This window comes from Lentilactobacillus sunkii DSM 19904, assembly GCF_001435575.1.
GTDB classification, from domain to species: domain Bacteria; phylum Bacillota; class Bacilli; order Lactobacillales; family Lactobacillaceae; genus Lentilactobacillus; species Lentilactobacillus sunkii.
In genome coordinates this window covers 1-57,671 of the sequence record NZ_AZEA01000013.1, presented here as the reverse complement: position 1 = coordinate 57,671, position 57,671 = coordinate 1, and the positions used below count along the sequence as shown (strand labels likewise).

Sequence of the window (57,671 nt, the reverse complement as noted above, 5' to 3'; positions counted from 1 at the left end):
TGCAACCGAAACCGACTGGAGCAAGGTGACAATGATTCGAATCAGCTCCAAAGATGGAACGGTGTTGAATACTGAACAATCCATTCACTTCACTTATCCATCCCTGGTTCCAAACGTTGCCAAAGATGATGCGATTGCAAACAAGGCGCAGGGAATCAGCACCTTCATCGTTCGTACCAGTGATCACGATGTCAACTTGTTGGAATCTACGCCAGCATCAGTATTGGCAAAACAGCCTTATGTTCCGGTAAATCTTCAATTCTGGACCAAGGATCAAGACGGGACTGAGCATCAGATTGCGGATGCCAAGAGCTTTGCCGATCAAAAGATTGGTTCCACATTTACCAAGAACGCAGCTGATTTCCCAATTCTTCATTACTCACCGGCAGATAGTCAGGATCATTCTGTGAAAGTCAGCCGGGTTGCCAATAATAACGTGCTTAAGCTGTGGTACAAAGCAAATCCTGATGATGCGACAGTCAAAGGTGTCGTTAAGTTCCAAGATTTATCAGGTAAGACACTGGAGAAGGATATCCCATTCAGCGGTATCAGTGGCTATCGTTACGATATCACCACGATGGACAGCGTGAAACAAGCTACCAAGAAAATCCTTGGAGAAGGATATAAGTTATCTTCAACTGAAGGTCAGCCAACTGGGATCTTTGCGGTTGGCAAACCGGTGACGGTCATTTACAAATTTGACAAACCAACCCCACCGGTTCCACCAACTCCACCGACACCGCCAACACCGAAACCAGATCCGAAGCCAACGCCAAATCCCGATCCAAGACCAAATCCAACGCCAACCCCAACACCACAGCCAGCTCCCGGGCCAGATGAGCCGGATTATGTGGCAAAGAAAAATGAAGCCGTATACGCTTTGAAGAAGGTTTACCTGTACCAGAAACCAACTTTCAACAAATCTCAGCGTAAGGCTGCTTATGTATCGAAACCACGGGTTTACCGCCCAATGTTTGTGGTTACCGGATATGCCCGCTCAGCCAATGGTGCTCTTCGTTACAAGGTTCGTGACGTCAACCATTTGACTAAGAACCGTCATAAGACAGGTTACGTTACTGCACGTTGGTCCCATATCCGTCCTGTTTACTATCAAAGCAAACACACCACTCTGACAGTGATTAATCCGCGCGGTGTCAATGAGTACAAGAATGTTAACCTGACTGGGAAAGTTCAAAATTTCAAGCAGGGTAGAGTGCTCAAAGTTAAGAAGTTTGTTCATCATAACCTAACCACCCGTTATCTTTTAACGAATAGACACTACATTACGGGTAACCGTAAGTTGGTTAAGATGGGCAAAGCAAGTTTCCCTAAATATGTAAAAGCCAAAAAGGCTTTCAACCGTTACAAGACAGTTAACCTGACTCATAAGAACAAGCATTACAAGAAAGGACATGTATTCAAAGTCTACAAAGTTGATTTCTCACACGCCAACAGCGTTACCAAACACGGTGCAATGCGTTATCAAGTAGCTGGTGGATACATTACCGCTAATGCAACATTCGTAAAAACAATCAAATAATTAAAGAAAAATTCAAACTCGATCGATGAGTTTGAATTTTTTTATTGCCTCTAAATGCTTGATTAGTAATGGATTTCATTACTTACTTACTTTTAATACCTTGACGCAAAGATAACTAATTTGTTAGATTAGCTGTGTGAAATAGTCCGGGGTATGTAAGCGCTAAATGTCGCATATATAGTGTATACATTAACTATTTCAAGATAAGCCATCAGGGAAACATCAATAACACATTTGTTCTAAGGGGGAATAAATTATGAAATACAGTGTCTTTTTGCGCAACTTGAAGAAGTCAATTTTTGCGTTCATCGCAATTCTTCTTTCGGTTGTCTTTTTGTCTGGGTCACCAAATGCAGGTGCTCAGACAGTTAACGGATCACCGACGCTTCCGGCAATTCAAAACACGTTGTCGAACGCGACCAATAATTGGGATAAGGCAATTCCAAATGATCCAACTTCAAATCCTGGTTCTGGCGTGAGCCAATCCGGGGTGATTCTTAAAAATAGTACCGTTGAGTTGGATCCAGCTATTTATAATGATCCAAACAATCAGAATAACTTTTATCCTGGCGACACGGTTAATATGCTTGCTTTGATTGAAGCTCAGGGTACTGGTCAGGATTATGTGAATGGTCATGTAAAAATTTATTTGAGCAAAGATGTGTTTCGCCAAATAACTGACAATGACATTTCGACCAGTAACTTCTTGTCAAAGCCAGCTCACGTAACTGAAACCGATACTGACTGGGTTGTCAATTTAGATTTGAACACCGTTCCCAGTGGGGCTCACATTGGAATCCCACTTATCGCCACTTTAAAGCCTGGTAAAATTCACAATAATAAAGACTATAAAGTTCCGAGCGAGTACTATGACAGTAAGAATGACTTAGTGTTCAAGACAGACCAGTTTGCAGTTCATACCAAAACTGATAATCCGACTGCTTCAGGGCCTGGAGTCAAAAAAAGCATCGATGCCCAGCAATGGGACACAAACGACGCATTGAAAGCCCCAACTGATATTTCAGTTGACGGTTCCGGCTTTTACTATTCTACCCTCTCTAGTCTTTTCTATTCCAGAGAAACTGAACCGGGAGATTACACTGTAACTGTTCAACTTCCGGCCAATTATAAGGTGCCCGCAAATGGAAGCGGAAACTGGACATATGATTCAAGTAAAAATACACTCACTCAAAAGATGACACTTGATACAACCTCTGCTTCAAATTATCAGACTAGTCGATCCCTAGGAAGTTTTACATTGACTGTTCCAAAAGGTTATAAAAATGGAACTGAGATTAATCTTCCAACCTCAACGACAGGTCCAAATGGTGCTGTCACAACAAACAGTTATTATTTACAACTTAATAAATACACGCCGACACCGGATTACTTTTATGCATATCCCAGCAAGTCGATGAGTTTTAAAGATATTGGTTCAACAACCGATGTCAATCGGATCAATTCTTCAACTCCAATCACTTCAACAATTAAGCCATTGTCTTACTACTATGGTTCTGATTATAACGGCCAGCCGGTTAACTCAGTATCGTTGAGTAGTATTGATGACAAGCCAAACTTTGATTACCTGACCAATCAAATTTCATTCACGGATAGTTCAGGTATCACTTCCAGTAAACAAGCATTGCTCAACAAAAACAAGGTCGTTGGAACACACATGGATGGGACGACTGAAAATCTTGGGACTGTTAAGTTTGGAACACCGCTGAAGTATCCCGAACGAAACTATAAAAGCATTAAAGTGACTTTTGATTCGCCAATCGATTTCGGACTGTCTGAATTGAAGAACTTGCAGTTACAAATTACCGGTCACATGACTGATGATACAATTAATGCCTTTAAGAAGAGCACGGCAACGCAACAATATTATTACAATGAGATATCTACAGAATTTGCAAAGACGCAGACTTCAAACTATGATTCTTCGATAAGTTCAAGTGGGTATGTCATATTAAACATGGATATGCCAACTATTGGCTTTGACACCACATATCTAGATGGTAATGGATTGGGACTATCAGGACACCAAGATCAGGATGGTAAAGTCGGCATGCTTGGCGGCCAACCGCTGATTGCTAAAATGGGTGTTCATGCTTGGAACAATAGCAATGACAAGCTCCAACCCAAAGACGGAAAAGTTGTCTTCATCGTTCCGGATGGTCTGACTTACGATACGGAAGATGCTTCGCAGGTTAGCAACTTGAAGAATATTAAAGTTGAAAAGAACTATGCTGGTTCTGGGAAGACTGCGGTAATTGGTGAAATATCCAACCCGAGTGCCTTTGAGACAAATGGTGCCGGAATCTATTATCAGTTGCCGTTAATCGATGATGGATCAATGACCTCAGGGCCGTACAAGATTGAGTCATTCTTTGTGTTTACCAACAATAATGGAAAAGTTGGCAATAAGACTGATTTCCAAGTTAATGAAAATGCAAAGCGTGTCCCTGATACGTATGGAATTTATTCATCAACTGATAATAAGGATAAGGTCATTTCCGACTCGGCAAACTTTACTTATTTGCCGGATCGTAAGTTAGTTAATATTAACAAAGTCAAAGTCTTTAATCCTGAAACCAATGAGTGGAGTCAGCCGGTTGCCGACACTGGTGACAATGCTTTTGTTGGTGATAAATTACAATATGTGGATACCATGTCTAACGACGGGCTAACACCGTACTCGTATTTGGATGTTGTTGGAATCCTGCCATATCCTGGGGATCAAAAGATAACCGGTAATCGGGGTTCTAACATGCAGATACACTTGACGGGCCCAATCACGGTAGATTCAGACGGCTACTCGATTTCTTATTCAATCGACAAGCCGGATAAAACGTTATTGAATAACTATAAAGCTAAATTTGAACCAACTGAATCTGACTGGAGCAAGGTCACGATGATTCGAATTACTTCAAAGCCTGGAACGGTGTTGCAGACTAATCAAACCATCAACTTCACTTATCCATCCCTTGTTCCAAACATCGCAAAAGATAGTCCGCTAGCCAAGACTGCCACGGGAATTAACACGTTCCTTGTCAGAACCAGTGGCAATGATGTCAATTTGCTGGAATCAAAGCCTGCTGCTGTTCACGCCAAGCAACCTTACGTTCCTGTAAGTTTGCAGTTCTGGACTAAAGATCAAGATGGCACGGAACATCAGATTACTAATGCTAAGGAATTTGCCGACCAAAAGATTGGGTCAACATTCACTAAAAATGCTGCTGATTTTCCAATCGACCATTACATTCCGGTGGATAGCAATGATCATTCCATCAAGGTTAGTCGGACTGCCAACAACAACGTGTTGAAATTATGGTATAAGGCCAAGCCTGATGATGCCACAGTCAAAGGAGTTGTTAAGTTCCAGGATCTGAATGGAAATTCGCTTAATCCAGACGTTTCATTCAGCGGAATTAGTGGATACCGATACGATGTCAATACAATTGATGACGTTAAGAAAGCCAGTCAGAAGATTCTTGGGGAAGGTTACACGTTATCAGCCACTGTTGGTGAACCAGCAGGAATCTTTGCTTTAGGCAAACCACTGACAATCATTTTCAAGTATGATAAGTCAATTACACCTATTCCACCAACACCAAATCCAAAACCTAAGCCTAACCCAACACCGACTCCAACTCCCACACCAACGCCTAACCCAACACCGACACCAACTCCTACACCGCAATTACCAAACTATGCTGCAAGTATTAACGAAGCTGTATACGCTTTGAAGAAGGTTTACCTCTATCAGAAGCCAACCTTCAAGAAGTCACAGCGTAAAGCAGCTTATGTTTCCAAACCAAGGGTTTACCGACCAATGTTTGTGGTAACCGGGTATGCCCGTTCGACAAACGGTGCGCTTCGCTACAAAGTTCGAGACGTCAACCATTTGACCAAGAATCGTCACAAGACCGGGTACATCACGGCACGCTGGGCTTACATCCGACCAGTCTATTATCAGAGTAAGCACAAGACGATTACCGTGATCAATCCACGCGGTGTCAACGAGTACAAGAGAGCCAACTTGACCAAGAAGGTTCGTAACTTCAAGCAGGGACAAGTGCTCAGAGTAAAGAAGTTTGTTCATCATAATCTAACGACTAGATACGTTTTGACCAACGGCCATTACATCACTGGGAATCGGAAGTTGATCCGGATGGGCAAGACCCACTTCCCTAAGTATGTGAAAGCCAAGAAAGCTGTTAACCGATACAAGACAGTCAACTTGACTCATAAGAATAAGCACTTTAAGAAGGGCAAAGTCTTTAAAGTTTACCGAGTTGATTTCTCACACGCCAACAGCGTTACCAAGCATGGCGCGATGCGATATCAAGTAGCAGGTGGATACATTACTGCTAACTCGAAATTTATGAAGACTGTTAAATAGTCTAAATGGATACAAAAATCCGCGAGCAATTAAATTGTTCGCGGATTTTTCTTGTTAATTATTGATATGCTTGAGCCAAGCCGACAATGTCGCCGGCAGAAATGTTATTATCACAGACGCTGGGATACATGACACTGTTTGGATCGGCGGAATGTCCCAACCCAAGTGCATGTCCAAGTTCGTGCTCGGCAACGTGGATGCGTTCTGTCGTGGTGTATTTATAAATGTTAAAGTTGTTCGAATAGATATTAGCCGTGGTTGGGCCCAGAATGTGTAGCCCATTAACGATGGTTGGAAAATATGAGACAAAGGTCAAGCCGGCATTGTTCAAATTATCAGTCGTGCCGACTTGAAGGGTGATATCTGGATGAGGATCACTAGTGGCCACAAGGTTGACCTGCTGGGTATTGTTCCATGCAGTAACTGCCTGTTGCCAAATATTCTGATAATAATCCGAAGTCTGGTTGATATGGTATGTAATGGTCGTGGTTGGCCAACGGTATTTGGCAGGTGTGGGAAGTGCTGTCTGAGCCTGCTGTGGCTGTGATCGAGTTGATTGGTCGGCAGTACGTTCTTTAACCGGCACAGATGGAGTACTGTGGAACCTTTGAATGTGGTGTGATCTGCCCTTTTTGACGTATGGATTGATAATATTCAGCTGCGATTCAGCACTTGCAGGTGTCGTGTCTGCCAACAGGCCAACTCCAGACATCACTAAAACGGTCAATCCGGTTGCGAGGAATTTTAGGATTTGCTTCATAAACGGTCTCCATGAAAGTATTTTTAGCAAATATGCTCTGCACATGCTGTGCAAAGGAGATACTTACTTACTTAATTATAGCATCATATTATCAATAAACAATGAGTATATAACAATTAAGTGATAAATCAACACGGCATGCTACACTTTTGCCTCGTTTTTCGTTCTGAGATCTTCACTGGCATTGCCACTTATGTCGTCAGATATGGTACTATGAACAAGCTAGGGGTGCTAATTCAGTAGCTGAGACCAAACCCTTTGAACCTGTGAGTCAATACTCGCGTAGGGAAGCTTTAATTGAATAAGGATTACTAGCAAAAAACTTATAAGGTGGTTTTTTGTGATGAAAGAAGCATTGTTTGACGGTTATGCCCAGGACTACGATGAGTGGTTCGTTGCCAATGAGAAGGTATTTTTGAGTGAGTTGGATTTATTGAAGACAAGCTTGGGCGATAATCCTGGCAGAACTTTATCCATCGGTAGTGGTAGTGGTTTGTTCGAGCAGGCTCTTCGCCAGCAGACCAACATTGATGTCCGTGAAGGTGTGGAGCCTTCCAAAGATATGGCAGCAATTGCCGAAAAGCGGGGGATGCAGGTCAGAATTGCAACTGCAGAAACTGCCGAGCTACCAGCTGACACGTACGACACAATTTATTTTAATGGCAGCTCAAGTTACATTGTCGATTTGAAATTTGCCTATGGAAATATTGCAAGGGCACTGAAACCTGGTGGCCGATTGATCTTGTTGGACGTACCCAAAGAAAGTGCCTATGGGATGCTGTATATGCTGGCAGATGCACTTGGCGGCTACCAGAATCAGCAATTATCCGGGGTATTACCAACGGTTCCATATCCGGAAGAATTCTTAAAATTATCGAATTGGCACACCACTCAAGAGAAGGCAAAAGTATTGACTCAAGACTTGGGGTTTGTTGATGTGTCGTACTACCAAACGTTGCTGGCCAATCCAGTCTATACGGATCAAGCGGTTGAAGAGACGATTTCTGGTTATAATAAGGGCGGTTATGTGGCAATTATTGCGCACAAGCAAAAGAACTGATGACTTGTTGAAAATTTGAAAATAACAAATGGCTTCGGAAATTTATTTTCCCGAAGCCTTTTTTATGATTTCGATATTTGTTTTAGTTTGTGGTTGCTCGACTGTTATCTAGCGTAAACGTGTTTCGACGGGCCTGGCGCTAACTTCTAAGGGTACTTTAATTAAAGTTCCAAGACCGGGAACTTCAATCAAAGTACCCTTAGAAACCGTGCCACCCAGCCCTCGTCACACTCTCCTAAAAGAAATACCATCCCGCCAATACCAACCCCAGCAGACTGGTTGCCACGAACACAATGCCCAGTGTCCACAAGATATTGGCTGACAGGTTATTGCGGTTCTTTCTCGCAAAGCCGATTTCCAATAATGCGATGACTGCCAATCCCAAGATGACCTTCAAGCTGCCCAGTACCGGGTCTCGTGGGACTCGGAACAGTGCCAGCATGAAGCCGGATGCCAGGATGGGGATGTACAGGACTCTGGTGATCATCATAAAGATCGTTGCCAGTTTGTCTTTGAGGGCGAATGACAAGAGGACTGTCACAATTAATAAAAGCCATGAAATTAAATGAATGTTTACCCAAATCAAAATAATTGCCTCCTAATATTTCTATGTTTTCAGTATAGTATCATCTATTCCCCATGTACAAATACTTAAAGGACATATTTCTTGCTAAGCGTTTTCAGATGGGCTATTTTTGAGGTAACGGAACTCGAATTCAAGGGGGTATTGATCATGGATGGGTTAACTTATACACAGGAATTTGTGTTATGCGTATTGAATCAAAAGCCAAAGGTAAGTGCGTTTAAAGATCGGAAAGTGGCCGCGTGCTTGTTGGTATCTGAAATTGTCGAATTGCTGAGGGATGGGGCGATGGAGCTGACACCGGCCAATCGGATGGTCATCGCCCCGGTTACCAAATCGCCAAATGATTATCTCACACCGATTACTGAGGACATCAAGGGAAGTCAGCCACAGTCCGTCAGCAATTACGTTCGAGACACAGTGCTGTCGATTCGCCGACACAAAGTGACCAAAATTGCTCAGGCAGCCTGCGATGATTTGGTAAAAGCTGGATACTTAGAGGAAGATCACAAAACCTATTATGATAATCAAACGGTGACGGATCGGATTTTGACGCAACTCTACAATGATGCAACGGCTAAAAAAGAGCCTTCAGAGAAAAACTCGATGTTGGCCATCCTGCTGGTCAACTCCGGCTTGATCCACCAAATCTTTCCTAAAGAAGAAGCTCAAACCGTTGAATTACGGCTGAAGGAAGTCATGAAATCAGACCAGTATCATTTGATTTCGGATGTTACCAAAAAGATTAATAAGGATTTGTCGGCGATTATCGAAGCTGTTTCGTTCGCTAAAAAATAAAATCGTGCATACTAAAAACCATCACAATCAGTTGGGAATTCGATTCTCCAACAGTTGTGATGGTTTTGTTATTTGGAATATTGACTTTGCAGGGCATTTAATGCTGTCACATAATTCATTGTTGGTAGCCGACCGTCTTTGAAGTCAGCCAACAAATCAGGCTCGAGACCACTTGCCGCAATGACCTGTTCATCGGATAGTTCTGCTTGCCTCTGGATTCCACTGATTCGTTCGAGAAGTTCCGTTGGGGACAAGCTCAACAGGTACAGACGTTGAATTTGGGTCAGCGTTCCTTCATACATACTTTTTGGCGCCGTCTTATCACGGTATGCCTTGATTTCTTCAGGGTCCAACTCGACAATGTTGAACAGGTAATCGTCGGCCAGGTTCAATTTCTCTTGATATGATTCAATTTTGGTGAGCATTTCATTAATTGTCATCGTCTAACTCCATTGCATTATTTTAAAATCTTCTTATCTATAATATGACAAATCAACGGAGATTTCTAATTGAATTAATATCGAGCCTGAAGGGCAGTGTATTCGGCCAGGGTTAAAGCCATGATCGAGCCGTGCCGTTTCTTGAGCGTGCCGAAGTCGTAATCAGGGGCTACCTCCCAGTCATCTGGGTTGGCACTGGTTAAGTCACCGGTTAAAATCGGCAGATAGCCACGGCCGTTATCAAATTGGTCAACGTAGACACACCATTTGTGTGCATCAGCCAGCCAGACAATTTCCGGGCCTTCAACAGTATCGCCATGAATCCCCAAACCCAAATCCTGAAGGGCCGTCACCTTTTCCCATGGTCCGGCAAGGGAAGCCGACTTTTCGATTGGAATTGTGCCATCACGAGATGCCCGGACAAATTGATCGCCGTCCTGAACCATGGTCATGTCAATCAATTCATGACCGGGGTATTTCGCATATGTTTTGGCGTCTTCAAAGTGAATGAAGTCTTCAGTATAGGCCGACCAGATTTCCATTTCATGGGTTTCTTTGTTTGGGGATGACCAGAAGACAAAATATTTTTCGGTATCCGGATCATAAACGGCTTCAGGTGCCCAGACACAGCCGGTATGCTGATCGACCATCTGGACCGCCCGGGGATCGGACCAATCAATCAGATCCCTGGAATCCCAGAAGATCAAATCTTGTGAGCCGGTGGTGGTCGCATCGGTGTTATGCCAGCCACCACGATGATAAATCGACAGCTCTGTGGCCATGATTGCAAAGCCAGTGCCATTCTGCTTTCTAATGATAAAGGGATCCCGGACACCTTTTTCACCAATGGTTGAGGTGAGGACTGGCTGATCGTGATTGATGTCAGTCCAGTGAAGGCCATCCTTACTAAGGGCAAAGTACAGTTGTTCTGCTTCGGGACTGTCTTCGGTTCCAGTGAAGAAAACGAACAGATAGCCGCCGTTTGTTGGTTGATTATTCAAAGTTGAATTCTCCTTTTTGAAAATTTTAGTAAAATAATGTTTGTCATTAATATAGCGCTTACAGTTTCGAATGTAAATGTCCATAATCCATATAAATGTAATCCTGAGTGTGATACGATAAATATGTAGCATATTCGAACAAACATAAGGTGGTAAATAAATTGGCAGAAAATAATAATTGGCAGTTAATGGCTGTTCGTTTGGATGGCTTGAACTTTGATCGTACGAACTTTAACCCACAAAAGGGTCCTCAAATCAATGCGGAAACTCAATTGGCATTACCTAACAACCTTGACGACAAGTCAACGATGTCAGTTGTTCAAGTGGTTTCAACATTTAAATTGTATGATGATGAATTAGCTAAGAGCTACTTCACCGCAAAAATTGCCGGCGTTTATCAAGTTCCCGGCAGCTTCACCAGTACTGATGACATTCAAAAGACAATTGATGGCGACAAGAACCTGCGTGACAGCTTTGCTCAACCAGTTGTCGATTACCTGGTTTCAACATTGGCCGACTTGACATTGAAAGCCTTTGGAACACCAACCATCTTGAAACGTGAACAATTGATTGACACATTGTTTGGTGCTAAACAATAAAATAATCGCGTGTCTGTCCGCAGGTTTTAAGCCGGCCAGCGAATACGATTTAAAATATGAAGCTCTGGTCAACCCAATGATCGGGGCTTTTTGAATTGTCAAAATTCAAATTCGATAGTACCCAAACCCACCAAACTGCGTTAAACTTAACCAATATGCTAATCGCAAAGCATCACGAATGGAGGACCACATGAGCTACTTAGAGCTGCATAATATTAAAAAATCCTATTATCTCGAAAATGAAGAATTCCCAGTCTTGACCGGTATCGACCTGTCATTTGACCAGGGCGAATTTGTCTCAATCGTCGGTGAATCCGGCGGTGGAAAGACCACTTTGATGAATATCATTGGTGGGTTGGACAGTAATTATTCCGGAGACGTTGTCCTAAACGGCAAGTCGCTTCGCCACGATACCGCCAAGCAGTTGGACGCATACCGGCGCCAAACCATTGGCTTTATTTTTCAAAACTTCGATCTGATCAGTCACCTGACCGTCTTTAACAACGTTATGGTTTCCCTGCAGATGACCAAGCTGAGCCATAAGCAGCAGGAAGCCCGCGCCCGCCAATTGCTTGAGCAGGTCGGCTTAAAAGATCATATGCGCAAATATCCCAACCAGTTGTCTGGTGGTCAAAAGCAGCGGGTGGCTATTGCCAGAGCTTTGGCATCTGATCCGGAAATTATTATTGCCGATGAACCAACCGGTGCATTGGACAGCCAAAATACTCAGGAAATTTTGGCATTACTGGATGAAATCGCCAAAGACGGCAAGCTGGTCATTACGGTTACCCACTCCGAAACGGTGGCTAATCACGGTACCCGGATTGTTCGTCTGGCTGACGGAAAAATCAGTGAGGACAAATCCATCAAGCAGGGTTATGAAAAATCCCAGGCCAATGAGCTTTCAACCCATACCCTGAGATTCGGGGCAACTTTGAAGATGGCGCTGGAGAACATGCGCTATAACTTGAAACGGAATCTGCTGATCGTCTTTGGGGCCGCTATCGGAATCTTCAGTGTGATTGTTATGCTGGGACTTGGTAATGGTGTTCAGGGGTATATTAACCACGAAATTTATTCGCAGGTTAACCCGAATGCTGTTCAGGTCACTCAAAACGTGTCGGATTCCAGCCAAGATCCAAGCAAGATCGTCATGAAAACCAAAGATCAAAACCGATTGAAGGACATCAAGAATGTGAAGCACGTTCAAGACGGTTACTTTGTTCAAGGCGGGACGCAGCTTCGGATGGGCCGGAAGAATGCATCCATTTCATTTATGCAGACATACAACCCGACTATGTTGACCAAGAGTATAACCAAGGGTCATGCGCCTAAGAACGGCGAGATCATGCTGACCAAGGAGTATGCCCAGAAGTTGAACAAGAAGCATCCTTATTCATTGGTTGGCAAGAAAGTGACTTTCTACCAGAACGCGTTGAATAAACAAAAGCACCCGGTTATGCTGAGCAAAACACTGAAAGTCAGTGGGATTGCCAAGGCAAATACCGGAGCTACTTCAGTTACTTACGACACAATCAAATCAATTTACAAATCAAAGGGCATCAAGATCCAGCCGACGTTTGTGACCGTTGTGATTAAGGGTGACGTCAAGAACGTTAAGCCGGTTCAAAATAAGATCAAGTCCTTCAAGAATGATAAGAAGAAGGCGACTTACCAAATTACCGGTGTTGGTGGGATGGTTGATACGTTGAACACCTACATTACATTGGCCGTCAACGTGTTGGCAACCATTGCCGGAATTTCACTGTTGGTATCTGCTATCATGATTATCGTGGTGCTCTACATCAGTGTGTCGGAACGGACCAAGGAAATCGGAATTCTTCGAGCATTGGGCTCATCAAAGGGCAGTATCAGAAACCTGTTCTTCTCTGAAGCCTTCTTCATCGGACTATTCTCATCAGCTTTGGCCATTGGCTTGGCAGAACTCCTGCAGGTTGTCGCCAATAACATTGCCCAACGAGGTATCAATTATTCAATTATGCAGATCACGCCGGGAAACATTATCTTCGGTTTCGTGGTCGCCATCTTCATCTCGCTGTTGGCAGCATTGGCGCCAGCGGCATCGGCTGCCCGATTGGATCCAATTGAGAGTTTGAGTTATGAATAAATAAGTGTGCGACGAGCCCCGGGTGACCCCGGAGCACAAGTGAAAAATGTCATTGATGAATGGTTCTTGTTCATCGATGACATTTTTTACTTGTGTAGCAGGGGTCAGGGGTGTCGGAGCATAGCTCAGAGGCAGAAGGCAGCAGTAAGCAAAATAAATGCTTCAACCCTTAAAAAATATCCCAAGATAAAAAATAATTCCCAAAATCATGATATGCTGATACATAAATAACGTTTTGGGGGCCAGACAATGACAGAGTTAAGCGAGCAACAACTACAGCATGACCGAAAAATAATCGAAGATGCTTTCAAGGATATTGATGAAGGTAAGTTATTAACCGAAGAAGACATGGAAAAACGGTTCGGGAAATACGGTTGGCACAAATAACAACGAGGATCATGCAATTTCTGCATGGTCTTTTTTAATAGCATTGACAACCCACATATGTGGTATACAATACTACATAAATGGTAATTAAAACTACGTACAAATAATAAGGAGACTTTCAATGTCTGAGAAGATTGCGATTCTAGCTGATTCCGGTTCTGATGTACCTGCAGAACTGTTAAATAAATACGATAATATCGCCGTTGCCCCGATGCTTGTTACCATGGCAGGCAAGGAGTATCGCGATAACGTCGACATCACGCCTGAAGAATTCTATGCTCGTCTTGATAAGGCCGATCAATTCCCCAAGACTGCCGCTCCCACCCGCGGAAGTGTTGAAGCAAAGGTTGATGAGCTGAGAAAACGCGGCTTTGATCACATCATCGGCATTACCGTGTCGGCCCATCTTTCGACCACTTTTGGGATTTTTACCAACGTGGCCAATGAATTAAGCGATTTTAAAATGGAAGTAATTAATACCAAAAACATTGGTATCGGCAGCGGTCTATTTGCTGTCTACGCCGAAGAAATGATTGATTGCGGCCAAACCTTTGACGAAACGATTAAATTCCTCAAACAGTCCGTCAAAAACAGTCGCACATTCTTCTACATTCCAAGTTTAAAATATTTGCGTGCCGGTGGTCGAATTGGTCGAGTGGCTGGTTTGATTGGTTCCGTATTGAACATCAAGCCGGTGATCGCCACTGATTCAGATGGCATTTATTTCCCAGTTGCCAAAGCCCGCTCTGAGCAAAAAGCCATTTCCAAAATGGTGGCATTAGTCGAAAAATTAATTTCAGATAATAAGAGTGTCAGGGTCGGGGTTGCCAATGGTGCCGATGTACCACTGCAAGAAAAAGTTTATGACCGTCTGCACGCAACTTTCCCACAATTAAAGATCTATCGCGGCAGCATTTCACCTGCACTGGGTGTTCACACTGGTCCCGGCCTTGTCGGCGTTGGTGTCCAAGTTGGCGAACGCGAATAATACAAAGGGGTGGTTGGATGCCAAAGAAGACCACGGAGCTTGAAGTCAGATTGCCAATGTGGGATGAACTGCCGACATTCTCTCTCCACTTGGATCAATTGTTGGACCTGACAAATGGTGTTTTGGAGCCAATCACAGGCGATAAAGTCACCAAAACGATGCTCCATAATTACTTTAAAGATAAAATTTTAGTGCCGCCGGTTAAGAAACGCTATTACCGGACTCAGCTGGCCGGTTCAATTGTAGTTGGTCTGCTTAAAAATATCTTCACGTTAAGTGAAGTCAAAGCAGGATTGATCACGATGCTGGGAACCGGTTCACCCAAAGCCGGCTACAACAACTTTGTGGTTATGTTCAACGAACAGGCAGCCAAGGTGGGCACGGAGATTTCGGATCCCACCAGTTTGGAACTGAAATCCGCCAATCAGGCGACATTGATGCAATACGACGCTGTTCAGTCAATTCTATTTTGGTTATTGGCCAAGTATCGATTGAACGACTTAATGGATAATGAACAAGAAGAAGCAGCGACAGAAAATTAATCTGTCACTGCTTTTTTGCATTCCAAACCCTGATTTGTATTTTTACTTCTCAATTTGTTAAAATATTCCCAAACATTCATTGTATAATTAAGTTAAAGAATTAATGATGCATCGATTATGGGAGGGATTTGAATGATTAAACGACTAAATAAATTTAGTTTGATGATGTTGGCGTTGGGGGCTGTGCTGCTGGCATTTTTGGTTGGTGGTTCGAATGCACAAGCTGCATCTGGGATAGTTGATCCAACTGGAGCCGAAGCTACCATTAATATTGTTGATACAAAAGGGAATAAGTTAAGGGATCCACAGGTAAATACATACAAGCCTGGTTTGAAGAATGTGGATGTAAAGATTCCTGGATATGATGTAAATACCACATTACATGAAGTTGATTTCTTGTTTAATTCCAAATTATCTCCAAACTACAAGACCAGTATCTACGAGGTTAATGACAAAACGGGTAACTTGGACAGCACCCAAACCTATGTGTCATCATCCGACCACCAAGAACTTTCTAAGGCTACACTTGAAGCACAATTTGGAAGCTTGGCCACGGTTAATGAGGGACTTGCAAAAATCGTTGAAGTATACGGGTTGGGAATTACATTCGCATCCAACCCGGGCGACCCATTTGCTGCAGCAGCTTCTATGGGTGTTCCTGAGACCATCAATGTCGTTTACGACTACCAAGAAGCTACAATGCCCGTTGAATACATCAACGACAACAATGGTGCAGTTGTCAAAACGGATACGATTAAAGGCTTCCTCGGCAAAAAGGGGACATACACACCAGTTGTTCCATCCGGCTATCAGTTGGTTACCAGCTCACCAGTCAGTTATGACTTGAACAGCAAGAGTAATGCCAAGATGACAATTCACATCGTGCCGATTCCTGTAACACCAGTCACACCGACACCAACTCCAACACCGGTAACTCCAACTAATCCATATTGGAATCCAACTACCAACAAACCGGCTGATGGCAAGACCGGCCTGCCGGAATATGCAAATGTGAAGAAGACTGCCGTTTATGCCGTAAAGCCAATTTATATGTACAGTTCACCGACATTTAACAAGAATGACCGGATTGCTAAGTATCCAAAACAGAAGCGGATTAACCGGCCAATGTTTGTCATCACCGGTTACAATCGCTCCAATAATGGTGCATTGCGATTCAAAGTTCGTGATATCAATGAAGGTACCAAGAACTATGGCAAGACTGGGTATATCACTGCTAAGCGTGCCTACGTATTGAACCTATATTACCGTTCAATGCCCAAGAACAACAAGATCACCGTTATTGCCAAAGGTGGCGTCAACTCATACAAGACGGCCAGCTTAACCGGTAAGACTGCCCACTACAAGAAGGGCAGTCGGCTTCACGTTAAGAAGCTCGTTAAACATAATTTGACCACTCGTTATCAGTTGACTAATGGCCGTTATGTATCAGCTAATAAGACGCTGGTTATTCAAGGAAATTATTAAGATAGTGAAACCAAAGGACTCGGAGCATTTTGCTGCGAGTCCTTTTTCGTTTACAAACCATAATTTTTATTTTGATGCCATAATTTGTTAAAATATTCCTAAACACTTATTTGTATGCTTAAACTAAATAATTGATCGTGCATTGATTATGGGGGGATTTGAATGATTAAACGACTTAATAAATTCAGTTTGATGGTGCTGGCCGTGGGGGCTGTGCTACTGGCATTTTTGGTTAGCGGTTCGAATGCACAAGCCAATGTTGATCCAATTGGGGCTAAAGCAACCATTAACATTATCGATACTCAAGGAAATGTATTAAAGGAAGCACAAACCATTACATACAATACTGGTGTTAAGAATGTGAATGTAACTGTTCCGGGGTATCCGGTTGCGGACACTTTAAATAACGTTGTATTGCAGTATGACAATTCTGACTTGTCACCGGTCTACAAATCAAGAAAGTTTACAGTAAATGAAAAAGATCAAACGGTTGATGCCTATCAAACTTATATAGACAATCGTGTGCCAACAACTAATTCAGAAAGTAAGAAAGATCTCCAAAAGAAACTTGGTGTCACCATTACTAGCATGAGTGATGGTCTGGCAAAATTTTTTGACTTTATGAGATACGGAATTACCTTCTATCGTTCCAATGCGGTTTCATTGTCCTACTTAGCCAGTGGGGGAGTTCCAACCTCCTTCACTGTTGTCTACGACTACCAGGAAGCCACCATCCCCGTCGAATACGTCAACGATAACAATGGTTCCCTTATCAAAACTGATACGATTAAAGGATTTCTCGGCGAAAAGGGAGCGTACACTCCAGTTGCGCCATCCGGTTATCAATTGGTCACTAACTCACCAGTCAGGTATGACTTAAGTAGTAAGGCCAATGCTAAGATGACGATTCACCTTGTGCCAATTCCTGTAACCCCTGTTACACCAACTCCAACCCCAACGTCAACACAGACACCAACGACCCCTACCAATCCATACTGGAATCCAACCACCAACAAACCAGCAGATGGCAAGACCGGCCTGCCGGAATATGCCAATGTAAAGAAGACGGCAGTTTATGCGGTTAAGTCAATCTACATGTACAGCTCACCAAACTTTACGAAGCATAATCGGGTTGCCAAATACAACAAACAAAAGCGGGTTAACCGCCCAATGTTTATTGTGACTGGCTATGCCCGTTCCAATACCGGCACACTCCGATATAAAGTTCGTGATGCCAACCAGGGTTCGAGGAACTATGGCAAGACTGGCTATATCACAGCTAGACGGGCCTATGTGCTGAATCTGTATTACCGTTCAATGCCTAAGAACAACAAGATCACAGTGATTGCCAAAGGTGGCGTCAACGCGTACAAGACAACCAGCTTAACCGGCAAGACTGCCCATTACAAGAAGGGCACCCGGCTTCACGTTAAGAAGCTGGTTAAACATAATTTGACCACGCGTTATCAATTGACTAATGGCCGTTATGTATCAGCTAATAAGACGCTGGTTATTCAAGGAAACTATTAATTAAGATGGTAAGATCAAAGGACTCGAAGCGAAATGCTCCGAGTTCTTTTTTATAACGACGATTAAATTTCAAGAATTCGTTCTGCCCAAAGTTCATAACGCGTATACTTAATCCATAAATATGAAATCCAATCGTTAATACCCAATGAGGAGGAGTTCAAGTGACGTATCTCGAAAAGATTGCGCATATATACATTGAAAACCAAGTGAATCACAAGTCTGGCAGTGCCTTTTTCCAAATTGATCCCGATCAGTCAAACATCAAATTGAATATTGAATGGTGGTATTTCAACCTGCAGCTGGACAAGTCCTATTTTGTCGATGTGAGCATGAATCGCGATGGGGAAGAAATGCTGATCAATGAGCAAATGATTCCGGTAGAAAAAATGGAGACGGATGATCCATACTTATCGATGTGTGCTTCATATGCTCCTGAGCTCCTAAAACCCAAAGCAGGATCGTATCAGTTCAGCGTCACCCTAATGGATGAGGATCAGAATATATGTGATTTCATTCAATCATACTTTGAAATTCAAGTTAAAGAGAAAACACCCAAACCCACAGCATAATATCATGTGAAATACCAAGAGTGCCCAGAGCCCACAAGCTCCGAGCATTTTTTTGTCACTTTATGCCATGTATCCTATTGGTTGACTTTTGCCATCATTAATCGACAACCACTCCATATACTTTGCTAACAAACCCACCTATAATTATCAGTAAAGAGAGGAGTTGGCGCATATGCGGGTCAATATTGGACCAGTGCTGGTCAGCCAGCGGAAGAAACGGGGGATCACCCAACAGCAGTTGGCAGATTTTATCGGTGTATCCAAGGGCGCGGTATCCAAATGGGAAACCGGACAGTCATATCCGGATATTTCATTACTGCCGGCGTTAGCGAGTTACTTCGATTTGCGGATTGATGACTTGATGGATTATGAACCTCAATTATCCGCTAAAGAAATTCAAAATATATATCGTTCGTTGAAGAAGTCTTTTACCACCGAGCCAGGAGACAAGGTGCTCACAACCATGCGGAGTTTCGTTCGCCGCTACTATGCCTGTTACCCATTTCTTCAGCAAATGGGGATGCTTCTGCTGAATCATTTTGATTTATTGCCGGGAAAAGACATGCAGGACAAAACGGCCAAATATGTATCGGAAGCCCAACAACTGTTTATTCGCGTACGAAAGAATTCGGATGATACCGAGTTGAAACTAAGAGCGCGAAACATGGAAGCTTATTCGCTGCTTCTGCTCAACAAACCAACAGAGGTGCTTTCACTGTTAGGAACGACGACACCGGAATATATCCCGACGGAGAACCTGATTGCCAGTGCGTATCAAATGCAGGGGAAAACCGAACAGGCTCAGGCAGTTTATCAAAGCGCGATGTATCAGGCATCCAGTGTGGGGATGTCCTACTTCACCAATTATCTGGTATTGCTGAACGATGATCCAGACAGATTTGGAGAAACCTATCAACGGGGTCGGGCATATGCTGATGTGTTTGCATTAGCATCCCTCAATCCCGCCGTGTATCTCAACTTTCTGCTTTCTGCGGTGATGGGATTTGCCCACCAACAGAAAGCAGATGAAGTCTTCGCCGTCTTAACCGACTACACAGATACGCTAGCCGATACGAAGTTCCCACTCGTCCTCCACGGCGACGCGTATTTCGACAAAATCGACAGTTGGTTGGACCACTTGGATATCGGCAGTGAAACACCGCGTAATTCCGAGATGGTCGAGCAGCAATTGATCGGGATTGTACTCAATGATCCTACTTTAGCGCCTTTCCGAAACGATGAGCGTTGGGCGCCGCTTGCTGATAAATTAAAGGAGATTAATCAAAATGCACACGAATAATGTTCAAATACTGATTGACTATTGGCCAATCTTGCTGCCGGTTGTTCTACTCGAATTTGGTTTGATGATCGCCGCGGTGGTTCATGTCTTGCGCCACCCCCATTATCGGTTTGGTAATAAACTATTATGGCTTGTAATCGTCGTGGTATTTCAAATTATCGGGCCAGTTGTTTACTTCGTCTTTGGGAGAGGAGAGTCCGATCAATGAGCGACATATTGACGCTGGAACACGTGCAGAAAAGCTTTGGCACCAAGCATGTCCTCCAAGACTTGAGCTTTAGTATTCCCCGCGGCTCAATCTTTGGCTTTGTTGGGGAAAACGGTGCTGGTAAGACGACGACCATGCGCTTGATCTTGGGCTTGGGAAAGGCAGATGCCGGAACCATTCTGGTAAATGGCGACAAGGTCAGATTCGGTGAAACCAAGACCAATCGGATTACCGGATATCTGCCAGATGTGCCGGCATTCTATGATTACATGACGCCAGCCGAGTACTTACGCTTGTGTGCCGACATCGCAGCAGTGCCGAACGCCAATGAGAAGATTGATCAAATGCTCCAATTGGTGGGGCTAAAAAATGACAAACACCGGATTCACGGCTTTTCACGGGGGATGCGCCAGCGACTGGGGATTGCCCAGGCACTGCTGAATGATCCGCAACTGCTAATCTGCGATGAACCAACCAGTGCATTGGACCCGGCAGGCCGTGCGGAATTTTTAGATCTATTGTATTCCTTAAAGGATAAAGTAACTGTGCTGTTTTCCACCCATATTCTTAGCGATGTTGAGCGGATCAGCGACTGGGTGGGTATTCTCCATGACGGTCGGGTCCAAGCCTGTGACACCTTGGCTAACCTGCACGCATCATATGGCCATCGACAGGTTGTCATGACTTTTGCCACCACGGCCGAAGCCCAGAAATGCGCCGAACTATTCCAGGGAACTCAGCATGAAGAAGCAGTCACTCTGACTTATCATGGCGAATATGCCCCAATGATGAAAAGCACCCTGCAAAAATTATTAGCTGCCAACCTAACGCCAGTGAGTCTGCGTAAAGCAGATCCAACCCTGGACCAAATCTTCATGGAGGTGATCAAGAAATGAGAGATTTACCGGTATTTTTCAAAAAAGAACTTCTCGAAACATGGCGGACGTATCGTTTCTTGATCCTGGCTGTAGTCTTTCTGGTGTTTGCATTGATGAGCCCCTTGATCGCCAAACTGACCCCGGAAATCATGAAAATGAGCTTTGGCAAGACAATTGGCATTAAGATTCCTGCTCCGACTTCAGTGGATTCCTGGACCCAATTTTATAAGAACATCGCTCAAATGGGCATCTATGTGGTCGCCATCATGTTCGGCGGCACCATGAGCCAGGAGATGTCGAAGGGGACGCTGGTCAATCTGGTCACCAAAGGCCTGCCTCGCTGGACGGTGATTGGCGCGAAGTATCTGGTGTTGCTATGCCAGTGGCTGGTTGTCACAACCGGTGCATTCCTGGTCACTTGGGGATATACGGCGTACTACTTTCCAGACAGTAAGAGTCCCGATGTGTTTGCTGCTTTTGTGCCGCTGCTGATCTTTGGCGTGTTCTTTCTCGCAGTCATTTTGTTTGGCTCAACAATGGCTCGCAATAATTATGGTGGTCTGTTGTTCACAATTTTGATCATGGCAGTGCTGTACATGATTAATTTGTTCAAACAAGCTCAAAACTACAATCCGGTGTCTCTAATTGGGGATAACATGGCGATCCTGCAGGACACCAAGGATTTGGCAAAGTTAGCGCCGGCGATTACCATTGCAGTAGTCGCTGCGCTTGTCCTTGTGGCAGGCAGTGTAGCAGTTTTGAATAAGAAATCGTTGAAATAATCATGGTACAGACATAAAAAGTGTTCGAAGTTAAAAAACTTCAAACACTTTGTTGATTTCTATTTAATTCTCAATAATACTAATCCATGCCCGGTAATCGTCCACAGAACCGGCATCTGCTGAACGGCTTCTGGAAACATCCGCCAGTGGCCTTCCGGACTCTTTAACTTTTTGGTTGCTTTTAGATCCAGGTCATTTAATTGCAGCTGCTGTCCGCGGGGGAGATTATCGATCGTATACAGCATGTATAGATCAAATTCATTTTCGGGGATGTTGGTTTTGCCGGTGATCGGATCGTATTGATAGGTGCCGGGTTCGACTTCCACGTCATATTGGGGCGTTTGCCCCTCATATAAGCGGGGTTCCGGCTTCTCAGCTTCCTGCATTGGATCGCCGTCTCCGCTGATCATACTGAAGCAGACCAGGGCAATGCCAAAACAGCCGATTGCAATCATGAACAATAGTCCATACGAATTCATTATGATCCCCCCAGACATTCATTAGTACTCCATTATAATTCAATACGAAGGTCAGAGGGTAATTTTAGTTATTCAATAGATAGTCGGAATTGATAGGGATGCCAGAAGCCCATAATTACCTCAGTTAAAAAAGCGTTCGCCCTTACCGTTGAGGTAACAGCGAACGCTTTTCCATTCTTTCAGTCCTGTTGTTGGAAGGTGTCGTTTCGATGCTCAAATACCAGATTTTCTACATAAAGTCTGAGCTTATCAGGCATTGTCACGGGAACCAACATGAAGACCGTGCAATCATCGTGGGTTGCAAATATCGTATCTTTTACAACGTCATCAACTTTGAAGACGCCATCCACTGAACGATAAACATCATGTCCAAGCTCAGATGCAGTGTATCCAATGGCATCACTCATTTCATCCATGGGTGTGTTTGCAACGGTCTTAGTCAGCCCCAACACATCACCATTATCAAAATCAAAAATATGATAACGTCTGTCGTTTGGAGCAAATGTTTTAACAATCGCTCTGTAATGGTGGTGCGACTCCTGCTTGTATTTCTTCTTAAATTGCTTCAATTTTGCGGCATTCACTATTTAAAAACTCCTAACATGTGTTCATTGATTACCAGGGGGCTTCGTGATTCCAAATAAATTGGTTATAGCATACAACATTCACCAAGCGAGCACAATTCAAATTGAATTATCTCAATCACCAATTTTAGTTGTCTTTTCTAATCACCCCACATATAATCAATGGTGTAAAACAAAATAAACCGTGGTCTGGGGTGCCGAAAGGCTGAGAAATACCCATTGAACTTGATGCAGGTGATGCTGCCGAAAGAAGTGCCAGAGTGCGAGGAGCAACGGGTGACGTGTTTTCTAAAGCGGAATTGATTAAAATCCAGGTTTTGGATTTAAATCAATTTTGACTTAGAAGTAAGCGTCAGTTGCTCCGAGCACGTTTAATCAAAGTAACATTGGCGCTCAAAAAAGAAAGCCAATGTTATTTTTTTAGCCTCAAAGTCCCCGCCACACCAGGAGGAACAAACATGTCACTATCACAAGATATTCTATTTGAAGCCCAGCCGTACCTGATCGCCAATGAAAAGCACCCATTCGTCCAGGGAATCATCCATGGTGAATTATCCCCGGACCAGCTCCGCTACTACGATGAGCAGGACATCGCCTTTGAATACAACGAAGTCGGCATCATCAACGCGCTTGTCAACTACAGTACCAACACCGAGCAGGCGTTATTATTCCACAAACGCCAGGATCTTCAGTTAACCATGTTACGTGACTGGCTGGCCCGTGAACCTGAAACAATGCCTCATGATTGGGAGACCCTCAAGCAGACACCGATTCAGCCGATTAACCAGATGTACCGCCAGCACATGGCCGCAACCATTCAAACCCACAGTGTTCTGCAGATTCTGCCGTCATTCGCCGCTGGAGAGTGGATGTACATTGAACTGGGTAAATGGATGAAGTCTCAAACCAGAGTTCAGGATGAACCGTTCAAGTCCTTCCTCACGATGGGAAATGGTGACTTCGAAGGCCCTCATGGCTACATCCAGCAGTTCTTCAACATCATTGACCACGAAGCTGAATCCGCCACCCCACGCGAGCAGGAACAGGCTAAGCAGACGTTCTTAAAGAGCTGCCTGCTGGAGTGGTATTTCTGGGATGCTGCCTACAAGCAAATCACCTGGGATAACTGGAAAGCTGTTGCCTTGGATGGCAAGGGCGGGCCAATGCTTTAATCAACGACAAATTAAAGAGGTGTCCTTTCCGAAATCGATCGGGAAGGGCACCTCTTATTTGCGTTCCATAAAATGAATTATCCGTTGACGTGGCCGGCAAAGCTTGGCATAAATGCCGAGTTGATGGTTTCAACTTCAACGTTTTGTCCTGGTTGTGGTGCGGCAACGTACTGGTTATTGCCGATATAAATGGCAACGTGGTACGATGCGCCTTCATTGCCCCAGAACAGCAGGTCGCCGGGTTGAGCGGCTGAGACAGCCTTTTTGGTGACGTGGCTTTCCTGAGTCACAGTGTAGTGGCCGAGGCTGATGCCGGCGGCTTTCTGGTAGACATAATCAGTCAAACCGGAGCAGTCCATTCCGTTGAGCGACTCGCCACCCCAAACGTAGGGGATGTTTTGAGTTGCCAGCTGTTTGGCTAAGCTGACCACTGCGTCTGCCTTTGATGAAGTTGTGCTGTTGGCAGTCGTTGTTGAAGCGGTGGTCGTTGTCTGACCACTGTAGTTCTGGTTGTAAGTGTTGTTGCTTGAAGTTTGACCATTATAGTTCTGGTTGTACCCGGTGTTGTAAGAATTCTGGTCATTGTAGCTTTGATTGTAGCTGGTATTATAAGAATTCTGTCCGGCATTGTTGTACGTATCGGCACTTGCAGTTGTGACCGCGCCACCCATGATGGCACCGGCAACGGCGAAGCTCAAAATTGTCTTGCTAAGTTTCAAAAGAACACCTCATTTTTTATTTGGTGACTGCATCATAATGGATGAACTTTGCAGGACGGTTACAGTGAATTTGTGATCCAATGACGAAAGATTTCAGACTGAAATAGTGTTAAAGATTTGGTATGGGAAGCCTAAAGATTCCCTTGGAACGGTTGACAAGAACAATCAAAATGTTGATTGTTCGATAAAATCAGAAAAATCTTTATGAAATTTCACGAACCTCTTATATTTTTCCTCTAAGTTTACTAAATATGGGCTAGACCTATTGATTATTTTTTAGAAAACGCTTACAATACATTTTAATATATTAGTTGAACTTTTACTCACAATCAATCTAAGAGGCGAATTCATATGGAGACGAACAAATTCAAGGTTCTAGCAGAAACGGGTATCATGTCACGGCCGGCAACCCGCCTGGTCATGGCAGCACAAAATTACGTATCGGCCGTCACTGTGACTTATAATGGCAAGACAGTTAATCTAAAGTCCATTATGGGTGTGATGTCGTTGGGGATTCCGCAGGGCAGCTACATCGAAATATCAACCAGTGGTGATGACGAAAAAGAAGCCATTGCCGGGATCAAGGAACATTTGGAAAAAGATGGCGTTGTCCAGGAAGTTACGGTTGACGCCGATTAGTCTGGCATTACTGAATATGTAGAGTGGGGATGCGGTCAGATTGACTGCGTCCTTTTTTCTATGAAGTGAAAATTAGAACGAAAAATGCTTAAATTTTCAGTTGACTGAAAATTTTGGCATTTTTGCTCAATATTTTCAATGAACTGAAAATCTCACAAGTATCTCTGATTAACCCAAGGCATCCCATCAGTTGATAGCGCCTTCAAAATGTTGTAGCATTTATCATGAAAGCAAAAACTTATAGACATGGGATGAGAATATGGCAGACGAAAATAACGAACAAATCAAAAAAGTTAGTCGTGAGAACTTAGACGACATCGTACCAACATTAACGCGAATGATCAGTGATCCGGATGGCAACTTTTCCATCTTTGACTGGGGTCATGGTGAGATTATCGGCATTGTCCAGCATCACAAGGACTATCCGGACACGGCTATTGAAGATGTATTGAATCAAGGAGTTTCAAGTGGTCTCGGTTACAAATACGAACCAGTCGACGAGGAGCACTTCCAAGTTGAAGGCAATGACCGCAAGCTGGTCAAGGGCATTGTGGCATCCAGAGACGCCGCTGTCCTGATCGATCCAGAGATTCCCGAGAATATTCTGGACTATCTCAAGGTCGATATGCTCAATACGTTGGGCGTACCGGGACTGCACACTGAGTATCCAGGTGAATATTAAATTTAAACACATAAGACCGTTTCCCGTGCTGTCAACAGCACGGGAAACGGTCTTATGTGTTTAAATAAGTGATTTTAGAATCTAGCCAATATTGACCCAATCATATCTCTTAAGGAAGTTGTCTGATTTATGCTGTTCATCATCGTTGGCTAGTTCTTCGTCTTTTGCTCGACGAAGCTTAAAGCTGGAATCTAAATTAAGCAACAGTTGGCTGGAAATTCCCATCACCTTTTCAATTCGTAAGGCCAAGACTTCGTTAATAAATCGTTTACGCTGGAGAATCTCAGAAATATGCTTTTGACTAACGCCAAGACGTCCAGCCAGATCGGTTTGAGTAATGTGGTAGAAGTCCATTGTTTCCTTAATCAAATCAGCAGCTGAACTGGTGTGATATTGGCGAATTCGATTTTCTCGATGCAACATGTCAATCAACTCCTTCAATGGTAATCCTCAATCGATAATATTTGAATGGTCACAATGTCAGTCTTGATAACTGACAACCGGTCATTTTTATCATACCCTTCAAAAATTATGCGGAAATTACGACTTACATCAACTGCAAATTTACCTTCTAAATTGTTATGTAATCGGTGACAGCGGGGTGGGGGATCTGAAGGAATTTGTTGTAAAGTTTGTGCGCCGTCAAATTCATCAAGACGAGCTTGGATTCTTTTGGCACGATCAGTTCCAAAACTTTTTACTAGTAGTCGTGGATTGTTTAAAGTTTTAGCGAGTTTCCTAGTTTCAGCAAAGTATTCCATTTCTCTTACCTCGAAGTTATTATACCAAATTGGTATAAAGCTTTCAACAACTATGTTTATATATGTGCTGTGGCATTCCATGTTCATATGTTGCACTAATAAGCCCAACAAAACTCGAACGTCTATTTGTTGTACAAACTATAAAGTATGGCGTATGCTTGCATCATAAAAGTAAGCGCTTACTAAAAGTAATTAAAGGAGGCCCTAGCTATGAGTCGTTTAGATGGTAAGGTTGCAATTGTTACTGGTGGGGTTAGTGGATTTGGTTTGGCAGCTGCGAAGCTGTTTGTACAAGAAGGTGCCAAAGTTACAATTACTGATGTCAATGATTCCAAAGCGGAAGGTGCTTTGGAAGAAATTGGTAAGGACAGCGCAATATTCGTTAAACAAGATGTTTCCAAAGAAGAAGATTGGGAGCCGGTATTCCAAAAGACCGTTGAGGCATTTGGCCCGGTTAACGTCCTGCTTAACAATGCGGGAATCTTAGTCTTCGATGATGCAGAACACGTAAGTCTCGAGAAGTGGCACCAGATATTATCCGTTGATTTGGATGGGGTAATGCTGGGAACGAAGTATGGCATCAAGTATATGAAGGACAAGGGCGGATCGATCATCAACCTGTCATCGATCGCCGGCCTGATCGGAATCGATAATCTCTATTCATACAATGCAGCCAAGGGTGGCGTTCGTTTGTTAACAAAATCCGCCGCTCTGTATGCTGCTAAAGAGCACTATCCAATCCGGGTTAACTCCATTCACCCAGGGTATGCCCATACCCCAATGGTGGATGCTTATCCTGAACTCAAAGAAACTTTGGAGAAGCTTCATCCAGTTGGCCGTTTGGCAGATCCAAAAGAAATCGCCAACATGGCATTGTATCTGGCTTCGGATGAGTCATCATTCTCAACCGGTTCAGAATTCGTGGTTGATGGTGGATATACCGCACAATAATGATTTGAAATTAACATGCAAAAAAGCTGGCAACCGAAAAAATCCGGTTGCCAGCTTTTTCGTGCCTAATACACTTAAGCTGATATTCAGTTAAGGGAAGCTAACCTTAAAACACCATTGGTTCCTTTGAGAAAATATAGTATTCAATCAATCCATAGTAGTCATCAAGTTCCTGATTGCATCGAACCTTGACGCCATCTTTGTCACAATAATAGATCCGGCCGTTGTTAAATTCCAAATAAAATGTGCTTTCTCGAAATACATGTTGTTCCATCCTAATCACCTCAATAATTAGATACGTGAAAACAACTTGATTTTTGTTATTTAATTTAATTAATAATCGTGGGAACTTTCCCCATCGCCGCCAGCACCTTCAACAAATCCCCATACGACATCAATATCGTTGCGGTATTCACATTAGGATGCGTGGAAATTTCCGGCATACTTTCCAGTGACTTGTTCAACAGCACCTTCACCTGGTCGTCCTTGTCATGCATCAATGCCAGGGGCGTCACCATGCCCGACACCACGCCGAGATGCGCTTCCAATTCTTCCTCGCTGGCGAACTTCAGCCGGCTGTGAGCCAAGCCGAGCTGGTCGGTTAGTGATTTAAAATTCACCCGGTGATTGTCAGTCAGATACAAGTAGAACTGATCACTCTTTTTATCTTTCAATAGTAAATTCTTCACCTCGGGCAGTCCCTTTGGTGCGTTTGGATCATCCATCGTCCAAATGGCAGGGTGGTCGACCCGCCGATATGTAATGCTCACCGAATCCAGCAGATCCAGGGCTTCTTGTTCTGTTGCCATCTTCATCGAATCACCTCGTTAAGTACATATTATACGCAAAAACAGGCCCCATGAATCGGCGAAATCCAATCCATGGGGCCTATTTATTTAGCATCAACGCAGAAAATGATTAATCCATCACTTAATAAATGTAAATATTAGAAATCACTTTGTGAAAACGGCCAATATAAATTAGGTGTTACTAATATTATACATAGTTATAAATGAAAAATATGACAATTACGTTAATCAATAACGTATCAGAAATGCTTTGATAACGGCATCTTCAAATTGTAACTCAAAAGATGTAAATCTAAGCAAACTAATAAACGTTATGATATGATTTTTCACAAGCATTGAAAAATGTGACCTATTCTAATTTCATTGGAGGAGATATTATGCATTTATCGGGGATTGTTAAGGGGATATCCTTGACGTTATTGGCGGCGTTATTACTTGCTGCAATAGGGACACCTGTATCGTACGCGTCTGAGATAGGTAATCAACGTGCTCAAATAGTAAAGGTTGTTAAAGATGACCCAGCACCACTGAAAAAGGCCACCGCTTTTAAGGCTTTCTCAAGTTCATCTGAGGACGATCTTTACAACGGAATATCTCAACAAAGCAATTCCATAGACTACACCAGATTAAAGATGGATATTCAGAAGATGGACAATAGTCAACTATCTAATGTCAAAGATAAAATGATCGCATCTGATGAACAGCGGTTGGATTCATTGAAGAACGCATTAACCTCGGAAGTCTCAACGCAAGACATCAAGTCTGCATTGCTAAGCCTAAATGTTAGTGAGGTAAGGGATGCACTTAATGACGAAAAGGATTCGATCATTAACAAGGTAAACGGGAGTGGCTTGGATGATGAAGCACAAAAACAAGAATTGAATGATTTAAATGATTTCTTGGATAAACTGCAGAGTCTGACTCAAGCCCAATATCGTGATTATGTTAATGGAATGGCCAAAGATGAACTACAAGATCTGACAAATACTGCCAATCAAGCAATCAAAGACATTCCTTTGCAGAAGCAAAAGCTTAACGATCAAATCGATTCACTGAGTCATGCAAAGGGCGAAGACACTTAAGCTGTCTGAGCAGAAATATTTGTACTCTCGAGAAGATGCCGATGCACGCACTGGCGTGAACCGTAATAATAAGGATACCTGGCTTGAAAGCATCCTGAACGGTATTGCTGTAGGAGCACTTGTTGTTGGCTTACCGGTAGTTACGATGACATCAACTATCTTTACAGGAAACGTTGCATTACTAGCAGTATTCCTAAGCTACACAGGAATATACAGTGTGGGGGCGGTGCTTTTTGCACTCACAATTTTTGGACTCATATTTGTACCAGCCGCAGTTCTTGGCGCTGGCTTGAATATCATAGGGAGTGCCGTAGCATTATTGCTTCTAGGGGTTACTACTTTATTTTTCGCGGGTTCACTGATTTTCCCAATTATCGGAGGTATCATTGGAGGCGTGATTGCGCTGGGACTTGGATTGTTCCCTAGTTCCGCAGTTCAAGCTGATACAGCGATCAAGTCGCCGACCGACAATACAAATCCTAAGCTCATTAAATATAGTCAGACGTTGGATGACGGGACAACTGTTGATTTGTCGAAAAAAATCGATATTGAAAAGGGCAGAACCTATACGATTCAAACACGTGCTGACAATCTCCACACTGCAGCACTGCAGAAACCTTTCCCAACTCAGCTGGAAGTCGGCCTTTCAAGTTCGGCAACAACGATGAGTGATGTTGGTTCGGAAAAGGTTTCAGACTTGAAAGCCGATTCTAAAATTGCAGGCGTCACCATAAACAACATTTCTTTTAAGGCACAAGCCGATACGACTATTTACCTGGATGCAGTTGCACCAAGTCCACTATTACGAGATGATCCGAATGATCCTGATCTGGGGGCAAATCTCAATTTGTGGAGCGTTGACATTCATGTCAGCAGCGTACCAACTAACAACTAAACAACACTATCTCTTGGATAAATAAGTTTGGGAAAATTGTTATTAAGAAGCTGGCCAATATCTATTGGCTGGCTTTTTTTGCTTTGAAAAATAGCTGTTGCGGTAGTCAGCAATGAAGGAGGGTGTTCAGGATTATACGCAAAAACAGCCCCTTGAACTGGAGAAATCCAATTCAAGGGGCCTGCTTATTTAAAATATATTCTGTTAATTAGTCTTTTACAGGTTTGTTCTCAATTTCGATACCTGCGTTCTTGCCGGCATCCAAGCTAACCGTGCGGTCAACTGAGATGACCACGGCAGCGAGTGCTTTAGGCAGCTTCTTCTCTGAAGCCCATTCTTGTGCTTCCTTAAAGATATCATCATCTTGATGAATCGTAGCTCGACCTTCGACCCGGAAACCTTTCATTCCAGGGAAGGGATGAAATGCGGCCGCAATCTTTGGATTGACCTGAACGTTATGCCATGATTGATGGCCGGTCTCTTCGTTGTAAATTAAATGTTCATCATCCAGTACCCGCAGTGTTCCCTTGGGGCCGATCTGTGGATTGCCGTTTTCATCAACGGTTGCCACAAAGCCGAATGCGTCTTTTACCAGTTGTTTTTGTTCGTTACTTAAAGTTGCCATATGTGAACCTCCTATATTAGTAAACAAACTCCAGCAGTCATCATTATGATGCTCCAAATGATATTGCCTCTTTCAATCTTACACCAGAATTCAGATAACCTGGCAATGGAGCCTCGATGAAAACGAGGGATGCGCGGATAACCGCATATATACGTAAGAACTCTGAAAAATATTCAAATTTCAAAAAAATCGCCAGCATCCACCTCACTGAAAACCGCCAATCCCAGTGTTTTCACGCATTTTCAACGCCAAAACTGTCCCGTTGTTCGCCTACTTCTTCCTATATATACTTCTTTCTTGTGACATTGGCCAATGGATCACTAAAAAAGACAAGGTGGATTCATAATGACACACGACAAGAAGCAAATCGAACTGTACCAAGACGCATTCAACTTTCTGCTGGACGGCGACCATGAACTGGTGGTGTACGGCGTGCTGAAGAAGCTATATATCCGCCGGGACAATCCCTACTATGATGACCTGGTGCAAGAGGGGATGGTGGCGTTCGTCGAGAAGTATATCCAGGCGATCGGTCTCAACAAAGAACCCGACTCCTATCTGGTCTTCATCTACCAGGGTGTCTATTGGTACCTGTTGGATTACCTCCGAAAAGAAATGCGCCACCGCGCAGGCATAGAAGAACCTGATGATAAAACCAACTTGATGGAAGAACTTGAGGATAAGAAGAAGTCTGTCGGCTACTATGACACTCACATTCTTTCCGATGAGTTAATGAAGCAGCTGACATCCGATGAGACTCGCTATCTCACACTGGCATATGATTATGGCATGAATATCTCAGAAATTGCCCGGGAGTGTGAAGCGTCCAGAACCACCGTATACCAGTGGCGGCGGGGTGTGATCAAGAAATTCCAAAAATAATCAAAATAATCTGAACACTTTGGCCCCCTCATTTCGTTACTAGTATATGTAAGGGTTGGCGCCAACGACTTACAAATTAAAAAGTCAAAAGGAGAATGAACATGCAAAAAGATTGGATGAAATCAAATGTTAGCTTTACGTTGGTCAATGAGGATCATAAGAAGGGTGTTAAGCATTCTTTTGCGTACGTTGCTCAAAATGTAACTGCAGAAAAGATCGCCGCATTCGGTAAGATCCTTGAAGACCTCATTGATGGCAACATCACTGACGCAGCCGTATCTTCAACTGATCACGTTGAATTAAGCGATGCACCAAAAGCTCAGACTGCACCAGCCGCACCACAAGCGTAATTATAACTAATTAATAGGAGGAAACACACATGCGTAAATTAGAATTGGTATTCAAATCATCAGACGAAAAGCTTAAGACTCTGTCAATCAACTATGCCAACGGGGACTTGAGTGCAGAAACTGTTACCAAAGCCATGGAAGACATCTCTAAGTTAAAGATGTTCGATCGTGACGGCGTTGATCCATACGCCACACCAATCGCTGCTCAATATCGAAAGACTGAAATCAACAAATTGTTCGATACCCGCGGCGAATAATTCATAAGGGTAATTAGCTACAGCTACGATAAAGGGCCAACAATGGAAGCAATTCCATTGTTGGCCCTTTTGCTATGCCATAATGCATGCATTATCAAAAATGACCTCAAATCCCGAACAAATCACTTACAAAAAGGCAGTAACTAACGCCATCATGACGCCCAATGGGAACACTGTGTTACAAAATCGTTGCAAGTGTTTCAATTCCAAGTTATCAGTTCAATTATCTTGCGATATAAGTAATAAGAAGCTATTATTAATGTTGTAGAAAGTTTAGGTCAGCTCTACTTGAAGCGTTCTCAGTAATGGGGTACACTATGAGTACGGGTTACATAAACCTAGTGAACTACAAAATTTTTTATCATATTGGAGGAGACGCAATAATGAAATCAAGCTTGAAGAAATCATTATTTGTAGGCTTAGCAGCATTAGGCTTCGTCGCAGTTGCAGGTTCAGCTAACGCTAACACTGCATCAGCAAAGAGCTATGCTAAGGTTACATCAAACAAGGCATTAACTACCGACGCTACTACTCGTAACGTTAATGTTAATGGCTCAAACGCACTTTATACTAAGGCAGGTACCTTGAAAGGTGCCAAGACCGTTGCTACCAAGAGTACTTTGGCTAACTTAAAGGATAACAAGACTGGCCAAAAGAACTGGCGTGTATACCGTGTTGCTACTACTAACCGTGGATCAGTTTACTACAAGATCGTATCATTCGATAAGACCTACCGTGGCTGGATCTATGGTGGTAAGAGTCAATCAGCCTTTGCTGGTGGAATTGATTCATACAACACTGTTACAGCACCTGCAGCTAACCCAGATGCAAACGGTTCAGTAAACTCATCAGCTTCAATTAACACTGCAAACCAATCTAATGGTTTAAGTGCCACTCAAAAGGCTGCTACTTACAAGATTGCTACCACTGGTACTGCCAATGATGGTACTCAAGTAACTTACAGCTACCCTGCATGGACACAATACAAAAAGGGCCGTGTAATCACTGACTCAACTCCATACAAGGACGCTACTTTCAAGGTAACCGACGCTACTACTCGTACCCGTGAAGGTGACCTTTGGGTTAAGATCGCTGCTACTGACGCTGCCAATGCTAAAGCAAATGGCTGGATCAAGTACAGTGCATTGAAGCAAGCTACACCAACTACTCCAGTTACACCAACTACTAAAGTTGGCGCTAACCAAATTGGTGTTAAGTTTGTAGACCAAAACGGTAAAGAACTTAAGACTGTTGTTTGGACAAAGGGTACTACTGATGCAAATCCATGGGCAACCCTTAACAAGCTTGCCGGTAACCATGAACTTACTTCACCTGTTGCTACAATTCAAGGTCTTGCATATCAATACCTTACTGAAGCAGCTGGTATCACTGGTTACAACTGGACTGGTATTACTAATGCACAAAATGATGCTAACAACGCAGCTATCAAGGGTGCTAGTTATGGTCAAACCATTACTATCACTTTGAACAAAGAGGAAGGTCAACACTTCTTCAAGAGCTTCAAGTTCCTTGATAACGCTAACTTGCATGCTAAGTAGACTCCACTAGTATACTTCGAAAACTCTAAGGGTGTTGGTGCTCCTGCCGATGCTTGGGCACAACAAATCGTTACTAACCCTGCTTTGAGTGGTAACACTGGTAAGATTGTAAGCATCAAGAATGTTCAATCCGCATTGGATGACAACAGCTTGAATACTATTTACTACGCTACTGATGGTAACTGGTATGACTTGCTTAACATGACTAACCGTTTGAGCCAAAACGACTTGAATGGTAATGGTAACAACAAGGGTGGTATTCTTAGCCAGAACATGGTTGGCCACAAAGTTAACGTTTACCAGATCACATTTAGTGACTTAACTAAGAATGTTGTTAACGGTTCAGGTCTTGGTAACAGCTGGGCACCTATCTTCAATGTTCCTGGTGTAGCTATCCAAGATGAAGGCCGTGCCGGTGCTATCCAAGGTAGTTCAAATGGATCACGTCACGAATACACTATTACTGATGACTCAGCCGCTTATGCTGCTAAGAGTTTGAAGGATATGTGGAACGGTGTTCAAGGATAATTTCAACTTTTAGTTGAGATTTAACTTGAATCTGAAGGGCTGAACTTTATGTTCAGCCCTTTTTGTGTTGGTTATGAAAATTGTGGTTTCCGATCCGCATTGCTGATTTAATTTATTTCGGTTATGACTGCAAACTTATTAATATTGATGGTTTTTAAGCTTGCCCAAGTTTTTCTCAAACATTTTATAAATTACTCGTAGCGATTATCTATCCGTGATATGCTAATAATGGTTATTAAAAATTGTATGAGGAGATTAAGATGAAAAAAAGTATAGTTATTGGTGCGGTTCTTTTGAGTATGGTTGTTGCAGGTTGTGCAGGGCCTAATGCTGCCGATGTTTCATCACATGCTATAAAAGCCGGTAAGTCAGTTAAAAGCGCCCATGTTGATCTGAAAGTTAATAGTACTAGCGGTGGCACAACATCTAAAAATGGGGTTGTTGGCAAATTCCGAACTAATCCCACAATTATTAAGGTTACTCAGACTTCCGATGGAAATCCATTTGGTGGATATTACATTAAAGGAAACACTGCTTATATGAATAATACAAAAAAATGGTATAAACAAACAGGATCTACTAGTGAACAAACCGGTGAAGCTATGCTAAAGCAGATGAATGTTTCCCAATCTGTAGAAACATTACAAGCCATTAAGGATCATGTTTCTCTGAAGACAAACAAATCCACTTATGTACTTTCATATAGTGGTAAGGGCAAATATGCTTCTAAAGCAGTTAAAAGTATTTTAAGAAAGCAGATGAATTCCAATGTTCCCGAAGCGGCTGTTAATAAATTGTTAAAGGGTGTTACGGTTAGTCATTTTAGTTTTAAGTATACGATTAACAAGAAATCATATTTACCTGTTAAGTCTTCAATTCAGATGAAATATAGTGATAGTGCTTCTGGTCAAACTGCAAATTCCGATATAAAGGGCAAATATTCGAATGTCAACAAGGTTAAAGCTTTTGATGTTCCAGCAAGTGTAAAATCACAAGCAAAGACATTTAAGACCAAATAAGCATTATTCTTCACGACGTTTGATATTCAATTAAATTAATATGTCTACACAAATTCAAATGAGTCGTTTTGTTTTCACAAACGACTCATTTAATTTGTCACAATATCTTAATCTGCGTAATTATCAATCCTACCCACATTTACGGTATAATAGAACTGTACTAAATATTAACTGGGAGGGGTACAAGTATGAAATTAAATTTGAAGAAATCATTATTTGTTTCAGTTGCAGCACTTGGCTTGTTTGCGGTTGCAGGGACAACCAATGCCAGCGCCAAGAAGTCTTATCCACACATTACGATGAACGAAGTTTTAAAGACTAATCCATACAACAGAAATGTTGTATTTACCGGATCTAACGCTCTTTATAACAAGGCTGGTACATTGAAGAGTGCCCGGGTTGTTGCAACTACTTCAACCATCAAGGACCTGATCAACGAACGTCAATCAAAGAATAATCTTCGTGCATATCGAATTGCGACAACCAGCCGCAACTCTGTATACTACAAGGTTGTCTCATTTGACGGCACATACCGTGGCTGGATTTACGGTGGTAAGATGACTGCAGATCGTGGCGGTTTTGCCGGTGGTATTAAGTCAACCAACACCTTCACTGAAGGTACTTTGACTCCAACACAAAAGACCACTGTTTACCGAATCACTACTCCAGGGATTGCCAATGATGGTAAGAGTGCTACTTATGAAGATCCAATGTATACACAATACAAGTTGGATCATGATGATCGCCAAGTTGATAACACTACCAATTATGGTGAAGCACGATTCCGTCTTGACAGAATTGGAACTCGTACTCAAGAAGGCGACACATGGGTATACATCGTTGCTACTCAACCTGCATACACCGTTGCCAACGGCTGGATTAAGCTTTCAGGCTTAACTGCAACAGGTACAATTCAATAATTCAAATATTTAATTTCCTCGAATTAGCTTCGGCTGATTCGAGGATTTTTTTGTCTAACTTGAAAAGTCTGTTTGCTAGGTTAACTATATTGCGTGTCGTAAAATATAGGTGAATCAGGGAACATATTATTGGGAGGCGATCCATATGAATAGAAATCTTAAAAAGTCATTGTTTATCTCAATGACTGCACTGGGTTTTGTTGCTGCTGTGGGGGCAGCTAAAGGTCAAAACGTTAGTGCAAAATCTTATGCATCGGTTACTTCGAATCAGAAAATGACCACTGACCCAACAACCCGTAACGTGACACTTAACGGCAGCAATGCTATTTATAACAAAGCAGGCACACTACGGGGAGCCAGAGTTTTGGCTAATACCGCAACCGCCAAAACTTTAGCTAACGCGACTGTTTCAACAGCCAACTTCCGTGCATACAGGGTCGCTACGACCAACCGTGGTTCCGTTTACTACAAGGTTGTGTCATTTGACGGCAATTTCCGTGGCTGGATTTATGGTGGCAAGAGTCAGGCTTCATTTGGCGGCGGTCTTGCGGATTACAACACGTTTACTTCAACGACTTTGAGCGATACTCAAAAGACTTCCACTTACAAGATAACAACCCCCGGTACCGGTGATGATTCGGTTACCTGGATTTCTCCACAAAACACGCAATACAAGGTTGGAAAGCAGGTTACCGACACCACACCATATGCCAACGCAACTTTTACAATTGACCAGATTGGCTACCGGACCCGTGAAGGCAGCAGTGATGTTTGGGTTCATATTCTGAATACCAACAACTCACAAATGGGGGTTAACGGCTGGATCAAGCTTAGCAGCTTAACTGCCGTTCAGACTCCACAGGCTGACAACGCAGTTCGGATTAACTTTACTGATCCAAATGGCAAGATTGTTAAGACTTATGATTACACGGTTGCCAATGCTGTTAAGGGCAACACCCTTGGTCAGTATTCTCAGACTTCTGCTCTTTGGGTATTGAATGACAGCACTGCCAGCAGCTTGATTGCCGGCATGAACGCAGCCCTTAATAACAGTGGCTATAAGTTGGGAAGTGCCGATCTGACGACTGCTCAAAAAGCCGCTCTCGCCGCAGCAAAATTTGGAACTGGAACCGTTGATATTTCAGTAGTCAGCACAGCTACCAACACAGCGTTTAGTACGATTACACCTTACGGTTCATCAACTGGGACACAAGCTCACGCACTGACTGGAACAACACAAGGAATTGTTGATGCAGGAGCCAACTTCCCAGACGCTGATCCGAACACCAGTGGTTTTCAACCGGGATATTTGACCGCAACCACGCTTAATGGATTCTCAAGCACGCAATTGAATATTATTTTGAGTGCGTTAACCAATGCGTACAGAGATCCACAGGCTAACGGGGCTCAGATTCTGAGTTCAATCAACGCAACATTCAAGCAGGCAGCTCAAAATCAATACGTTGTTCCAAGTGGATTGAATTTCACCAACAATAATGCCAACACGGGAACCACGTTTACCGCTGATCAACTGATGGGTTACATCAGAAGCAATCCAAGCTTATTCACCCTTCAGTCACCTAAATACCCGGTATTTACAGTACCGGCAGGCAGTTATGGTGGAACCAATATTCAACTTAGCTGGGAGACAATCAATTACACCGCAACGTCAACATTGAATGGAACGATTGGTCAGCCGGTTAATGTTTACTACAATTATTCGAATTAATAAATTTAACTGATTTTGTTTACTGGGTTATATGTTGAAAGGGCGTTTCTTATTCGAGAGACGCCCTTTTAATGTATGAACATCTTGTTGCGTTTGTTCATTAAAACGGATACACTTTAATAAAATTAACGTTTTTATCATTTTGGAGGATGAATTATGCACATTAAGGACATTGTCAGTAAAAAGGTAAGCAATCAGTTTACCCATCCAATCAAGGTCACCTTTGGGGAGATGACATCCACCGAATCGTTGATCATTAAAGTGGTCACCGATGCCGGCCTGATTGGCTACGGTGAGGTATGTCCGTTCGAACCGGTTACCGGGGAATCGATTCAGACAGAGGAAGTGGCTTTGGATATCCTGACAGATATTTTGATCGGCCAGGATCCGCTTTGCATCGAACAGGTTCATCATTTAATGGATGATAAGATTGTCGGCCACACCGCTTTGAAAGCTGGAATTGACATTGCCATGTATGATTTGCTTGGCAAAGCTTCCGACCTACCCATATACAAACTGCTTGGCGGGGTCAGCAATCAGGTCCGCTCAGATGTGACAATCGCAATTGATACGCCGGAAAAGATGGCTCAAGAAGCAACCGACTATCTCGCTCAAGGATTTACCCAACTTAAAGTCAAGACGGGGATCGATCAGGCAACTGATGAGGCTGCCATTCGACAAATCCTTGACGCAGTTGGCGATAAAGCCACTGTTAAGATTGACGCTAATCAGGGATGGACAGCCAAGCAGACAATCCGAATTTTGAATGAATTTCGAAATACTCAATTAGACATCGTTGAACAGCCTTTGCCATATTGGCAGCATGAAGAGAACCAATTAATTCGAAGCAACATCACCCAGGATTTGATGCTGGACGAAAGTGTCCATTCACCAAGTGATGCCTACAACGTCATTAGTAACGGCGAAGCTGACATGGTTAATATCAAATTGATGAAGTCTTCTGGATTATTTGGGGCGGAAGGCATCAACAAGGTCGTTGAATCTGCCGGTGTTCCCTGTATGATTGGCTGTATGGCTGAAAGCCGGCTGGGAATTTGTGCCGCAGCTCATTTTGCTGCCGCCCATCGGAATGTGGCATATTGTGATCTGGATAGTTACCTAATGTTTAAAGAGTCCGATTGGCTTAAGGGGGGATTCACAAGTGAAGGCGGCTTGCTGACACTATCTGATCAACCGGGCTTGGGCATGGAAGTTGATCTTTAAGGGGGATTATATGATGAATAAGAAATTGACATTAACGTTGGCTGTTGCTGCCACCATGTTACTCGCAGCTTGTGGTAAGCAGAATACCAGCCAGAATAAAAAGGAAGCCAGCTTTGGGTTGAATACAGAAGTTGCTTCATTGGATACACTCAAAGCCCAGGATCCAAACAGCTTTGATGTTCAAAACACTTTGATCAGCGGGTTGTACCGAATGGACGCCAATGATCAGGTGAAGCCGGATGTGGCGTCGGGGATGCCGAAGAAAAGCAATGGCAACAAGACCTATACGATTAACCTTAGGCACAATGCCAAGTGGTCCAACGGCACGTCCGTGACTGCCAGTGATTTTGTGTTTGCTTGGAAGCGTGGCGCCAACCCAGCCACCAAGAGCAACTATGCTTACATTATTCAAACAATTGTGAAGAATGGTGACAGGATTGCCGCCGGAAAAATGAATGCGAATAAGTTGGCAGTTAAAGCCCTTGGAAAATACAAGCTGCAAGTTACTTTGCAGAAGCCAACCCCGTATTTCACTTCGTTATTATCATTTAACCCGTACTTTCCACAAAACAAGGCATTCATTAACAAGATGGGCAGTAAGTATGCAACATCACCGTCAACCATGATTTATAACGGGCCGTTCAAACTCAAAAAGTATCAGCAGGGTGCGACTTCGATTACTTTGACTAAAAACAAGAAATACGTGGGGCCAATTAAAGCAAAGCTCAATACAATAACCTTTAACATTGTGAAGAATCCACAGACCGGGCTGAGTCAATATGAGGACAAAAAGTTGGATATGACCTTTTTGACTGGCAATCTGGTTAAAAACAACAGTAAGAAAGCCGGTTTCAAGACCATTCCCAATTCGATGGTGACCTATCTCCAATTTAACTTTAACAAGAGTGAGAATCCGTTTCTCCGCAACAAAGATTTCCGATCAGCCATTGGGAACGCGATTAATACCAAGCAGCTGGCTTCAAAGGTTCTCCAGGACAAGTCACTTCCTCTGACGGGCTACGTTCCACAAAAATTGGTCAAGAATCCTGCCACTGGTCAAGACTTCCGAAAAGAAGGCGGGGCATTGTCGACTTCAGATAAAACACAGGTTCAAGCAGACTGGAATAAAGCTTTGAAAGCAACTGGCAAGAAGTCTGCCACCATTCAACTGCTGGTGGATGACGAAGATTGGCAGAAGACAACCGCTCAGTACCTTCAGTCTGAACTGCAAAATCAGATGAAAGGATTGAAAATTGAAATTCGCTCATTGCCAACTCAACAGGAGCTTGCTTTGGTAGCCCAGGGTAAATTCCAGATGTGCCTGGCACAATGGGGGCCTGACTACCAGGATCCGAATACGTATTTGGCAAATTACGTATCCGGTGGTCGAACAAAATTCAGTGATCCGAAATTTGATAAAGATATGAATGATGCCAACACAACCTATGTTAACAATCCCGCCAAACGATTTGCCGCATTACACAGCGCTGAAAAGCAGTTGGTGCAAAACGACAAAGCGATTATTCCACTTAACCAACAGGTCTACTCAATTCTGCAGAGCCCTGATCTCAAAGGGGTTGCCAATCATATGGTGGGTGCTCCGTTCACATACGCAACTGCATACTGGAAGTGATTTGATTGAAACTTGATTATTATGAAACAGGCATTAAGGAAGCAACCTTCTCTGTTGAAGACGGAGAAGTTAAGGTTAAAGACAACGTTGCCGGAAGTCAGTGGCAAGACTTATTTGGCGATGTTGAAGAAGAATATACCTCTAAGGTCCATTTCAACGTCAAGGAAGCCTTCTATAAATTTTTCGGTAACAGTCCTGTGACTGATGATTTGGAAAAAGGCGTGAAATTTTCCACGCCATATGGTGATGTCTATGAGCCGACTGATAATCCCCACTTGTGGATTCAACGTGAAAAGAATCCGGCAGTCAACTTGGTGGTCAATGACAACCAAGTCGTCGGCTTTCAAGTGGCCGCGCGCAATGTTGGCACAGTTGTGATTCAGCAGGGATTGGAAGAGTTGACGGTATTGGCGGAGTGGCAGAAGCATGGCATGCTCGTCTCCAACCCATTAACGGCTAAGCCACACTTTACAGCCATGGTTCCGATGCGAGATGGTGTTCGGTTGGCCACGGAAATCTTTATTCCTGACGATGGCAAACCAACTCACAGTGTGGTCATGGAGCGAACACCATATGGGCGACAGATGTACTACCAGGGGTATCAACGCTTTATCCAACGCGGATTTGTCGTTGTTCTTCAAGATGTTCGTGGGCGAAACGACTCTGAAGGTGATTGGCTGCCAATGTATTATGAACGTGATGACGGCCAAGACACCATTGAGTGGATTGCCAAGCAGGACTGGTCTAATCAAAAAGTGGGGATGATCGGCGGATCATATGGCGGTTATGTCCAATGGGCAGCTGCCTCATCCGGAACTCCGTATTTGAAAGCCCTAGTCAGCATGGTAACCGCCGGCGGACCGTTCAACGACACGATTTATAAAGGCGGTGCCCCGATGTCTGGTGGACTAGCCTGGTTCTTTGCGATGGCTGAACGGAAATTCAAGCCGGAAAATATGATGCGTGATGATTGGGATGAATTAATGAGAGTCCGGCCATTAAGCCAAGTCCCAACGGTTGGCCTCGGCCATGAGATTCCCAGCTTCTCTGAGTTCAGGCGCCATACCACTTACGATGATTTTATTCAGAACATGGATTGGAAAACCCGTGCCGATAAGATTACTGTGCCGGCTTTGATTCAAAGCGGCTGGTACGATGATAATGGTGTAGGGACAACCGAAGCCATTCGGGCAACCGATCAATATCCGCACGGTCGAAGAAAAATTATCCTAGGTCCATGGATTCATGCAGGAAACTCTCAATACGATCTTGGCCCGGTTCACTTGGGTCAAAATGCGTTGCGATTTGATATCGATCTGTTGCATGTTATGTGGTTTGAGCACTTTTTGAATGGTGTCGACAATGGCATTGAGGAAGGGTCGACGGTTGAATATTACACAGTGAATATGGATAAATGGCGGCAGGCAGATCATTTTCCGCCAAACCAGCAGGCAACCTCATGGTATCTGGATAAGGATCGATTAACCCCAGATAAGCCCAAGACAGATAGTACCGCAACCTTTGACTATAATCCTGAGCATCCAACGCCACATCTTATCGATATTTCCCAGAATGAATTGGAGTTTCCGAACGATTACGCTGAAGTTGAAAAGCGCGATGATGTCGTCAGCTTTACCAGCAATCAATTAGCCAAACCACTCGTCATCACCGGTTGGTTTAAAGCCGTCTTTTACGCCTCATCTTCCGCCGTCAACACAGACTGGGTTGTTCGCCTAACGGATGTCACCCCGGACGGGGAGGCCATCAACATTGACGACGGCGTTATGAATGCCATTTTCCACGAGGACTACCGCCATCCCAAATTATTGACACCTGGCAAGGTCTATCAATTTGAAATTGAGACGCAAAAGACATCCATCATGTTGGATGTTGGGCATCAATTACGATTGGACATTGCGAGCGCCGCCAATAATTTGGTATTCCCCAATACGAATACCGAAGTCGGCGCCGATGGCAATCATACAGTAATTGCCCATCAGACAATTTATGGTGGTCCAAAGTATCCGTCCTGTGTTGAATTTAATACAGATAACGATTAATCTAAAACAATCAGGTATTTTCCTGATTGTTTTTGCTGTGTAGTAACCAGATTAATATTGAAAGAAGACTAATGATGCTAAATTATAATCGCCAAAAGAACTGGACTAACAACTTTGGAAATCAACAATCACCCATTATGATCAACACCCACGACTTGAAACCAAAAAAGGGGAATTTGGCATTCAAGCCCAAGTCTCACTATGTTCTGATTCGAGAAGTTGATGAGCTGACAACCATTAAGTTGACCGGCCGAGGAAAGGCCAATATCTTTGGCCGTCCCTTTGACTTTAAGCAGGTTCATTTCCATTCCCAATCGGAGCACGTGATTGACGGGAAACCTGCAGCAATGGAAGTTCATTTGGTTCACGAAAACAAGATTGGTCAACTTGCTGTGGTTGCGTTGATGGTTAATGAGGGACCAGCCAATCCGGAATTTCAACAAATCATTGATCGTTTTGAAAGCGGGATGATTGACTGGGTTGATTTTGATATCACAAATTGGGTTTCGTCCGAGTCCAAAGGGTTCCATTATTTGGGATCATTGACGACACCGCCACTCCAAGAAGGGGTTGAGTGGATTGTGATTAATAACACAATGTTAACCGTTGACGGGGATCAACTAAATTGGTTTAGGTCAAAATTCCACAAAGATTACCGTGCTCTACAACCGCGTAACGGTAGGGTTATCGAATGGTATAAGTAGAAAATTTTGTGAAAAATGCGCAATATCTGGGCTCTTTCTTTGTACATTACACATTACTCATATATAATAAAGGTGTAGCTGGATAGAAGATATATTGTTAACTTTTGTTAAGGAGGGGTTTTATATGAATAAGAATCTTAAGAAGTCATTGTTTGTTTCTATGGCGGCATTAGGATTTTTAGCAGCCGCAGGGACTGTTAATGCACAGAATGCTAGTGCAAAGTCATACGCGCGTGTTACATCGAATCAGAAAATGACGACTGACCCGACTACACGTAACGTCACCTTTACAGGAAACAATGCTCTATATACTAAGGCCGGTACTTTAAGAGGCGCACGAAAAGTAGCCACTGTAACTACTTTGAACAACCTCGCAAGTTCTAACACTTCACAAAAGAACGTTCGGGCATACCGAGTAGCCACTACTAACCGTGGATCCGTATACTACAAGGTTGTTACCTTTGATGGCAACTACCGTGGCTGGATTTATGGTGGTAAGAGCCAAGCTGATTTTGGCGGCGGTGTTGATTCATACACCACATTCAATAATCAGTCGCTCAGCACTTTAACCCAGGCACAACAGAACGCTACTTATAAGATTGCCAGTCCAGGTACCGCAAATGACGGTAAGACTGTCACATACAAGCAGCCTGCATGGACTCAATACAAAGTAGGGCGTGCAATTACTAATTCATCACCTTATGTCAATACTGTATTTAAGATTGACCAAGTAGGTACTCGTAACCGTGAAGGAGACCAATGGGTACACATCTATGACGTCTCCAACGCAACATCACCAGCAAATGGCTGGATTCTCATGAGTGGATTAACTCAAGCAGAAGCACCAGTTGCTGACAATGCAATTCGAATCAATTTGGTTGATCCAACTAACAACAATAACGTGATCAAGTCATTTGACTATGCACGAACAAACGCTCAAAAGGGCAGCTACTTCGGTAACTACACCAACAACGTTTGGACAATCACTGCTAACGATCAAACATCAATTCTCAATCAAGCACGAGCCGCTTTGAACGGCACCAGCTACGGACTTGATAGTTTGACCGCTGCACAACTCGCACAACTTGGTGCAACTAAGTTCGGTACTTCAGTAAACATCGCAGTTAACAAGATTTCTACGATCGCTGACAATGCAATCCGAATCAACTTCATCAAGCCTGACGGCACTTCATTGAAGACCGTTGACTGGACTAAGAATGGTGTTGCTAAAGGCTCTGCCGTTGGTTACGCTGTTAACAACAGTTCACTCTGGTCATTGAATTCTGCTGATCAAACAGGTATCCAAAGTGCAATCACTACTGCATTGAACAACTCAGGTTATCAGATTGCTGGTAACACTTTGACTGCCGCTCAAATTGATACCATTGCACGGGGAACATTTGGTGGACAAGTTTACATCAACGTTGTTCCTATAGCTAATAACTACAGTACGATTGTTCCTTATGCACGTGTTGCAGGCGGTTCTACCAGTCATGCATTGACCGGTGTTAACAGTCAGTATGTAAATGGAACAATCACAGTGTCCGTACCTTCAACTACGTCATTTATCAGTAATCCAAACAGCAATCAAGCATCACTTTCAAACTTGTCCATTAAATTGACTGCTGCACAAGTTGAAGCTAATCAAGGTATTCTTGGTACTTGGTTGAGTAGCATAAATGGTACTAATGCCACCGATGTTAAGAAGGCTGCTGTTAAGTCCGCTAATGATCAGTTTGAAGCATTAGCTCAGAGCCAATTTAACAACAATGCTTTAAGCTTCAATGGATTTACTGGCACGGCCGGCACATCGTTTACTAGTCAGCAAGTAATGGATTATATCCATGGATCAGTTCTTAATCCATTGACTTCTCCAGACTTCCCAGGATTTAATGATGATGGTAGCTTCGCTTCAATGGATAATATCACATTCACTGCATCTGGTGCCGATTCTGGTACATTTGGTACACCAGTTAAGGTAACTTACAGTTATCCAGTTGATGACTAATATGAGATCTTTGTAATCTGAATTGAATCAAAAACAGCGTCCTTTCGGGGATGCTGTTTTTGTATACATAATTTTTGCGAGATTCGAGACTTTAAAATTGAGGTTCCGACACCCCCTTCGATATACTTGCACCATAACCAATGACAAGAACACCGTTATGATTTATATAAGGAGGATGTTTATGAAATCTAATCTCAAGAAATCACTGTTCCTATCACTGGCTGCGCTTGGCTTTTTGGCTGTGGCTGGAACCGCTACATCTCATTCCGCGGATGCCAAAAGTTACGCGCGGGTGACATCTAATGAAAAGCTCACCAGCACACCAACCAGCCGAAATGTTAATTTCACTGGTTCAAACGCCCTGTATACCAAGGCTGGGACGCTTCGGGGAGCTAAGAAAGTTGCTTCAACGACTACCGCTAAGAAACTTGCCAATTCTCGTAGCTCACAAGACAATGTCAGGGCATATCGAGTGGCGACTACCAATCGGGGATCTGTTTACTACAAGGTGGTTACCTATGATGGTGCCTACCGGGGATGGATTTATGGCGGAAAGACGTACAACGGCCAAACAGAATCCTCATTTGCCGGAGGTGTCAGAGCGTTTGATACGTTTAAAAACACTAATTTATCGACGTTGACCGATGCGCAGCAGAAGGCAACTTACACAATTGCAAGTCCGGGAACGGCCAACGACGGCAAGACCGTAACTTACAAACAACCGGCTTGGACCCAGTATAAGGTTGGTCGGGCAATTACCGATTCCACTCCATATGCCAAGGCAACTTTCAAGGTGGATCAAGTGGGAACCAGAACCCGTGAAGGCGATCAATGGGTTCATATCACGAACACGTCAGATGCTAATTCACCGGCAAACGGCTGGATTCTATACAGTGGCCTGAAACAGGCAGAAGCGCCAATCGCTGACAATGCGGTTCAAATTAATTTGGTCGATTCCAATAACAAAGTTGTTAAATCGGTAACCATTACTCGGACTGGCGCCAAGAAGGGGTCCAACTTCGGTTACTACACTAATGGCGCTTGGTCCATCAGCATGGCTGACAAGACCAGCGTTGAGCATCAAATTCGAGATGCCCTTAGCGGCACACCATACACACTTGATACATTGACAACTGCTCAGATGGCGCAACTTGGCCAGGCAACATTTGGTAGTTCAGTCAATTTCACGGTGGGAACTGTTGCCAATATCGCGGATAACGCATTGCGGATCAATTTCCGGAAACCGGACGGCACATCACTCAAGACGGTTGATTTCGTTAAGGGTGGCGCGACTAAGGGGAATAACGTTGGTTCTCCTGTCAGCGGCAGCACCAACTGGACATTAAATGATACCGACAAGACAACCATTCAGAATCAGGTCAACACAGCCTTGACCAACTCGGGCTATCAATTACCTGACGGCAACACGTTAACTGCCAGTCAAATTAATACGATTGCCCGCGGGCAGTATGGCGGTCAGGTGAGTCTGGATGTGGTCCCAGTATCTGATGGGGTTAGTACAATCACACCATATGCCAAGGTTAAGAATGGCGACGACAAGGATCTGACGGCATTACATGGCTTATCAGGGACTTATAGCACGACACCTAATGGGTATGTGATTCCGGATAGTGTCGATAAAGATAAATTTGCGGATAATCCAACCGCAACAGGTGCCGCAACACCAACCAATCGGACATTCAACATTTCAGCTGCTCAACTTGCTGTGACAGATGGGAAAGATCTGTTAACTAATTTCTTAAGTGGAATTAAGGATGCCAAAGTTCGCGAGGATACTTACAATGGAATTGCCATGAAGTTCGTGGATCAGGCAAAAACCCAATTTATCTCGAATGGCCTCAACTTCGATGGTTATAGTGGCACACCTGGTGCAGCGTTCAAGGGCGAGGACGCTTTGAATTATGTGAATGGTTCAGCAGTCAAAACGTTACATTCAGTTAAGATTCCTGTTTTCACACCAACTAGTGATTTTACTTCAACACCAGTTAACGATGTGAATGATTGGAAACAATACACATTTACAGCTTACAAAGCAGATGACGGCCACTTCGGCACACCTGTCAAAGCTTACTACACTTACGATCAATTAAAATAATTCATTAACAAACAAGGGCATCCCAATTGAGGGATGCCCTTGTTTTATAGATTTGTTTAATTAACCAACGCGACTTGTTCCAGTCTTGTAATTGAGTTTAACGCCTGGTTGAATATTTTTGATATATACATTGAAATGAACCCGATTGCTTCCGATCGATTTACCCTGCATTTGAACGCCGCGGGCTAATAGATCATGGCCTTTGAATACTGGTCTTACCTGATAGCGGATGTAGTGTTTGTAACTGCCACGAAGGTAATAGGCCACCTGATTTTCATACTTCAACATGCATGGCGTGTTCAATGACCGGGTTCCGGTAATCAAATTCTTGAGATTGTTATTCTGGCCGGTCAATTGGTAACCGATCAGGTGACAACGGTTGTACAGCCAGCCACCATTAATTCGCTTGTTGTGCCAGCCGGTGGGGTCGACGTACAGCGGTTCACGTTGGCCGGTCGGCATCAATCGTTTGTTCAACATGGCATTGGCAGTGGTTGCCCGGTTTAAGAAATCCAGGTTTCCGTATCGCTGCCATGAGCCGTGTTTCCGTGAAAGGGTGCTCTTGGAGAACTTCGGCCGGTTATGATTGATGATCACAATCTGATGACCACTGACCTTAATCGGCTTATTGCTGACTCGCCGGGCCTTCTTCCTGGTTCGGTTTGCCTTCTTGCGCGTGGTCTTTCTTCCCTTGTAAGGATTGAAGTCGGTTTTTGCCAGCGTCAAACCCCTTTGTTTAGCTTCCGAAAGGGGCACGCGATAGACTTTCTTGGCCCGATTCAACCCGCGATTGTGGCGGTGGTAGAAATAATGCTTTCCCGTCCTGGTTATGTATACGTATGTGGTGGCCGATGCGTTATCTGGGGCCGTATAACTGACACCGCCGACCATCATGACCGTCAGTAAAAAGCAGTAGATGATTTTCTTCATAAATACTCCTCCAATATGGTTTTATGAACGCTTATAATTTTATCATTAAAGTGATATTTTCAATAATTATAAATTTACGATTTGCAACTACCACATGCACACATTTGTCATAATTGTACCCGATTTCAATACTAATTTGCTTTTCTGTTGATTACTTATTAATAGTCATATATTATTAAGGTAATCAGTAAATATAGAGGGGTACAGGAGGATTATGATGAAGTTTACTAAGAAATCACTGTTATTGGGGATCGCCGCTTTAGGCGCACTGACAGTTGCCGGATCGGTTAACGCAACATTGGCAAATGCCAAAAGTTATGCCAAGGTTGTATCAAATACCAAGCTGACAACTCCGTCAACATTGCGAAATGTTAACTTTACCGGAGGCAGTGCTTTATACACCAAGGCCGGTACTTTGAAGGGTGCCAAGAAAGTTGCCAATCAATCTACTTTAATGAGCTTGGCTAACTCGAACATTTCACAAAATAACGTTCGGGCATATCAAGTTGCCAAGACTAATCGTGGCTCGGTCTACTATAAAGTTGTGACTTTTAATGGCCAGTATCGTGGTTGGATCTATGGTGGCAAGAGCGTATCAAACTTTGCCGGTGGATTAACCAACTACACCACATTTGACAACCAATTCCTGTCAACGTTGACCACTGCCCAGCAGAACGCAACCTATAAGATTGCCAATCCTGGGGTTACCAACGATGGCAAGACGGTTACTTACAAAGAACCAGCATGGACTCAGTATAAGGTTGGTCGGGCAATTACCGATTCATCACCTTATGCCAACAGCCAATTCAAAATTGATAAGGTGGGCACCAGAACCCGTGAAAAAGATCAGTGGGTTCACATCGTGGATACCACTAATGCCAATTCACCCGCAAATGGCTGGATTTTATTTAGTGGCTTAACTCCAACATCAACACCAGTGGCTCCGGTCGCTGATAATGCAATTCGAATTAACTTGGTTGATCCAAGCAACAATTCAACAGTTGTGAAGACCTTTGATTACGTTCGAAACGGTGCCGCAAAGGGCAGCCAATTTGGGTCATTTACCAACAACGCTTGGACCATTCCTTCAAGCGATCAATCCGCTATTGAAGCTAAAATCAGAAGTGAACTCAGCGGAACCAATTATAATTTAAGCAACTTGTCATCATCACAAGTCGCTCAAATCGCCCAAGCAACATTTGGCGGTTCAGTTAACATTGCGGTTAATAAGACTGCTGCAATCGCTGACAACACTGTTCGAATCAACTTACTCAAGCCGGATGGCACATTCCTCAAGTCAACTGACTGGGTTAAGAATGGTGCTACCAAGGGTAAGAACGTTGGCTCATCAGTATCCAACAGTACATTATGGACATTGGATTCAAATGACCAGTCAAGTATTACCAACCAGATTAACTCAGCATTAAGTAATAGCGGCTATTCACTTGCCAACAATGCTTTGACTGCAGCTCAGGTTGATACAATTGCCCGTGGATCATTTGGCGGTTCAGTTGACGTTTATGTTGTGGCTGTACAGAAAGCAACTTCTACGATTGTGCCAATGGCTACGTCACTCTCAAGTATTACGAATTGGATTACTCTGCAAGGGACTACCTCTGAATACAGTACTGCAACTGCATCAGTTGATCTTCAAAACGACCCTAAGACCTTTACATCAAGCGCGCTTCAGAGTGATTCAGCATCTGCTACTGCTTTGATCAATCGAATTAAGAGTCAACCAGACAAAGTTACGGCGCTTAATAAAGCACTATACCTTGCCGCAGCAACTCAGTATAATTCAACAGGTGTTAAGCTGGATGGCTTTTCTGGTCCTGCTGGACAAAGCTTCGCACTGACTGACCTTAGTGGATACATGTATACTAATGGACTGGGGTCACTCAAGTCACCGAAGTATGTTCAATTTGTTGGCAGTGGTGATAGTTTGAAGCTCAAAACATACGATGGAATTAGCTATATCTTACCAGCCAATATTGGTGGAAAATATGGTACACCTGTTAATGTATTATATTCATTTGCGGGATTTACAGATCCAAACGCAACTTCTACAGCAAAGTAATTACGAATTAACTTAAATAACGACCTTCAGCATCTTCGCGGATGTTGAAGGTCGTTTTATTTTGCTCCAAATAGGTATGTCGGGTTATAAAGAAAAAGAACGTACTCTATCTAAAGATAACGACTTATGTTATTAATTGCCCATATTTAATTAACCAATCGAACATGTTCACAAAATCTTCACACTTTATACACAAAATATGCACATTTAAAATAACAAATTTTTGACTAGTAATACGAATTACTTCACGTCATCAGTGACATACAGCCGTTTTATTTGTCCGTATAAATGTGACTTTTTTGTGAACGTTTCCCACAAATATACATTTTTCTTCAAATATGTGATAAAGTCTTACCAGTGAAATATTACTGCCAATAAAAAGTTTGGCTACTTTTAGTAATATCACGTCTTGTTATGCGCGCTTAACAGAACTATTTGGATCAAATTGGAGGAATTAACTTGAAGAAATCATTGAAAAAGTCACTCTTCGTAGGACTTGCCGCTCTTAGCTTCGTTGCCGTTGCTGGAACTGCAAATGCTACTCAAGCAAGTGCAAAGACATATGCCAAGATCACTTCTAACAAAGCTTTGACTGGCGATGCAACTAACCGTAACGTTAACTTTAACGGTAATGCTGCTTTATATACTAAAGCAGGTACATTAAAGGGTGCCCAAGTGGTAGCCGGCAAGTCAACTTTAGCTACTTTTGGCCAAGGCAAGGACTCAAAGAACAACGTTCGTGCTTACCGTGTAGCTACTACTAACCGTGGATCAGTTTACTACAAGGTTGTTTCTTTTGACGGCCAATACCGTGGCTGGATTTATGGTGGTAAGTCAGCATCTGCTTATGCCGGTGGTGTTGCTTCATACAACACAACCGGCATAAGCAGCCGCTGCAAACACTAACGGTTCATCATCAAGCTCAGCTGCATCAACTTCAACCAGTACTCAAACTACTGCGTTGACTGATGCACAAAAATCAGCAACCTACAAGATTGCTACTCCAGGTACATCAAATGATGGTACTGAAGTAACTTACACATTCCCTGCATGGACTCAATACAAGAAGGGCCGCGTAATTACCGACTCAACTCCATACAAGGACGCAACATTCAAGATTACCGACCAAACTACTCGTACTCGTGAAGGCGACTTATGGGTTAAGGTTGAAGCAACTGATAACGCAAACAGCAAAGCTAATGGCTGGATCAAGTACAGTGGGTTAACTACTGCAACTACCACTCCAACTGATAACTTTGATGCTAACAAGAGTGTTAAGATTGCTTATCGTGATGTTACCACTGGTAAGACACTTGATAAGACCAACACTTGGACAACAGCATCAACTGATACCAAGAAGGGTGACAGTGTCACCAGCAAGGTTAACGCAGGCGGTTATGGTTTAGCTGACTTCGTTAAGAGTGCTTCTGTATCAGGATATTCTTTGACTAACAAAGACAATCCTACTGCTGTTCCATCATTCGATAATGCCAAATTTGGTGATACGATCACCGTTGACGTTACACCTGCAGCAACTGCAGCACTTAAAGTTGCCTTTTACTCAGAAGACACTGCCGGCGGTTCATTAACTGCTTTGAAGTCATCTGACTTTGCATACGGCTATCCAGCATTGACAAGTGATGCTCAAACAACTGCTCTTGGCAAGTCAACTGATACTTCATTTACTACCACTAAATTCTTTAACGAGAACGGTCCATTTGAAACAGCATTTAACAAAGCTGTTAACAATTATGGTGCAAAAGCCGGATCATTAGCTGATGCTTCTAAGACAACAAGTACTACTGGTAAGGACAAGACTGGTTTCTTCGGTCAAGCACTTAACAATGGTACTCAACGTTACTTCTATGTATACAACTCTGCAGATACTTTGAGTAATAACGCATCTAACCAAGCAAAAGGCAACACAATCAAAGTCGTATTGCAAAAGTATGTAACAAGTACTCAATTGCCTGCTGAAGCAACTAAAGATGCTAACGCAAACACTGATTACATCGCAAAGTAGTTTTTAATCTGATCATCAATTTTCAAACACATCTATTCCAAGCTCCATAACACAGCATATCTCTACAAGTTAATAGGGGGGTTCGACCGGAGTAGTAGCCGGCCGGCCCCCTTGTTAATTAAAAATTGTTCAATCCAATATGATAAAAATATGATTTGTAGTCGCATATTCAATCAAGCGGTTTATGCGAGTGGATGACGTACTTCAAGCATACTTCATCCGTAAAAATTTAGAGTTCAAAGGGGCGGGTCGATTAATTTCGATCCGCCTTTTTGGTACAGAAACCCACAAACTTAACCTAACCTTAAAATATACAAAATTTAAGTATATCTATGCACTTTTGTTGCATTGTTTTATACATGCAATATTCGTGTAACAACTTAAGAAACTTGTTTAAACTCCGTAATATCACTGTTCCTCAAACAAGATATACTATATGTATTCTTTAAAAGGAGGAACAAAAATGAATAAAAATCTAAAAAGATCTATATATACAGGAATTGCTGCATTAAGCTTTGTCGCAATTGCCGGAACGGTCAACGCAACTAATGCGAGTGCCAAGTCATATGCTAAGGTAACCAGCAACAAGACCTTAACGACAGACGGGACGACCCGTAACGTGAACGTCAACGGAACCAATGCATTGTATACCAAAGCCGGAACTTTGAAGGGGGCCAAGACAGTTGCCACCAAAGCAACTTTATCAAACCTCTCAACTTCCAAGAGCAGCGAGAAGAACTGGCGGGCATACAAGGTCGCTACGACTAATCGCGGTTCCGTTTACTACAAGGTTGTATCGTTTGACGGTACATACCGCGGCTGGATCTACGGTGGGAAGTCAACCTCAGCATATGCCGGTGGGTTGAAAGACTATAACACAACTACTGATCCAACGGCGTCAACTGACACCAGTTCATCAGCTTCTTCATATTCAACCACCTCATCTCAGGCAAGCCAGACTTCAGCATTAACCACTGCTCAAAAGGCTGCCACTTATAAGATTGCCACTCCAGGAACAACAAATGATGGTACTGAAGTCACATACAGCTATCCTGCATGGACACAATACAAGAAGGGCCGGGTTATTACCGACTCAACTCCATATAAGGACGCAACCTTTAAGATTACTGATGAAACCACCCGTACCCGTGAAGGTGATTTGTGGGTCAAAATTGAAGCGACTGATTCAGCCAACAGTAAAGCGAACGGCTGGATTAAGTACAGTGGCTTGACGACCTACACAACCACACCGGTATCAACATTTAACGCGGATACCAGTGTGAAGATTGCCTACCGTGATACTTCAACCGGTAAGACACTTTCAACAACCAACACATGGACAACTTCATCATCAAGCACCAAAGAGGGTGGCAGTGCCGTTAACTATACCAACTCTGACGGTCAAACAATTGGTAAGTACATCTATAGTAAGGGTGCGCCATCCGGTTACAAGATCACCACGACTGACAGCAAAGATTTAGCTACAGACGGCAGCAACGCTACTGTTACGCCATCACTTTCCAACGCAACGTTTGGTGCTACTTTGACCGTTGATGTGACGCCTGTTGCTTCAATGACCAAAGTTAAGTACGAAGTTGCCAGCGCAACCACGGGGAATGCAAATTCAACATTATCATCAAGTGACTTCCTATATGGTTACCCAGCATTGACTGCGTCAGCACAGACTTCATCACTCCCAGTCGGAGGATCAACCAGCGGAACATTCACTGTCTCAAGTTACTTTGGATCAGATGGGACCTTCACCAAAGCATTGAACAGCACCAGCTCATCCAACAGTGTTCAAACGATCAAGCGGAACAGTGATATCTGGGATGCCAGCGGTAATGAAATCATCACACCAAGCGTGATTGCTAACGGCTTAACCGGATTCTTTGGACAAACTGACTCAACCAAGTCCACAACATCCGCTCCAGCACACTACTTCTATGTATATAACGCAACCAAGACATTGGCTGCCAACGCATCAACTATGAATAACGGTTCAACTGTTAATATCGTGTTCGATCGTTATTCAACCAACACAACACCTGCTTCATTGAATTCTGATTTGAACGCCAACACGGATTACGTTTCAAAGTAACGATTTCATTTAATTCTTAATATCCTCCAATATTGATTTGAATGATTGTCACATATTCAATCAAGCGGTTTATGTGATGCAGGTGCAATATTTATCCGATATTTTCCCGAACTAAATAGTTGAAACAGACGGACCAATTTTTATTGGTCCGTTTGTTTCGGTTGGGAAGATCGCTCAAAGATGATATACTGAAAAAGGTTGGTTAATCACGTGTGTAATTTCTGGAATCACATCAGGACTTATACCACGCTGATCATACTTATCATAACAATTCAATATTGGAGGAATGTAATTTGAAAAATACTTTGAAAAAGTCCCTTTTCGTAGGTATTGCCGCCCTTGGATTAGTTGCTGCAGTTGGTACTGCTAATGCTACTCAAGCAAGCGCAAAAACTTACGCAAAGGTTACTTCCAACAAAGCACTTGGTGGGGACGCTACTAATCGTAACGTAAACTTTACAGGTAACAGTGCTTTGTATACGAAAGCCGGCACTTTACGCGGTGCCCGAGTTAAAGCCAGCAAAGCCGTATTGGGCAGCTTTGCGAACTCAAAGAGCTCACAACACAACGTTCGTGCCTATCGTGTCGCAACTACCAATCGTGGATCTGTATACTACAAGGTTGTCTCATTTGACGGCAACTACCGTGGCTGGATCTATGGTGGTAAATCAGCTGATGCCTTTGGTGGTGGTGTTGCACAATACAACACAACTACTGCACCAACTGCCAATCCAGACGCTAACGGTTCTGTAAATTCAAGTGCTTCAATTAACACTCAAGGCCAAACTAACGGCTTGAGCGCTACTCAAAAAGCCGCAACTTACAAGATCGCTACTCCTGGTACATCAAATGACGGTACTGAAGTAACTTATACTTTCCCTGCATGGACTCAATATAAGAAGGGTCGTCAAATCACTGACTCAACTCCATACAAGGACGCTACTTTCACGATTACTGATCAAACAACCCGTACCCGTGAAGGTGACCTTTGGGTTAAGATCCAAGCTACCGATGCAGCTAACAGCAAAGCTAATGGCTGGATTCTGTACAGTGGCTTGAAGCAAGCTAACCCGACACCTGTTACACCAACTGACAACTTTAATGCTGATACCAGTGTTAAGATTGCTTATCGTGATGTAACGACTGGTAAGACTTTGGACAAGACTAATACTTGGACTACTGCTTCTACTGGTACTAAGAAGGGCAATGCTGTTAATGCGCTGGTTAATGCCGGTGGATATAATTTGGCCAAATACCTGACAACTACTGGTGCTCCTTCTGGCTATGCATTCAAGACTACTGATGGTAAATCAGCAGCTGCAGATGCATCTAACTTGACTATTAGTCCAGTAGTTACAAGCGCTAAGTTTGGCGATACATTGACCGTTGATGTTACTCCAACTGCTGCGCAGACTAAGGTTGCCTTCTATTATGAGACTACTTCAGGCTCAGCAATTTCAACATTAAGTGCCAGTGATTTTGCTTATGGCTATCCGGCTATGACTCCTGATCAACAATCAAAAGCACTTCCAGATACATCAACAGCTACAACAACATTTAATGTATCTAATTACTTTGATGATTATTTACTTGGTGGAAATCAAAATGCCAAGTTTATCAACCAGTTCAAGGATGCTACAAACGCTTATACTGCAGCTCCTGGTCAATTGACTGATCCAACCAATAACCAGACTAATGGTCTTTACAAGACTGGATTCTTTGGTCAAGCACTCGCTAATGGTACCCAACGATACTTCTACGTATTTGATGGTACTGCTACCAAGAAGAATAACGCAGATCAACAAACCAAAGGTGCCACTGTCAAAGTTGTAATGCAAAGATTTACTACTGGTTTGCAATTACCAGGTCAACAAACTGACGCTAACGCTAATACTGATTACATCGCTAAGTAATCTCTGCTAGTATTTGCATAGTTCATATCTGTACCAATTCCAGCTCTACAAACTTAATATGTAATGTCGACCAAAGTGATTTGGCCGTCCGCTTTAAGGAATCACTTGTTCCGTCAATATGATTTGTAGTTGCACACAGGTAACGAATTATCTGCTGGGATGGAAGGGATACTTCAAGCATATTTCTTTCAGGCAGATATAAAATCAACCAGCGATCCGATTAATTTGGCTCTTCGTCAACTGTTGTTGGTGAATCC

51 protein-coding genes, 2 pseudogenes and 2 riboswitches (1 of these 55 running past the window's edge) are annotated in these 57,671 nt (G+C 43.2%); of the genes and pseudogenes, 40 read left to right on the top strand and 13 right to left on the bottom strand.

The window, feature by feature from the left end:
- Nucleotides 1-1,540, top strand: the final stretch of a protein-coding gene (locus FD17_RS08495) for a DUF5776 domain-containing protein (protein ID WP_057825590.1). Its footprint begins 2,621 nt before the window's first position; the window shows 1,540 of its 4,161 coding nt (coding positions 2,622-4,161); its start codon lies beyond the left edge, outside the window; the stop codon is at nt 1,538-1,540.
- A gap of 256 nt (nt 1,541-1,796) precedes the next feature.
- Nucleotides 1,797-5,945: a DUF5776 domain-containing protein gene (locus FD17_RS13440; protein ID WP_057825589.1), complete on the top strand. Its 4,149-nt coding sequence runs from the start codon at nt 1,797-1,799 to the stop codon at nt 5,943-5,945.
- A gap of 58 nt (nt 5,946-6,003) precedes the next feature.
- Here FD17_RS13440 and FD17_RS08485 read toward each other — a convergent pair whose 3' ends face one another.
- On the bottom strand, nt 6,004-6,705 hold the full coding sequence (locus FD17_RS08485; protein WP_057825587.1) for a matrixin family metalloprotease: 702 nt from the start codon (nt 6,703-6,705) through the stop codon (nt 6,004-6,006).
- Nucleotides 6,706-6,919: 214 nt separating this feature from the next.
- A riboswitch (TPP riboswitch) is annotated at nt 6,920-7,011 on the top strand.
- Nucleotides 7,012-7,048: 37 nt separating this feature from the next.
- Between FD17_RS08485 and FD17_RS08480 the strand changes: the two genes are divergently transcribed.
- A complete protein-coding gene (locus tag FD17_RS08480) occupies nt 7,049-7,765 on the top strand; it encodes a class I SAM-dependent DNA methyltransferase (protein WP_057825585.1) in 717 nt (238 codons plus the stop codon).
- 235 nt (nt 7,766-8,000) lie between these two features.
- Here FD17_RS08480 and FD17_RS08475 read toward each other — a convergent pair whose 3' ends face one another.
- Entirely contained in the window at nt 8,001-8,351 is a 351-nt protein-coding gene (locus FD17_RS08475; RefSeq protein ID WP_057825583.1) for a YisL family protein, read from the bottom strand.
- Between the two features lie 147 nt (nt 8,352-8,498).
- On the opposite strand from FD17_RS08475, the gene FD17_RS08470 reads away from it, so the two are divergent.
- Nucleotides 8,499-9,146, top strand: coding sequence for a GPP34 family phosphoprotein (locus FD17_RS08470; RefSeq protein WP_057825581.1), 648 nt, complete (start codon nt 8,499-8,501; stop codon nt 9,144-9,146).
- 68 nt (nt 9,147-9,214) lie between these two features.
- Here the strand turns inward: FD17_RS08470 and FD17_RS08465 are convergent, their stop codons facing one another.
- Nucleotides 9,215-9,586, bottom strand: a complete 372-nt coding sequence (locus tag FD17_RS08465) for a hypothetical protein (RefSeq protein WP_057825580.1) — start codon at nt 9,584-9,586, stop codon at nt 9,215-9,217.
- Nucleotides 9,587-9,660: 74 nt separating this feature from the next.
- Entirely contained in the window at nt 9,661-10,587 is a 927-nt protein-coding gene (locus FD17_RS08460) for a glycoside hydrolase family 43 protein (protein WP_057825578.1), read from the bottom strand.
- Between the two features lie 161 nt (nt 10,588-10,748).
- Between FD17_RS08460 and FD17_RS08455 the strand changes: the two genes are divergently transcribed.
- From FD17_RS08455 to FD17_RS08405, 12 genes are all read left to right on the top strand, one after another.
- Complete coding sequence (locus FD17_RS08455) at nt 10,749-11,186, top strand: hypothetical protein (RefSeq protein ID WP_057825577.1); 438 nt, start codon at nt 10,749-10,751, stop codon at nt 11,184-11,186.
- A gap of 190 nt (nt 11,187-11,376) precedes the next feature.
- Nucleotides 11,377-13,314, top strand: coding sequence for an ABC transporter ATP-binding protein/permease (locus tag FD17_RS08450; RefSeq protein WP_057825575.1), 1,938 nt, complete (start codon nt 11,377-11,379; stop codon nt 13,312-13,314).
- A gap of 249 nt (nt 13,315-13,563) precedes the next feature.
- The gene (locus tag FD17_RS13075; protein WP_082617180.1) at nt 13,564-13,701 is read left to right on the top strand and encodes a toxin-antitoxin system, antitoxin component, AbrB family protein; all 138 of its coding nucleotides are present in this window, start codon (nt 13,564-13,566) and stop codon (nt 13,699-13,701) included.
- 121 nt (nt 13,702-13,822) lie between these two features.
- Nucleotides 13,823-14,689 carry a DegV family protein gene (locus tag FD17_RS08445; RefSeq protein ID WP_057825573.1) on the top strand — a complete coding sequence of 289 codons (867 nt, stop codon included), beginning with the start codon at nt 13,823-13,825 and terminating at the stop codon, nt 14,687-14,689.
- A gap of 17 nt (nt 14,690-14,706) precedes the next feature.
- Entirely contained in the window at nt 14,707-15,231 is a 525-nt protein-coding gene (locus FD17_RS08440) for a DUF1836 domain-containing protein (RefSeq protein WP_057825571.1), read from the top strand.
- 132 nt (nt 15,232-15,363) lie between these two features.
- Nucleotides 15,364-16,716, top strand: coding sequence for a DUF5776 domain-containing protein (locus FD17_RS13570; RefSeq protein WP_420864821.1), 1,353 nt, complete (start codon nt 15,364-15,366; stop codon nt 16,714-16,716).
- Nucleotides 16,717-16,878: 162 nt separating this feature from the next.
- Nucleotides 16,879-18,246: a DUF5776 domain-containing protein gene (locus FD17_RS13545; protein ID WP_057825569.1), complete on the top strand. Its 1,368-nt coding sequence runs from the start codon at nt 16,879-16,881 to the stop codon at nt 18,244-18,246.
- A 161-nt stretch (nt 18,247-18,407) separates the two neighbouring features.
- Nucleotides 18,408-18,815, top strand: coding sequence for a hypothetical protein (locus FD17_RS08425; RefSeq protein ID WP_057825567.1), 408 nt, complete (start codon nt 18,408-18,410; stop codon nt 18,813-18,815).
- A 172-nt stretch (nt 18,816-18,987) separates the two neighbouring features.
- Nucleotides 18,988-20,115, top strand: a complete 1,128-nt coding sequence (locus tag FD17_RS08420) for a helix-turn-helix domain-containing protein (RefSeq protein ID WP_057825565.1) — start codon at nt 18,988-18,990, stop codon at nt 20,113-20,115.
- A complete protein-coding gene (locus FD17_RS08415) occupies nt 20,102-20,323 on the top strand; it encodes a PLD nuclease N-terminal domain-containing protein (RefSeq protein ID WP_057825563.1) in 222 nt (73 codons plus the stop codon). Before FD17_RS08420 ends, FD17_RS08415 begins: the two co-directional genes overlap by 14 nt.
- Nucleotides 20,320-21,219 (top strand): ABC transporter ATP-binding protein, encoded by a 900-nt coding sequence (locus FD17_RS08410; RefSeq protein ID WP_057825562.1) that lies wholly within the window; start codon nt 20,320-20,322, stop codon nt 21,217-21,219. The genes FD17_RS08415 and FD17_RS08410 overlap by 4 nt, the downstream gene beginning before the upstream one ends.
- Entirely contained in the window at nt 21,216-21,983 is a 768-nt protein-coding gene (locus FD17_RS08405; protein ID WP_057825560.1) for an ABC transporter permease, read from the top strand. Before FD17_RS08410 ends, FD17_RS08405 begins: the two co-directional genes overlap by 4 nt.
- Nucleotides 21,984-22,042: 59 nt before the next feature.
- On the opposite strand, the gene FD17_RS08400 is transcribed toward FD17_RS08405, so the two are convergent.
- Both FD17_RS08400 and FD17_RS08395 read right to left on the bottom strand, forming a co-directional pair.
- Nucleotides 22,043-22,462 carry a hypothetical protein gene (locus FD17_RS08400; RefSeq protein ID WP_057825558.1) on the bottom strand — a complete coding sequence of 140 codons (420 nt, stop codon included), beginning with the start codon at nt 22,460-22,462 and terminating at the stop codon, nt 22,043-22,045.
- A 179-nt stretch (nt 22,463-22,641) separates the two neighbouring features.
- Nucleotides 22,642-23,046, bottom strand: coding sequence for a hypothetical protein (locus tag FD17_RS08395; protein WP_057825556.1), 405 nt, complete (start codon nt 23,044-23,046; stop codon nt 22,642-22,644).
- 180 nt (nt 23,047-23,226) lie between these two features.
- Nucleotides 23,227-23,316, top strand: a riboswitch (TPP riboswitch).
- Between the two features lie 188 nt (nt 23,317-23,504).
- Between FD17_RS08395 and FD17_RS08390 the strand changes: the two genes are divergently transcribed.
- The gene (locus FD17_RS08390; RefSeq protein ID WP_057825554.1) at nt 23,505-24,218 is read left to right on the top strand and encodes a TenA family protein; all 714 of its coding nucleotides are present in this window, start codon (nt 23,505-23,507) and stop codon (nt 24,216-24,218) included.
- Between the two features lie 77 nt (nt 24,219-24,295).
- Here the strand turns inward: FD17_RS08390 and FD17_RS08385 are convergent, their stop codons facing one another.
- Complete coding sequence (locus FD17_RS08385) at nt 24,296-24,937, bottom strand: C40 family peptidase (RefSeq protein WP_057825552.1); 642 nt, start codon at nt 24,935-24,937, stop codon at nt 24,296-24,298.
- A 351-nt stretch (nt 24,938-25,288) separates the two neighbouring features.
- Between FD17_RS08385 and FD17_RS08380 the strand changes: the two genes are divergently transcribed.
- Both FD17_RS08380 and FD17_RS08375 read left to right on the top strand, forming a co-directional pair.
- Complete coding sequence (locus FD17_RS08380; protein ID WP_057825550.1) at nt 25,289-25,576, top strand: phosphocarrier protein HPr; 288 nt, start codon at nt 25,289-25,291, stop codon at nt 25,574-25,576.
- A gap of 259 nt (nt 25,577-25,835) precedes the next feature.
- Nucleotides 25,836-26,258 (top strand): hypothetical protein, encoded by a 423-nt coding sequence (locus tag FD17_RS08375; RefSeq protein WP_057825548.1) that lies wholly within the window; start codon nt 25,836-25,838, stop codon nt 26,256-26,258.
- An 81-nt stretch (nt 26,259-26,339) separates the two neighbouring features.
- Here FD17_RS08375 and FD17_RS08370 read toward each other — a convergent pair whose 3' ends face one another.
- Both FD17_RS08370 and FD17_RS08365 read right to left on the bottom strand, forming a co-directional pair.
- Nucleotides 26,340-26,681: a helix-turn-helix transcriptional regulator gene (locus FD17_RS08370; protein WP_057825603.1), complete on the bottom strand. Its 342-nt coding sequence runs from the start codon at nt 26,679-26,681 to the stop codon at nt 26,340-26,342.
- Nucleotides 26,682-26,695: 14 nt separating this feature from the next.
- Nucleotides 26,696-27,019, bottom strand: a complete 324-nt coding sequence (locus FD17_RS08365) for a type II toxin-antitoxin system RelE/ParE family toxin (RefSeq protein ID WP_057825546.1) — start codon at nt 27,017-27,019, stop codon at nt 26,696-26,698.
- A 210-nt stretch (nt 27,020-27,229) separates the two neighbouring features.
- Between FD17_RS08365 and FD17_RS08360 the strand changes: the two genes are divergently transcribed.
- On the top strand, nt 27,230-27,970 hold the full coding sequence (locus FD17_RS08360) for a glucose 1-dehydrogenase (protein WP_057825544.1): 741 nt from the start codon (nt 27,230-27,232) through the stop codon (nt 27,968-27,970).
- A gap of 106 nt (nt 27,971-28,076) precedes the next feature.
- Here the strand turns inward: FD17_RS08360 and FD17_RS13190 are convergent, their stop codons facing one another.
- Nucleotides 28,077-28,244, bottom strand: coding sequence for a hypothetical protein (locus FD17_RS13190; protein WP_156653613.1), 168 nt, complete (start codon nt 28,242-28,244; stop codon nt 28,077-28,079).
- Between the two features lie 55 nt (nt 28,245-28,299).
- Entirely contained in the window at nt 28,300-28,785 is a 486-nt protein-coding gene (locus FD17_RS08355; RefSeq protein ID WP_057825542.1) for a YbaK/EbsC family protein, read from the bottom strand.
- Nucleotides 28,786-29,156: 371 nt separating this feature from the next.
- Between FD17_RS08355 and FD17_RS08350 the strand changes: the two genes are divergently transcribed.
- Together FD17_RS08350 and FD17_RS08345 are read left to right on the top strand one after the other, a co-directional pair.
- Complete coding sequence (locus FD17_RS08350; protein WP_057825540.1) at nt 29,157-29,861, top strand: hypothetical protein; 705 nt, start codon at nt 29,157-29,159, stop codon at nt 29,859-29,861.
- Nucleotides 29,862-29,880: 19 nt separating this feature from the next.
- On the top strand, nt 29,881-30,756 hold the full coding sequence (locus FD17_RS08345; protein ID WP_057825538.1) for a hypothetical protein: 876 nt from the start codon (nt 29,881-29,883) through the stop codon (nt 30,754-30,756).
- Nucleotides 30,757-30,964: 208 nt separating this feature from the next.
- On the opposite strand, the gene FD17_RS08340 is transcribed toward FD17_RS08345, so the two are convergent.
- Nucleotides 30,965-31,381: a pyridoxamine 5'-phosphate oxidase family protein gene (locus tag FD17_RS08340; protein ID WP_057825536.1), complete on the bottom strand. Its 417-nt coding sequence runs from the start codon at nt 31,379-31,381 to the stop codon at nt 30,965-30,967.
- Nucleotides 31,382-31,726: 345 nt separating this feature from the next.
- Here FD17_RS08340 and FD17_RS08335 point away from each other — a divergent pair, with 345 nt between their 5' ends.
- The 14 genes and pseudogenes from FD17_RS08335 (at nt 31,727) to FD17_RS08270 (ending at nt 48,370) form a co-directional block, all read left to right on the top strand.
- Nucleotides 31,727-32,263, top strand: coding sequence for a sigma-70 family RNA polymerase sigma factor (locus FD17_RS08335; protein WP_057825534.1), 537 nt, complete (start codon nt 31,727-31,729; stop codon nt 32,261-32,263).
- A gap of 101 nt (nt 32,264-32,364) precedes the next feature.
- On the top strand, nt 32,365-32,613 hold the full coding sequence (locus FD17_RS08330) for a DUF1659 domain-containing protein (RefSeq protein ID WP_057825532.1): 249 nt from the start codon (nt 32,365-32,367) through the stop codon (nt 32,611-32,613).
- Between the two features lie 29 nt (nt 32,614-32,642).
- Nucleotides 32,643-32,870, top strand: coding sequence for a DUF2922 domain-containing protein (locus FD17_RS08325; protein WP_057825530.1), 228 nt, complete (start codon nt 32,643-32,645; stop codon nt 32,868-32,870).
- Nucleotides 32,871-33,253: 383 nt separating this feature from the next.
- Nucleotides 33,254-34,357 (top strand): annotated as a pseudogene (locus FD17_RS08320) (S-layer protein); the annotation flags it as partial.
- Nucleotides 34,358-34,579: 222 nt separating this feature from the next.
- Nucleotides 34,580-34,957 (top strand): hypothetical protein, encoded by a 378-nt coding sequence (locus tag FD17_RS08315; protein WP_057825528.1) that lies wholly within the window; start codon nt 34,580-34,582, stop codon nt 34,955-34,957.
- A 260-nt stretch (nt 34,958-35,217) separates the two neighbouring features.
- Complete coding sequence (locus FD17_RS08310) at nt 35,218-35,976, top strand: DUF6612 family protein (protein WP_057825526.1); 759 nt, start codon at nt 35,218-35,220, stop codon at nt 35,974-35,976.
- Nucleotides 35,977-36,164: 188 nt separating this feature from the next.
- Nucleotides 36,165-36,896, top strand: a complete 732-nt coding sequence (locus FD17_RS08305) for a hypothetical protein (protein WP_057825525.1) — start codon at nt 36,165-36,167, stop codon at nt 36,894-36,896.
- Between the two features lie 145 nt (nt 36,897-37,041).
- Nucleotides 37,042-38,625: a hypothetical protein gene (locus FD17_RS08300; protein ID WP_057825523.1), complete on the top strand. Its 1,584-nt coding sequence runs from the start codon at nt 37,042-37,044 to the stop codon at nt 38,623-38,625.
- Nucleotides 38,626-38,781: 156 nt separating this feature from the next.
- Complete coding sequence (locus FD17_RS08295; RefSeq protein ID WP_057825522.1) at nt 38,782-39,849, top strand: mandelate racemase/muconate lactonizing enzyme family protein; 1,068 nt, start codon at nt 38,782-38,784, stop codon at nt 39,847-39,849.
- Between the two features lie 10 nt (nt 39,850-39,859).
- Complete coding sequence (locus FD17_RS08290; RefSeq protein ID WP_057825521.1) at nt 39,860-41,482, top strand: peptide ABC transporter substrate-binding protein; 1,623 nt, start codon at nt 39,860-39,862, stop codon at nt 41,480-41,482.
- Nucleotides 41,483-41,487: 5 nt separating this feature from the next.
- Nucleotides 41,488-43,542, top strand: a complete 2,055-nt coding sequence (locus FD17_RS08285; protein ID WP_057825520.1) for a CocE/NonD family hydrolase — start codon at nt 41,488-41,490, stop codon at nt 43,540-43,542.
- A gap of 71 nt (nt 43,543-43,613) precedes the next feature.
- Complete coding sequence (locus tag FD17_RS08280) at nt 43,614-44,246, top strand: carbonic anhydrase family protein (protein ID WP_235803199.1); 633 nt, start codon at nt 43,614-43,616, stop codon at nt 44,244-44,246.
- A 124-nt stretch (nt 44,247-44,370) separates the two neighbouring features.
- Entirely contained in the window at nt 44,371-46,254 is a 1,884-nt protein-coding gene (locus FD17_RS08275) for a hypothetical protein (RefSeq protein WP_057825518.1), read from the top strand.
- A gap of 181 nt (nt 46,255-46,435) precedes the next feature.
- Nucleotides 46,436-48,370, top strand: coding sequence for a hypothetical protein (locus FD17_RS08270; RefSeq protein WP_057825517.1), 1,935 nt, complete (start codon nt 46,436-46,438; stop codon nt 48,368-48,370).
- A gap of 60 nt (nt 48,371-48,430) precedes the next feature.
- On the opposite strand, the gene FD17_RS08265 is transcribed toward FD17_RS08270, so the two are convergent.
- Complete coding sequence (locus tag FD17_RS08265; RefSeq protein WP_057825515.1) at nt 48,431-49,300, bottom strand: DNA/RNA non-specific endonuclease; 870 nt, start codon at nt 49,298-49,300, stop codon at nt 48,431-48,433.
- A gap of 214 nt (nt 49,301-49,514) precedes the next feature.
- Here FD17_RS08265 and FD17_RS08260 point away from each other — a divergent pair, with 214 nt between their 5' ends.
- The 4 genes and pseudogenes from FD17_RS08260 (at nt 49,515) to FD17_RS08245 (ending at nt 57,414) form a co-directional block, all read left to right on the top strand.
- On the top strand, nt 49,515-51,377 hold the full coding sequence (locus FD17_RS08260; RefSeq protein ID WP_235803198.1) for an S-layer family protein: 1,863 nt from the start codon (nt 49,515-49,517) through the stop codon (nt 51,375-51,377).
- Nucleotides 51,378-51,836: 459 nt separating this feature from the next.
- Nucleotides 51,837-53,400: pseudogene (locus FD17_RS08255) on the top strand (S-layer protein).
- Nucleotides 53,401-53,863: 463 nt separating this feature from the next.
- Nucleotides 53,864-55,501 carry a hypothetical protein gene (locus tag FD17_RS08250; RefSeq protein WP_057825511.1) on the top strand — a complete coding sequence of 546 codons (1,638 nt, stop codon included), beginning with the start codon at nt 53,864-53,866 and terminating at the stop codon, nt 55,499-55,501.
- A gap of 293 nt (nt 55,502-55,794) precedes the next feature.
- Nucleotides 55,795-57,414 (top strand): hypothetical protein, encoded by a 1,620-nt coding sequence (locus FD17_RS08245; RefSeq protein ID WP_057825509.1) that lies wholly within the window; start codon nt 55,795-55,797, stop codon nt 57,412-57,414.
- Nucleotides 57,415-57,671: the final 257 nt, after the last annotated feature.

Excerpts from the sequence above, each read along its gene's own strand:
- FD17_RS08295 (WP_057825522.1), top strand. The coding sequence starts at position 38,782 with ATGCACATTAAGGACATTGTCAGTAAAAAGGTAAGCAATCAGTTTACC.
- FD17_RS08330 (WP_057825532.1), top strand. The coding sequence starts at position 32,365 with ATGCAAAAAGATTGGATGAAATCAAATGTTAGCTTTACGTTGGTCAAT.
- FD17_RS08450 (WP_057825575.1), top strand. The coding sequence starts at position 11,377 with ATGAGCTACTTAGAGCTGCATAATATTAAAAAATCCTATTATCTCGAA.
- FD17_RS08480 (WP_057825585.1), top strand. The coding sequence starts at position 7,049 with ATGAAAGAAGCATTGTTTGACGGTTATGCCCAGGACTACGATGAGTGG.
- FD17_RS13440 (WP_057825589.1), top strand. The coding sequence starts at position 1,797 with ATGAAATACAGTGTCTTTTTGCGCAACTTGAAGAAGTCAATTTTTGCG.
- FD17_RS13570 (WP_420864821.1), top strand. The coding sequence starts at position 15,364 with ATGATTAAACGACTAAATAAATTTAGTTTGATGATGTTGGCGTTGGGG.
- FD17_RS08405 (WP_057825560.1), top strand. The coding sequence starts at position 21,216 with ATGAGAGATTTACCGGTATTTTTCAAAAAAGAACTTCTCGAAACATGG.
- FD17_RS08390 (WP_057825554.1), top strand. The coding sequence starts at position 23,505 with ATGTCACTATCACAAGATATTCTATTTGAAGCCCAGCCGTACCTGATC.
- FD17_RS08400 (WP_057825558.1), bottom strand. The coding sequence starts at position 22,462 with ATGAATTCGTATGGACTATTGTTCATGATTGCAATCGGCTGTTTTGGC.
- FD17_RS08415 (WP_057825563.1), top strand. The coding sequence starts at position 20,102 with ATGCACACGAATAATGTTCAAATACTGATTGACTATTGGCCAATCTTG.
- FD17_RS08340 (WP_057825536.1), bottom strand. The coding sequence starts at position 31,381 with ATGGCAACTTTAAGTAACGAACAAAAACAACTGGTAAAAGACGCATTC.
- FD17_RS13190 (WP_156653613.1), bottom strand. The coding sequence starts at position 28,244 with ATGGAACAACATGTATTTCGAGAAAGCACATTTTATTTGGAATTTAAC.
- FD17_RS08440 (WP_057825571.1), top strand. The coding sequence starts at position 14,707 with ATGCCAAAGAAGACCACGGAGCTTGAAGTCAGATTGCCAATGTGGGAT.
- FD17_RS08290 (WP_057825521.1), top strand. The coding sequence starts at position 39,860 with ATGATGAATAAGAAATTGACATTAACGTTGGCTGTTGCTGCCACCATG.
- FD17_RS08280 (WP_235803199.1), top strand. The coding sequence starts at position 43,614 with ATGATGCTAAATTATAATCGCCAAAAGAACTGGACTAACAACTTTGGA.
- FD17_RS13545 (WP_057825569.1), top strand. The coding sequence starts at position 16,879 with ATGATTAAACGACTTAATAAATTCAGTTTGATGGTGCTGGCCGTGGGG.
- FD17_RS08365 (WP_057825546.1), bottom strand. The coding sequence starts at position 27,019 with ATGGAATACTTTGCTGAAACTAGGAAACTCGCTAAAACTTTAAACAAT.
- FD17_RS08335 (WP_057825534.1), top strand. The coding sequence starts at position 31,727 with ATGACACACGACAAGAAGCAAATCGAACTGTACCAAGACGCATTCAAC.
- FD17_RS08355 (WP_057825542.1), bottom strand. The coding sequence starts at position 28,785 with ATGAAGATGGCAACAGAACAAGAAGCCCTGGATCTGCTGGATTCGGTG.
- FD17_RS08470 (WP_057825581.1), top strand. The coding sequence starts at position 8,499 with ATGGATGGGTTAACTTATACACAGGAATTTGTGTTATGCGTATTGAAT.
- FD17_RS08350 (WP_057825540.1), top strand. The coding sequence starts at position 29,157 with ATGCATTTATCGGGGATTGTTAAGGGGATATCCTTGACGTTATTGGCG.
- FD17_RS13075 (WP_082617180.1), top strand. The coding sequence starts at position 13,564 with ATGACAGAGTTAAGCGAGCAACAACTACAGCATGACCGAAAAATAATC.
- FD17_RS08265 (WP_057825515.1), bottom strand. The coding sequence starts at position 49,300 with ATGAAGAAAATCATCTACTGCTTTTTACTGACGGTCATGATGGTCGGC.
- FD17_RS08465 (WP_057825580.1), bottom strand. The coding sequence starts at position 9,586 with ATGACAATTAATGAAATGCTCACCAAAATTGAATCATATCAAGAGAAA.
- FD17_RS08260 (WP_235803198.1), top strand. The coding sequence starts at position 49,515 with ATGATGAAGTTTACTAAGAAATCACTGTTATTGGGGATCGCCGCTTTA.
- FD17_RS08300 (WP_057825523.1), top strand. The coding sequence starts at position 37,042 with ATGAATAGAAATCTTAAAAAGTCATTGTTTATCTCAATGACTGCACTG.
- FD17_RS08370 (WP_057825603.1), bottom strand. The coding sequence starts at position 26,681 with ATGTTGCATCGAGAAAATCGAATTCGCCAATATCACACCAGTTCAGCT.
- FD17_RS08485 (WP_057825587.1), bottom strand. The coding sequence starts at position 6,705 with ATGAAGCAAATCCTAAAATTCCTCGCAACCGGATTGACCGTTTTAGTG.
- FD17_RS08375 (WP_057825548.1), top strand. The coding sequence starts at position 25,836 with ATGGCAGACGAAAATAACGAACAAATCAAAAAAGTTAGTCGTGAGAAC.
- FD17_RS08360 (WP_057825544.1), top strand. The coding sequence starts at position 27,230 with ATGAGTCGTTTAGATGGTAAGGTTGCAATTGTTACTGGTGGGGTTAGT.
- FD17_RS08310 (WP_057825526.1), top strand. The coding sequence starts at position 35,218 with ATGAAAAAAAGTATAGTTATTGGTGCGGTTCTTTTGAGTATGGTTGTT.
- FD17_RS08325 (WP_057825530.1), top strand. The coding sequence starts at position 32,643 with ATGCGTAAATTAGAATTGGTATTCAAATCATCAGACGAAAAGCTTAAG.
- FD17_RS08250 (WP_057825511.1), top strand. The coding sequence starts at position 53,864 with ATGAATAAAAATCTAAAAAGATCTATATATACAGGAATTGCTGCATTA.
- FD17_RS08445 (WP_057825573.1), top strand. The coding sequence starts at position 13,823 with ATGTCTGAGAAGATTGCGATTCTAGCTGATTCCGGTTCTGATGTACCT.
- FD17_RS08270 (WP_057825517.1), top strand. The coding sequence starts at position 46,436 with ATGAAATCTAATCTCAAGAAATCACTGTTCCTATCACTGGCTGCGCTT.
- FD17_RS08380 (WP_057825550.1), top strand. The coding sequence starts at position 25,289 with ATGGAGACGAACAAATTCAAGGTTCTAGCAGAAACGGGTATCATGTCA.
- FD17_RS08305 (WP_057825525.1), top strand. The coding sequence starts at position 36,165 with ATGAAATTAAATTTGAAGAAATCATTATTTGTTTCAGTTGCAGCACTT.
- FD17_RS08420 (WP_057825565.1), top strand. The coding sequence starts at position 18,988 with ATGCGGGTCAATATTGGACCAGTGCTGGTCAGCCAGCGGAAGAAACGG.
- FD17_RS08275 (WP_057825518.1), top strand. The coding sequence starts at position 44,371 with ATGAATAAGAATCTTAAGAAGTCATTGTTTGTTTCTATGGCGGCATTA.
- FD17_RS08410 (WP_057825562.1), top strand. The coding sequence starts at position 20,320 with ATGAGCGACATATTGACGCTGGAACACGTGCAGAAAAGCTTTGGCACC.